The organism is Gordonia alkanivorans NBRC 16433 (genome assembly GCF_000225505.1).
GTDB classification, from domain to species: domain Bacteria; phylum Actinomycetota; class Actinomycetes; order Mycobacteriales; family Mycobacteriaceae; genus Gordonia; species Gordonia alkanivorans.
On sequence record NZ_BACI01000002.1, the window covers coordinates 56,927 to 114,597 of the forward strand.

General features: G+C 68.1%; 50 protein-coding genes, 1 tRNA gene, 1 other RNA gene and 1 pseudogene (2 of these 53 running past the window's edge). 24 read left to right on the top strand and 29 right to left on the bottom strand.

Annotated elements, in window-relative coordinates; genetic code table 11:
* On the bottom strand, window positions 1-1,076 hold the 5' portion of the coding sequence (locus GOALK_RS00295) for a TetR/AcrR family transcriptional regulator (RefSeq protein ID WP_006356775.1). The gene continues 199 nt to the left of window position 1, outside the view; only the first 1,076 of its 1,275 coding nucleotides appear in the window; it begins with the start codon at window positions 1,074-1,076; its stop codon lies off the left edge, out of view.
* 199 nt (window positions 1,077-1,275) lie between these two features.
* Between GOALK_RS00295 and GOALK_RS00300 the strand changes: the two genes are divergently transcribed.
* The 5 genes from GOALK_RS00300 (at window position 1,276) to GOALK_RS00320 (ending at window position 6,590) form a co-directional block, all read left to right on the top strand.
* On the top strand, window positions 1,276-2,076 hold the full coding sequence (locus GOALK_RS00300) for an enoyl-CoA hydratase-related protein (protein WP_006356776.1): 801 nt from the start codon (window positions 1,276-1,278) through the stop codon (window positions 2,074-2,076).
* 87 nt (window positions 2,077-2,163) lie between these two features.
* On the top strand, window positions 2,164-3,768 hold the full coding sequence (gene fadD5, locus GOALK_RS00305; RefSeq protein ID WP_006356777.1) for a fatty-acid--CoA ligase FadD5: 1,605 nt from the start codon (window positions 2,164-2,166) through the stop codon (window positions 3,766-3,768).
* 178 nt (window positions 3,769-3,946) lie between these two features.
* The gene (locus tag GOALK_RS00310) at window positions 3,947-5,077 is read left to right on the top strand and encodes an NDMA-dependent alcohol dehydrogenase (RefSeq protein WP_006356778.1); all 1,131 of its coding nucleotides are present in this window, start codon (window positions 3,947-3,949) and stop codon (window positions 5,075-5,077) included.
* A 48-nt stretch (window positions 5,078-5,125) separates the two neighbouring features.
* Entirely contained in the window at window positions 5,126-5,944 is an 819-nt protein-coding gene (locus tag GOALK_RS00315; protein ID WP_006356779.1) for a serine hydrolase domain-containing protein, read from the top strand.
* A 127-nt stretch (window positions 5,945-6,071) separates the two neighbouring features.
* The gene (locus tag GOALK_RS00320) at window positions 6,072-6,590 is read left to right on the top strand and encodes a DUF3145 domain-containing protein (RefSeq protein ID WP_006356780.1); all 519 of its coding nucleotides are present in this window, start codon (window positions 6,072-6,074) and stop codon (window positions 6,588-6,590) included.
* Window positions 6,591-6,923: 333 nt separating this feature from the next.
* On the opposite strand, the gene GOALK_RS00325 is transcribed toward GOALK_RS00320, so the two are convergent.
* From GOALK_RS00325 to aceE, 6 genes are all read right to left on the bottom strand, one after another.
* Entirely contained in the window at window positions 6,924-8,375 is a 1,452-nt protein-coding gene (locus GOALK_RS00325) for an acyl-CoA carboxylase subunit beta (RefSeq protein ID WP_006356781.1), read from the bottom strand.
* Window positions 8,376-8,445: 70 nt separating this feature from the next.
* Entirely contained in the window at window positions 8,446-9,714 is a 1,269-nt protein-coding gene (locus GOALK_RS00330) for a KasA/KasB family beta-ketoacyl-ACP synthase (protein ID WP_006356782.1), read from the bottom strand.
* Window positions 9,714-10,016 carry a meromycolate extension acyl carrier protein AcpM gene (gene acpM / locus GOALK_RS00335; protein WP_005200177.1) on the bottom strand — a complete coding sequence of 101 codons (303 nt, stop codon included), beginning with the start codon at window positions 10,014-10,016 and terminating at the stop codon, window positions 9,714-9,716. Before acpM ends, GOALK_RS00330 begins: the two co-directional genes overlap by 1 nt.
* A 124-nt stretch (window positions 10,017-10,140) precedes the next feature.
* Entirely contained in the window at window positions 10,141-11,049 is a 909-nt protein-coding gene (locus GOALK_RS00340; protein WP_006356783.1) for an ACP S-malonyltransferase, read from the bottom strand.
* Between the two features lie 195 nt (window positions 11,050-11,244).
* Complete coding sequence (locus GOALK_RS00345; RefSeq protein ID WP_006356784.1) at window positions 11,245-12,519, bottom strand: PucR family transcriptional regulator; 1,275 nt, start codon at window positions 12,517-12,519, stop codon at window positions 11,245-11,247.
* A gap of 74 nt (window positions 12,520-12,593) precedes the next feature.
* Window positions 12,594-15,488: a pyruvate dehydrogenase (acetyl-transferring), homodimeric type gene (gene aceE, locus GOALK_RS00350; protein ID WP_085948625.1), complete on the bottom strand. Its 2,895-nt coding sequence runs from the start codon at window positions 15,486-15,488 to the stop codon at window positions 12,594-12,596.
* 142 nt (window positions 15,489-15,630) lie between these two features.
* On the opposite strand from aceE, the gene GOALK_RS00355 reads away from it, so the two are divergent.
* The 3 genes from GOALK_RS00355 (at window position 15,631) to GOALK_RS00365 (ending at window position 17,332) form a co-directional block, all read left to right on the top strand.
* Window positions 15,631-16,251 carry an Rv2240c family protein gene (locus GOALK_RS00355; RefSeq protein ID WP_040003887.1) on the top strand — a complete coding sequence of 207 codons (621 nt, stop codon included), beginning with the start codon at window positions 15,631-15,633 and terminating at the stop codon, window positions 16,249-16,251.
* A 173-nt stretch (window positions 16,252-16,424) separates the two neighbouring features.
* Window positions 16,425-16,853, top strand: coding sequence for a DUF3052 domain-containing protein (locus GOALK_RS00360; RefSeq protein ID WP_005200172.1), 429 nt, complete (start codon window positions 16,425-16,427; stop codon window positions 16,851-16,853).
* The gene (locus GOALK_RS00365; RefSeq protein WP_006356787.1) at window positions 16,850-17,332 is read left to right on the top strand and encodes a peroxiredoxin; all 483 of its coding nucleotides are present in this window, start codon (window positions 16,850-16,852) and stop codon (window positions 17,330-17,332) included. Before GOALK_RS00360 ends, GOALK_RS00365 begins: the two co-directional genes overlap by 4 nt.
* A gap of 46 nt (window positions 17,333-17,378) precedes the next feature.
* On the opposite strand, the gene GOALK_RS00370 is transcribed toward GOALK_RS00365, so the two are convergent.
* The 4 genes from GOALK_RS00370 to GOALK_RS00385 form a co-directional block, all read right to left on the bottom strand.
* Window positions 17,379-17,453, bottom strand: a tRNA-Val gene (locus tag GOALK_RS00370).
* 150 nt (window positions 17,454-17,603) lie between these two features.
* On the bottom strand, window positions 17,604-18,311 hold the full coding sequence (locus tag GOALK_RS00375) for a CPBP family intramembrane glutamic endopeptidase (protein WP_040003888.1): 708 nt from the start codon (window positions 18,309-18,311) through the stop codon (window positions 17,604-17,606).
* A 39-nt stretch (window positions 18,312-18,350) separates the two neighbouring features.
* Window positions 18,351-19,427, bottom strand: a complete 1,077-nt coding sequence (locus tag GOALK_RS00380) for an NAD(P)H-binding protein (RefSeq protein WP_035752739.1) — start codon at window positions 19,425-19,427, stop codon at window positions 18,351-18,353.
* Between the two features lie 55 nt (window positions 19,428-19,482).
* The gene (locus tag GOALK_RS00385; RefSeq protein ID WP_006356790.1) at window positions 19,483-20,466 is read right to left on the bottom strand and encodes a helix-turn-helix transcriptional regulator; all 984 of its coding nucleotides are present in this window, start codon (window positions 20,464-20,466) and stop codon (window positions 19,483-19,485) included.
* 157 nt (window positions 20,467-20,623) lie between these two features.
* On the opposite strand from GOALK_RS00385, the gene GOALK_RS00390 reads away from it, so the two are divergent.
* Window positions 20,624-21,448 (top strand): maleylpyruvate isomerase family mycothiol-dependent enzyme, encoded by an 825-nt coding sequence (locus GOALK_RS00390; protein ID WP_006356791.1) that lies wholly within the window; start codon window positions 20,624-20,626, stop codon window positions 21,446-21,448.
* A gap of 68 nt (window positions 21,449-21,516) precedes the next feature.
* Here GOALK_RS00390 and GOALK_RS00395 read toward each other — a convergent pair whose 3' ends face one another.
* Window positions 21,517-23,559, bottom strand: a complete 2,043-nt coding sequence (locus GOALK_RS00395; protein ID WP_006356792.1) for a protein kinase domain-containing protein — start codon at window positions 23,557-23,559, stop codon at window positions 21,517-21,519.
* 104 nt (window positions 23,560-23,663) lie between these two features.
* Complete coding sequence (locus GOALK_RS00400; RefSeq protein ID WP_006356793.1) at window positions 23,664-24,491, bottom strand: spermidine synthase; 828 nt, start codon at window positions 24,489-24,491, stop codon at window positions 23,664-23,666.
* A 40-nt stretch (window positions 24,492-24,531) separates the two neighbouring features.
* Between GOALK_RS00400 and GOALK_RS00405 the strand changes: the two genes are divergently transcribed.
* Window positions 24,532-25,509, top strand: coding sequence for a cobalamin biosynthesis protein (locus tag GOALK_RS00405; RefSeq protein WP_006356794.1), 978 nt, complete (start codon window positions 24,532-24,534; stop codon window positions 25,507-25,509).
* On the opposite strand, the gene GOALK_RS00410 is transcribed toward GOALK_RS00405, so the two are convergent.
* Entirely contained in the window at window positions 25,487-26,539 is a 1,053-nt protein-coding gene (locus GOALK_RS00410; protein ID WP_231498957.1) for an SURF1 family cytochrome oxidase biogenesis protein, read from the bottom strand. The genes GOALK_RS00405 and GOALK_RS00410 overlap by 23 nt on opposite strands.
* A gap of 36 nt (window positions 26,540-26,575) precedes the next feature.
* Here GOALK_RS00410 and GOALK_RS00415 point away from each other — a divergent pair, with 36 nt between their 5' ends.
* Window positions 26,576-27,580, top strand: coding sequence for a zinc-binding metallopeptidase family protein (locus GOALK_RS00415; RefSeq protein WP_006356796.1), 1,005 nt, complete (start codon window positions 26,576-26,578; stop codon window positions 27,578-27,580).
* A gap of 28 nt (window positions 27,581-27,608) precedes the next feature.
* Here the strand turns inward: GOALK_RS00415 and GOALK_RS00420 are convergent, their stop codons facing one another.
* Both GOALK_RS00420 and GOALK_RS00425 read right to left on the bottom strand, forming a co-directional pair.
* Entirely contained in the window at window positions 27,609-28,088 is a 480-nt protein-coding gene (locus tag GOALK_RS00420) for a low molecular weight protein-tyrosine-phosphatase (RefSeq protein WP_040003889.1), read from the bottom strand.
* 53 nt (window positions 28,089-28,141) lie between these two features.
* The gene (locus GOALK_RS00425; protein ID WP_006356798.1) at window positions 28,142-28,828 is read right to left on the bottom strand and encodes an HAD-IA family hydrolase; all 687 of its coding nucleotides are present in this window, start codon (window positions 28,826-28,828) and stop codon (window positions 28,142-28,144) included.
* Between the two features lie 30 nt (window positions 28,829-28,858).
* Between GOALK_RS00425 and cobC the strand changes: the two genes are divergently transcribed.
* From cobC to GOALK_RS00450, 6 genes are all read left to right on the top strand, one after another.
* The gene (gene cobC, locus GOALK_RS00430; RefSeq protein ID WP_040003890.1) at window positions 28,859-29,953 is read left to right on the top strand and encodes an Rv2231c family histidinol phosphate aminotransferase CobC; all 1,095 of its coding nucleotides are present in this window, start codon (window positions 28,859-28,861) and stop codon (window positions 29,951-29,953) included.
* A complete protein-coding gene (locus GOALK_RS00435; RefSeq protein ID WP_006356800.1) occupies window positions 29,931-31,070 on the top strand; it encodes a Nif3-like dinuclear metal center hexameric protein in 1,140 nt (379 codons plus the stop codon). The genes cobC and GOALK_RS00435 overlap by 23 nt, the downstream gene beginning before the upstream one ends.
* 102 nt (window positions 31,071-31,172) lie before the next feature.
* Complete coding sequence (locus tag GOALK_RS00440; RefSeq protein ID WP_006356801.1) at window positions 31,173-31,910, top strand: zinc ribbon domain-containing protein; 738 nt, start codon at window positions 31,173-31,175, stop codon at window positions 31,908-31,910.
* 5 nt (window positions 31,911-31,915) lie between these two features.
* Window positions 31,916-32,566 (top strand): histidine phosphatase family protein, encoded by a 651-nt coding sequence (locus tag GOALK_RS00445; RefSeq protein ID WP_006356802.1) that lies wholly within the window; start codon window positions 31,916-31,918, stop codon window positions 32,564-32,566.
* Between the two features lie 63 nt (window positions 32,567-32,629).
* Window positions 32,630-33,045, top strand: an RNA gene (gene rnpB, locus GOALK_RS23010) — RNase P RNA component class A.
* A 56-nt stretch (window positions 33,046-33,101) separates the two neighbouring features.
* Window positions 33,102-34,520 (top strand): RNB domain-containing ribonuclease, encoded by a 1,419-nt coding sequence (locus tag GOALK_RS00450; protein WP_006356803.1) that lies wholly within the window; start codon window positions 33,102-33,104, stop codon window positions 34,518-34,520.
* A 182-nt stretch (window positions 34,521-34,702) separates the two neighbouring features.
* Here the strand turns inward: GOALK_RS00450 and GOALK_RS00455 are convergent, their stop codons facing one another.
* From GOALK_RS00455 to panB, 3 genes and pseudogenes are all read right to left on the bottom strand, one after another.
* The gene (locus tag GOALK_RS00455; RefSeq protein ID WP_006356804.1) at window positions 34,703-36,196 is read right to left on the bottom strand and encodes a CYTH and CHAD domain-containing protein; all 1,494 of its coding nucleotides are present in this window, start codon (window positions 36,194-36,196) and stop codon (window positions 34,703-34,705) included.
* 69 nt (window positions 36,197-36,265) lie between these two features.
* A pseudogene (gene pip, locus GOALK_RS00460) lies at window positions 36,266-37,230 on the bottom strand (prolyl aminopeptidase).
* Between the two features lie 78 nt (window positions 37,231-37,308).
* Window positions 37,309-38,157 carry a 3-methyl-2-oxobutanoate hydroxymethyltransferase gene (panB, locus tag GOALK_RS00465; RefSeq protein ID WP_006356807.1) on the bottom strand — a complete coding sequence of 283 codons (849 nt, stop codon included), beginning with the start codon at window positions 38,155-38,157 and terminating at the stop codon, window positions 37,309-37,311.
* Window positions 38,158-38,484: 327 nt separating this feature from the next.
* Between panB and glnA (GOALK_RS00470) the strand changes: the two genes are divergently transcribed.
* From glnA (GOALK_RS00470) to GOALK_RS00485, 4 genes are all read left to right on the top strand, one after another.
* The gene (glnA, locus tag GOALK_RS00470) at window positions 38,485-39,825 is read left to right on the top strand and encodes a type I glutamate--ammonia ligase (protein ID WP_040003901.1); all 1,341 of its coding nucleotides are present in this window, start codon (window positions 38,485-38,487) and stop codon (window positions 39,823-39,825) included.
* A gap of 68 nt (window positions 39,826-39,893) precedes the next feature.
* Window positions 39,894-42,905: a bifunctional [glutamine synthetase] adenylyltransferase/[glutamine synthetase]-adenylyl-L-tyrosine phosphorylase gene (locus tag GOALK_RS00475; RefSeq protein ID WP_081474290.1), complete on the top strand. Its 3,012-nt coding sequence runs from the start codon at window positions 39,894-39,896 to the stop codon at window positions 42,903-42,905.
* A gap of 27 nt (window positions 42,906-42,932) precedes the next feature.
* Window positions 42,933-43,883: an endonuclease/exonuclease/phosphatase family protein gene (locus GOALK_RS00480; protein ID WP_035752711.1), complete on the top strand. Its 951-nt coding sequence runs from the start codon at window positions 42,933-42,935 to the stop codon at window positions 43,881-43,883.
* Entirely contained in the window at window positions 43,880-44,539 is a 660-nt protein-coding gene (locus GOALK_RS00485; protein WP_081474291.1) for a biliverdin-producing heme oxygenase, read from the top strand. The genes GOALK_RS00480 and GOALK_RS00485 overlap by 4 nt, the downstream gene beginning before the upstream one ends.
* A gap of 22 nt (window positions 44,540-44,561) precedes the next feature.
* On the opposite strand, the gene GOALK_RS00490 is transcribed toward GOALK_RS00485, so the two are convergent.
* The 3 genes from GOALK_RS00490 to glnA (GOALK_RS00495) form a co-directional block, all read right to left on the bottom strand.
* Window positions 44,562-44,747, bottom strand: a complete 186-nt coding sequence (locus tag GOALK_RS00490; RefSeq protein WP_006356812.1) for a hypothetical protein — start codon at window positions 44,745-44,747, stop codon at window positions 44,562-44,564.
* Between the two features lie 79 nt (window positions 44,748-44,826).
* Window positions 44,827-44,982: a hypothetical protein gene (locus GOALK_RS23780; RefSeq protein ID WP_006356813.1), complete on the bottom strand. Its 156-nt coding sequence runs from the start codon at window positions 44,980-44,982 to the stop codon at window positions 44,827-44,829.
* Between the two features lie 62 nt (window positions 44,983-45,044).
* Window positions 45,045-46,478, bottom strand: coding sequence for a type I glutamate--ammonia ligase (gene glnA, locus GOALK_RS00495; RefSeq protein WP_006356814.1), 1,434 nt, complete (start codon window positions 46,476-46,478; stop codon window positions 45,045-45,047).
* Between the two features lie 322 nt (window positions 46,479-46,800).
* Here glnA (GOALK_RS00495) and GOALK_RS00500 point away from each other — a divergent pair, with 322 nt between their 5' ends.
* Complete coding sequence (locus GOALK_RS00500; RefSeq protein WP_006356815.1) at window positions 46,801-47,304, top strand: RDD family protein; 504 nt, start codon at window positions 46,801-46,803, stop codon at window positions 47,302-47,304.
* Between the two features lie 82 nt (window positions 47,305-47,386).
* Here GOALK_RS00500 and GOALK_RS00505 read toward each other — a convergent pair whose 3' ends face one another.
* The 6 genes from GOALK_RS00505 to GOALK_RS00530 form a co-directional block, all read right to left on the bottom strand.
* Window positions 47,387-48,130 carry a DUF4191 domain-containing protein gene (locus GOALK_RS00505; protein WP_006356816.1) on the bottom strand — a complete coding sequence of 248 codons (744 nt, stop codon included), beginning with the start codon at window positions 48,128-48,130 and terminating at the stop codon, window positions 47,387-47,389.
* 66 nt (window positions 48,131-48,196) lie between these two features.
* A complete protein-coding gene (gene lipA / locus GOALK_RS00510) occupies window positions 48,197-49,294 on the bottom strand; it encodes a lipoyl synthase (protein ID WP_006356817.1) in 1,098 nt (365 codons plus the stop codon).
* Entirely contained in the window at window positions 49,291-50,007 is a 717-nt protein-coding gene (gene lipB, locus GOALK_RS00515; protein WP_006356818.1) for a lipoyl(octanoyl) transferase LipB, read from the bottom strand. The genes lipA and lipB overlap by 4 nt, the downstream gene beginning before the upstream one ends.
* Window positions 50,004-50,900 carry a TIGR01777 family oxidoreductase gene (locus GOALK_RS00520; RefSeq protein ID WP_006356819.1) on the bottom strand — a complete coding sequence of 299 codons (897 nt, stop codon included), beginning with the start codon at window positions 50,898-50,900 and terminating at the stop codon, window positions 50,004-50,006. Before GOALK_RS00520 ends, lipB begins: the two co-directional genes overlap by 4 nt.
* Before the next feature lie 25 nt (window positions 50,901-50,925).
* Window positions 50,926-52,710 carry a 2-oxoglutarate dehydrogenase, E2 component, dihydrolipoamide succinyltransferase gene (gene sucB / locus GOALK_RS00525; RefSeq protein ID WP_006356820.1) on the bottom strand — a complete coding sequence of 595 codons (1,785 nt, stop codon included), beginning with the start codon at window positions 52,708-52,710 and terminating at the stop codon, window positions 50,926-50,928.
* A 218-nt stretch (window positions 52,711-52,928) separates the two neighbouring features.
* Window positions 52,929-54,482, bottom strand: coding sequence for a leucyl aminopeptidase (locus GOALK_RS00530; protein ID WP_006356821.1), 1,554 nt, complete (start codon window positions 54,480-54,482; stop codon window positions 52,929-52,931).
* Window positions 54,483-54,570: 88 nt separating this feature from the next.
* Between GOALK_RS00530 and gcvT the strand changes: the two genes are divergently transcribed.
* Together gcvT and GOALK_RS00540 are read left to right on the top strand one after the other, a co-directional pair.
* Complete coding sequence (gene gcvT, locus GOALK_RS00535) at window positions 54,571-55,674, top strand: glycine cleavage system aminomethyltransferase GcvT (protein ID WP_006356822.1); 1,104 nt, start codon at window positions 54,571-54,573, stop codon at window positions 55,672-55,674.
* A gap of 88 nt (window positions 55,675-55,762) precedes the next feature.
* Window positions 55,763-56,869, top strand: coding sequence for a branched-chain amino acid aminotransferase (locus GOALK_RS00540; protein ID WP_035752784.1), 1,107 nt, complete (start codon window positions 55,763-55,765; stop codon window positions 56,867-56,869).
* Window positions 56,870-56,943: 74 nt separating this feature from the next.
* On the opposite strand, the gene GOALK_RS00545 is transcribed toward GOALK_RS00540, so the two are convergent.
* Window positions 56,944-57,671, bottom strand: the 3' portion of a protein-coding gene (locus tag GOALK_RS00545) for an adenosylcobinamide-GDP ribazoletransferase (protein ID WP_040003902.1). 58 nt of this gene lie beyond the right edge of the window; 728 of the gene's 786 nt are visible here — the last part of the coding sequence; the start codon falls outside the window, past its right edge; the stop codon is at window positions 56,944-56,946.

A 57,671-nucleotide genomic window follows, 5' to 3' on the forward strand; every position in this document is an offset into this window, starting at 1 on the left:
AGGTTCGCTCGCTCGCGACTCATCCAGGTCGCCCATTCATCGACGGTGATGCGCTGCTGATGGCGCAGCGCATCCCGGGCCTCGGGGGTGGCGTGTCCGATCTCGGTCTCGTAGACGCTGATCAGATCGGTTGAGCTGCAGGTCAGTCGAACGTATCGGCGCATCATGCCGACGAGTGCCTCGTGCGGCGTCGACGCATCGGCGAGGGCCTCGGCGATGGCGGCCGTGACGCGGTCGGTCGCCCGCCAGAACGCGGCCTCGAGGATCGCGACCTTGCTCGGGAAGTGGCGGTACACGCCGGACGCCGGAAGGCCCGCGGCATGCGCAATGTCCTCGATGGTGACGTCGCGGAAGCCGCGGGCGGCGAACAGGTTGATCGCCTCGGTCAGGATGATCTCGCGCTTCGCCGCCGGTGCGAGGCCGTGAGCGGCGGGAGCCGGCGGTCCCACCGGATCGGGGAGGTCGACGTCGAGCAGGTCGAACGCGGCATCGGAGATGAGGGTGGTGACCTCGCGCGCCGGCAGCGAGGAGTGATGGGTCGTCGGGCTGGCCGCGACGCTGGTCATCGCGGCGACGGTCAGATTGGCGTCGGCATCGCGGAGGTCGGGACGCAGGCGCCGCGCCGCCGCGCGAACACGGCGGTGCTGGTGCACGACGACATCGCGGACGAGGTCCCGGTCGGCCGGTGCGAGGTACCGGGACTCCCACCGGTACAGGCCACCCGTGCGGCGGTTCTCGAAGGAGGCCGCGGTGATCGCCACGAGCAGCTCGCGCAGTTCGTCGTCGCCGCCGGGCTCCACCGCATCGAGCGCCGACCGGAGCGACCGTGCGAGGACAGCGGTGGTCTCGGCGAACAGCGCGTACTTGTTGGGGAAGTGCCGGTAGAGCGCGGGCGCGGAGATCCCGACCGCATCGGCGATGTCGTCGAGGCGAACCGCGTGGTAACCGCCGTCGCTGAACGCCTTCGCCGCAGCGTCGATGATGAGCCGCCTGCGGTCGGTCGGACGGCGTCGTCGAATGCCCGGCGCAACGGTCTGAGACGTGTCAGAGGTCGACGTCCCCGCGCGCACGGTCATGGCGACACACTCTATCCGGATACGATGTTCACACAGGATTTTCGGGGCAATCGTCCGAAAACCCCAGCAAGGGGTATTCAGCGACGCGTATAAGTTAACCAAGATTCTCGTGATCTGCGTCGCACTGTGGTAGTACTCTAGGCGATGGCACAGATCCGAGAATCTGTGTCTATCTGTCCGGTCACGAGTGGGGAGTGCAGTGAGCGACGAGACCAGCCAGGCAATCGTGACCTCGGTCGACGACCGAGGAGTCGCGCGGCTGACGATTTCCCGCCCGGAGAAGATGAACGCTCTCGACACCGAGGCGAACCACGGCATCAAGGCTGCGATGGAGGAGTGGTCGAAGCGCGACGACGTCCGCGTCATCGTTCTCGACGGGGCCGGCGGGAGCTTCAGCGCCGGAGCCGACGTGGTCTCCATCAACTCACAGTCGACAGCCAACGGTTCGTCGGGGCTCGACCCCGACCAGGCTCGCGGGATCATCTCCGCCGGTTCGGAACTCGCCCGCGCGGTCCGCTCATCCCAGGTTCCGGTCATCGCCTCCGCCGATGGACCAGCCGCTGGCATCGGTGCCTCGCTGGCCCTGGCCGCCGACCTCATCTACACGACGAAGCGGTCGTACTTCCTGCTCGCCTTCATCAACATCGGCCTGATGCCCGACGGCGGCGCGTCGATGCTCTTCACCTCTGCAGTGGGCCGGGTCCGCGCCAACGAACTCGCGCTCCTCGGTGAAAAGCTGCGCGCCCCTGAGGCTCTCGCGGCGGGACTGGTCAACGGCGTCTACGACGACCGGCCCGCGCTCGACGAAGTCGTCGACAAGGTAGCCGCGAAGCTCGCCGGCAAGAGTCGGTCCGCACTGCGGCTCACCAAGTCCGCGCTCGACGCCCACACCATGTCGGGCTTCGAGGCCGCGATCGAGCGAGAACTCGAGGGGCAGACCGAACTGCTGCAGTCGCCGGAGTTCCAAGCCGCCATCGCCGCCTTCGCCGGCAAGAAGTGAGCTCGGCACGACGCCGAAACCGCACTCCCGCAGACGCATTCACGACCCACCTTCGTCACGACGACAGACAACAAGGAGACCGATCGTATGACCGCGACCGTCGACACCGTCACCGACCTCGCCACCGAACCGTTGCGCTCACGCCGCAACCACTGGAACAACCAGATCAAGCGCCACGCCTTCATGAACCCCGAGGGCCCGGCCCTGAAGTTCCAGGGCGAGGTCACCACCTGGAAGGAACTCGACGAGCGGACCCGTGCCTTCGCCGCCGCCCTGACCCGTCGTGGCGTCGAGTTCGGCGACCGCATCCTGGTGGTCCTGCTGAACCGCAGCGAATACGTCGAAGCGGTGTTGGGCGCCAACCTCATCGGCGCCATCCCGGTGCCGGTGAACATCCGCATGAGCCCGGCCGAGATCGCGTTCCTCGTGAACGACAGCGGTGCCAAGGTGATCGTCACCGAGACGATGCTCGCCCCGCTCGCCGACGCCGTCGCCGCGTCGACCAACGCGATCGACCACATCGTCGTCGTCGGCGGATCGGACAACGACAGCCACCTCGACTTCGAGGCGCTGGTCGCCGAGGACTCCTCGGACCTGCCCGAGATCGACGTCCCCGAAGAGACCGTCGCGCTGATCATGTACACCTCGGGTACCACCGGAAAGCCCAAGGGCGCCATGCTCACCCACACCAACATGCAGGCGCAGGCGGTGACCTGTCTGCAGGCACTGCAGACGCGATCCGACGACATCGGATCGTGCGTCGCGCCGATGTTCCACATCGCGGGACTCGGCGCGATGGCGCCGCTGTTCTACATGGGTGCGCTGTCGGTCATCCATCCGCTCGGTGCCTTCGACCCGAACGACATGCTCGACACCATCGAGAAGGAGGGCACCACCTCGATTTTCCTCGTGCCCGCCCAGTGGCAAGCCGTCTGTGCCGCCCAGCAGGCCAAGCCGCGAGACCTGAAGCTGCGCGTCACCAGCTGGGGCGCCGCCCCTGCCTCGGACACCGTGCTGCGGGCGATGAACGAGACCTTCCCCGACGCGCTCAACGTCGCCGTCTTCGGTCAGACCGAGATGTCGCCGATCACCTGCGTGCTCGAGGGAAAGGATGCGATGAACAAGATCGGTTCCATCGGCAAGGTCGTGCCCGCGGTGACCGCGCGCATCATCGACCCCGAGGGCAACGACGTCAAGCAGGGCGAGGTCGGCGAGATCGTCTACCACGGGCCCAACATGATGAAGGGCTACTGGCAGAACGAGCAGGGCACCGCCGACGCGTTCGCCTGCGGCTGGTTCCACTCGGGCGACCTCGTGCGCGAGGACGAGGACGGCTTCCTCTACGTCGTCGACCGCGCCAAGGACATGATCATCTCGGGCGGCGAGAACATCTACTGCGCCGAGGTCGAGAACGTCCTGTTCGGTCACCCGAGCATCAGCGAGGCCGCCATCATCGGCCGCGCGCACGAGAAGTGGGGCGAGGTGCCGGTGGCGGTCGTCGTCCTGGCCGAAGGCGTCACCGACCTGGCCCTGGCCGACCTCGAGCCCTACCTGAACGAGAACCTGGCCCGCTTCAAGCACCCGAAGGGCCTGGTCATCGTCGACGAGCTGCCGCGCAACGCCGGTGGCAAGGTCGTCAAGCCGACCCTGCGGGCGAGCTACGGCTCCAAGGACGCCGGTCTGGCCGACTGACCGTGTCGAGGTGTCCCGGCGCCGGATTCGGTGATCGGGCGGGTGCCGGTGGCGATGGAACACGGACTAGGACACGTTTCAATTTTGTGATTGAGTGACTACAGTCACAAGCGACGGCAACGTCGCTCGACGGACTTCCCGGGGCGAGTTTGTTGCCGGGTTCGAACGGAGGAGACCAGTGAAGACAAAGGGCGCGCTGCTGCGCGAGCACAACAAGCCGTGGGCGATCGAGGATATCGAGATCGGCGATCCCAAGGCCCACGAGATCAAGATCAAGATGGAAGCGGCGGGCATGTGCCACTCCGACCATCACCTGATGACCGGCGGCATCCCGATGGCCGGGTTCCCGATCCTGGGTGGCCACGAGGGTGCGGGCGTCGTCGCCGAGGTAGGCGAGGGTGTCACCGACTTCGAGGTCGGCGACCACGTTGTGCTGTCGTTCATCCCGTCGTGCGGCAAGTGTCCGTCGTGTCAGTCGGGCATGGCCAACCTGTGCGACTTCGGCGCCATGCTGCTGCAGGGCGAAGCGGTGTCGGACAACACGTTCCGAATCCAGACGGCAGCCGGCGAGAACGTCTACCCGATGACCCTGCTGGGCACCTTCGCGCCCTACATGGTGGTCCACGAGGCGTCGGCAGTGAAGATCGACAAGGACATCCCGTTCGAGGTCGCCGCACTGTGTGGCTGCGGTATCCCCACCGGCTACGGCTCGTCGACCCGCAGCGGTGACGTCCGTCCCGGCGAGGACGTGGCGATCGTCGGTGTCGGCGGCGTCGGTACGGCAGCCCTCCAGGGCGCCGTTATCTCGGGTGCCCGCAACGTGTTCGCCATCGACCCGGTCGAGTGGAAGCGTGAGCAGGCGCTGAAGTTCGGTGCCACCGCGGCATTCGCGTCGGTCGAAGAGGCTGCGATGGCGATCGCGGAGACCACCCACGGCGGCATGTGCCAGAAGGTGATCGTCACCGTCGGCGAGGTCCACGGCAAGGACGTCGATCTGTGGATGGGCATCACCGCCAAAGGTGGCACCTGTGTGCTGACTGGCATGGGCAACATGCTCGAAAGCGACGTGACGCTGAACCTCGCGATGCTGACGCTGCTGCAGAAGAACCTGCAGGGCTCCATCTTCGGTGGCGCCAACCCGAAGCTCGACATCCCGCAGCTGCTGTCGATGTACAAGATCGGCAAGCTCAACATCGCCGACATGATCACCCGCCAGTACCGTCTGGACCAGATCAACGAGGGCTACCAGGACATGCTGGACGGCCGCAACATCCGCGGCGTCATCCGCTACACCGAAGAGGATTGGTGAGCCCTGTGCCCACCGGCCGGTACGCGGGCACGGGTAACGTGACCCGATGTGTCGGTCCTTGAATCTCTGACGGAATGGCCTGTCGACAATGTGTCGGCGGCGATCATCACCCGCGACGGGGTCGCCGAGGAATTCGGCGACCCCGTTCGCGTCTACGAACTCGCCTCGGTCACCAAACTCCTGGTCGCCGAGGCGATTCTGGTGGCCGTCGAAGAGGGAGCGGTCGAACTCGACGATCCGGCCGGTCCTCCCGGGGCGACCATCCGGCACCTCCTGGCACACGCGTCGGGACTCGCCTTCGACTCACGGGACCTCGAGGCCGGGGTGGGGGAGAAGCGCATCTATTCGAGCGCAGGCTTCGAGATCCTGGCCGAGACGGTGGAGCAGGCCGCGGGCATCGGCTTCGCGGAGTACCTGGCCGACGCCGTCTGCGCACCGCTTGGCATGAAGTCCACCGAACTGTACGGGCCCGCCGGGCACGGGGCGCGGTCCACCACCACCGATCTCGCGCATTTCGCGCAGGAACTCCTCGCGCCTCGACTGCTGGCACCGGAGACCCTCGCCGACGCGACATCGGTCCAGTTCCCAGGACTCGACGGCTTTGTTCCCGGCTACGGCAGGCACCGCCCGAACGACTGGGGCCTCGGGTTCGAGATCCGATCGGCGAAGTCCCCGCACTGGACCGGGACGGGCAACTCGCCCCGGACCTTCGGGCACTTCGGTCAGGCCGGCACCTACCTCTGGGTCGACCCCGAGTTGCAGGCGGCATGCGTCGTCCTCACCGACCGGGCCTTCGGGCCGTGGGCGAAACCGTTGTGGAGCGAGTTCAACGACCGGGTCGTCAGTGAACTTTCGTCACAGAAATGAACCTTTCTCGCACGAGAAACTAGCGCAACACGCGCATCATGGGGCACAATGAATCCCACGAGTGTGATATCCGAAGTCGCGAGGTGTGTTGGGGAAGACGTTCCTCGTCGACAACGGAGGTGAAAAGGTGCGCAATCTGAACCAGTTTGCGGACATGACAACAGGAGTGGTCTACATCCACTCGGCGCCGGTGGCGCTGTGCCCACACGTGGAGTGGGCTCTGTCGTCGACCCTGAACGCGCGCGCGAACCTTAAATGGTCGGCCCAGGACGCCGAACCGGGTATGCAGCGTGCAACAGTCGACTGGGCAGGGCCGGTCGGGACAGCGGCACGTCTGGTGACCGCTCTGCGCGAATGGTCGGCGCTGCGGTTCGAGGTCACCGAGAACCCGAGCGAGGGTGTCGACGGCGAGCGCTACAGCTACGTGCCGGGTCTGGGGCTCTGGCGCGGATCGACCAGTGCCAACGGCGATGTCATCATCGGCGAGAACCAGCTGCGCTCGATGATCGAATCGCAGCCCGACAGTGCCGGTCTCGCCGGCGAACTCGAAGCCGCTCTCGGTTCGGCCTGGGACGACGCGCTCGAGCAGTACCGCATGGGCGGTGCCGGGGCCGAGGTCACCTGGTTGCAGCAGCGGGTCGGCTGACCCTTCGAGACGCGCCCTCCGCAAGCTCCGGGCGCTCCTCAGGGAGCGAGGGAGACGCTCCGCAAGCTCCGGGCGCTCCTCAGGGAGCGAGGGAGACGCTCCGCAAGCTCCGGGCGCTCCTCAGGGAGCGAGGCGGCGTCCTCGGTTGTGAGGAACGACACGCCCGGCAGGCACGAGACGAGGTTTCGTCGGCGCAAGAAGTGGGAAACTTCCTGACGCTGCGGAGAATACAGACTTCCCAGGGAGCGCGGTGATTCGTCCCGCGAGCTCAGGGACACACGAGAAACGCCACCGGTGAGAACCGGTGGCGTTCTTCGTGTGTCCGTCCGCTGATCAGAGCGGGATGTTCTTGTGACGTCCGCGTCGAGCGGGGGCGGCCGCGAGTGCCTCGGCGATGATGCTGCGTGTGCGGGCCGGGTCGATGATCTCGTCGACGACGCCGATCGACTGTGCGCGTCCCACACCGCCGGCGATGGCCTCGTGTTCGGCGGCCAGTCGGTCGTGGAGGGCTTCACGCTCGTCGTCGGGTGCGGCGGCGAGGGCCTTCTTGTGCAGGATGCCGACGGCGGCCTTGGCTCCCATGACGGCGACTTCGGAACCGGGCCAGGCGAATACGGCCGTGGCACCGAGCGCCCGCGAGTTCATGGCGATGTAGGCGCCGCCGTAGATCTTTCGCGTCACGAGGGTGACGCGGGGGACCGAGCACTCGGCGAAGGCGTGGAGGAGTTTGGCGCCGCGTCGGACGACGCCGTTCCATTCCTGTCCGACGCCCGGCAGGTAGCCGGGGACGTCGGTGAGGACGATGAGCGGGATGCCGAAGGCATCGCAGAGGCGGACGAACCGGGAGGCCTTCTCGGCGCTCTCCGAATTCAGGCAGCCGCCCATGCGCAGCGGGTTGTTGGCGATCACGCCAACGCTGCGGCCGGACAACCGGCCGAACCCGATCACGATGTTCGGCGCCCACTTCGCCTGCAGCTCTTCGAAACTGGAGATCTCGGTCTCGCCGTCGGCGGCGAGTGCCGTGTCCAGCAGCTTCTCGACGACCGGGTGGACGTCGTAAGCGCGGCGGGCGGATTCGGGCAGCAGGGCCTTCAGGTCGGTGTCACCGGCCGCGGCCAGTTCACGGTTGAAGTGGCCCTGCTGACTGAATGTCGAGACGAGACGTCGCGCGCGCCACAGGGCGTCGGACTCGGAGTCGGCCACGATGTGGCAGACGCCGGACTTCTTGCCGTGAGTGGTGGGGCCGCCGAGCGACTCCATGTCGACGTCCTCGCCGGTGACGCTGCGGACCACATCCGGCCCGGTGACGAAGACGCGACCGGCCGGGGCCATGATCACGATGTCGGTGAGGGCGGGTCCGTAGGCCGCGCCGCCGGCCGCGAAGCCGACGACCACGGAGATCTGCGGGATGTATCCGGAGGCCCGGACCATCGCCTCGAAGACCTGACCCACGGCGTGCAACGCCTCGACACCCTCGGCGAGGCGGGCGCCACCCGAGTGCCAGATGCCGATGACCGGCGCCTGCTCGGAGATGGCGGTGTCGATGGCGTTGACGATGTGAGCACACCCGACGACACCCATGGCACCACCCATGACGGTGCCATCGGTGCAGTAGGAGACCGTGCGAACGCCGTTGACCAGGCCGACCGCGGCCTGGACCCCGGACTTGTCGCGAGGATGCAGCAACGACATGGTGCCTTCGTCGAAGAAGTTCGTCAGCCGCAACAGCGGGTCGCGGGGATCGGCGGCTTCTTCGCGGCCGGCCATGGGAGCCAAGGTCGTCATCGCAGTCTCCTCCAAGGGTGTCGGGCGTGGTTCGTCTCAGGCACTACCGAGATCGGCGGGGAGCCGACGTTCAGTAGCGACCGAAGGCGAGCGCCACGTTGTGCCCACCGAAACCGAACGAGTTGTTGATCGCGTAGTCGATCTGTCCGTAACGGGGTTCACCGTGGACGACGTCGATGTCGCATTCCGGGTCCTGGTTCTCGAGGTTGAGGGTCGGCGGGATGACGCCTTCCTCGACACTCTTGATGGTCAGGACCGACTCGAGCGCACCCACCGCACCGATCGAGTGTCCCAGAGCGGACTTCGGCGCGTAGATCGCAGCATGCTGACCGATGGCAGCGGTGATACCGGCGGCCTCGGCGGTGTCGCCGATCGGGGTCGACGTCGCATGCGCGTTGATGTGGGTGATGTCGGACTTCTGGAGACCGGCGGTCTGCAGTGCCCGCGTCATCGCGCGGGCGTTGCCCTGACCACTGGGGTCCGGGGCAACCAGGTGGAAGCCGTCGGAGGTGATGCCGGAACCGAGCAGGCGTGCGTGGATGCGCGCACCGCGGGCCCGAGCGTGCTCCTCGCGTTCGAGGATGAGCATCGCGGCACCTTCGCCGAAGACGAAGCCGTCGCGGTCCTTGTCGAACGGACGAGAGGCGGCAGCGGGGTCCTCGTTGCGGGTGCTCATGGCACGCATCATCGAGAACGCGGCGATCGGCACCGCGTCGATCTGTCCCTCGACGCCACCGGTGACGACCATGTCGGCGTCACCCATGACGATGTGGCGCCATGCGTGTGCGATCGCCTCGGCACCCGACGAGCACGCCGAGACCGGGGTGATCACGCCCGCGCGGGCGCCGATGTTCAGGCCGACGACGGCGGCCGGGCCGTTGGGCATGGCCATCGAGACGGCCAGCGGGGACACCTTGCGGTAGTTGCCGGTGCCTTCCATGGCCTTGACGGCGTCGATCATCGCGTCGCCGCCACCCTGGCCGGTGCCGATGACCACGGCGAGACGGTCGGGATCGACCTCGGGCTCGCCGGCCTGCGTCCAGAGACGCTTGCTCAGCACGTGGGCGATGCGCTCGACGTAGGCCATCCGACGAGATTCGACTCGCGTGACCTCTTCGGACGGATCCTTCAGCAGCCGACCGCCGATGCGCACCGGCAGGTTGTACTTGGTGATGAAGTCGTCGGTCAGCTCGCGGATGCCCGACTCACCCGCCAGCAGGTTTTTCCACGTCGAGTCGAGATCCTCGCCGAGCGAGGTGGTCGCCACCATGGAGGTGACGACCACGCTCGGGAAGTTCCCACCCAGCGTCGAGTAGTCGCGGAGGGAGGGGGAGCTCATCAGTTCTGGTCTGCCTCGACCTGGGCTTTGATGGCAGCCGCAGCCTCGGGGTTCTCGCTCTCGAGCTTCTGGATGTACGAGACGGCGTCGCCGACGGTGCGCAGACCGGCGAGGTCCTCATCGGGGATCTTCACGCCGTACTTGTCCTCGGTCTGCACCGCGATCTCGACCATGGACAGCGAGTCGATGTCCAGATCGTCGACGAACGACTTCTCCATCGTCACCTCGGACGGCTCGATGCCGGTGACTTCCTCGATGATCTCGGCGATGCCGGCAATGAGTTGTTCCTGGGTGGCAGCCACTGTATGGTTCCCTTTCGTGTTCGGGTTGATGATTCCGGAGCGTCTGACGGACGTGTAGTCCGCGCGCTTGGACAGATCGGCGCCGGGCGCCGATCTTCCGGGGGTCGCGGACTAACCGCGACCGCTATCCAAGTTCTGCGATCTTCGCGATGTCGCGGGGCTCCTTGAGAGCCAGCGATGGGGTGCCTTTCAGCTCACGCTTGGCGATCCCCACGAGCGTGCCCGCCGGTGGCAGTTCCACGACGGCGGTGGCCGAGTTGTCCCGCAGGTACGCCGAGCAGAGATCCCAGCGGACCGGCCTGGTGACCTGGCCTACCAGTTTTGTCAGTGCGTCGACGCCATTCGTTACAGGCTGACCGTCCGAGTTGGACAGCAGCGTGCGATTCGGGTCGGCCGGGGTGATCTTCGCCGCCGCGGCGGCGACCGCGTCCTGCGCCGGGGCCATGAAGTGGGTGTGGAACGCGCCGGCGACCGCGAGCTTGCGGATGCGGGCTTTCTCCGGCGGCGAGGCGATGAGCTCGTCGATCTTCTCGACGGCGCCGGCCGCGACGATCTGACCGACCGCGTTGCGGTTGGCCGGGACGAGCTCGAGCTCCTCGAGGCGGGCGAGTACCGCGGCCTCGTCGCCACCGAGAACGGCGGCCATGGTGGTGGGCACCAGGGCACAGGCCTTGGCCATCTCGGCGCCGCGGATCGCGGCGAGGGTGACGGCCTCGTCGGCGGAGATGACGCCGGTGATGGCAGCGGCGGCGAGCTCACCGACCGAGTGGCCGGCGACGGCCGCGTCCGCGGGCAGTTCACCGTTCTTGCGGACCTCGTCGAAGGCGAGGAGGGCGGCGACGACGACCAGCGGCTGGGTCACCGCGGTGTCGGTGATCTCCTCCGCGGTGGCGGTGGTACCGAGTCTTTCCAAGTCCAGTTGAGTGAGCTTGGACCACGTGGCGATCTGATCACGGGTGCCGGGCAGGTCGAGCCACGGCGTGAGCATGCCGGGTGTCTGGGAACCCTGGCCGGGAGCAAGCAACGAAAGCACGTGACCAGAGAACACCCTTTGCCCGCCCCATGTGGGTGTGGAGAAGCATGAACCTTGATGCCGGGTTTTGTGGGGTTCCCACAAACTTGACCTCAGTGTCACCTGCTTCGTCATCAGGCTGAGATTCGTTACCGAAACGTGCTCTTAAGGCTCCTATCAGCATAAATTGTGAATCGGACATGTTGCCAGTGTGACTCATGGTGCAGGAGGGTCCGATTTGTGCCTTAAGTGTGTCAGACGACCGACAGTCGTCGCGATCCGTAGTACATACGCATCTCGTGGGTTTGTCGGATCGCGGCGTGTGATTTCCGCAATTTTTTTCAGTCTGTACCGGACCGTATTTGGATGTATGTACAGAACGCGCGCGCAGGATTCGACCGATCCGCCAGAGTCGAGGTAGGCCTCGAGCGTCGTGGTCAGTGTGGTGCCTCCCGTGGAGAGCGGACTGACCACCGATTCGACCAGGGCGGCGACCGCCGATTCGTCACCGTTGAGAGCTCGCTCGGGGAGCAGTTCGAGACTGTGGACCGGGCGGGGTGCACTCGGCCAGCCCACCACCGCTTCGATCGCCGCCATCGCCTCGGCGGCGCTGGCATGGGCGCTCCCCAGGTTCGGCATGGTCGGTCCGATGACCACCGGGCCGTCGGCGAAGTGGGAGAGAAGAGCCGAGACGAACTTCTCCGTGGGGCGTGCGGGACCGCTGACGATGGCGACGAGCACCGAACCCTGGACCACCGACAGTGCCGACCGGTCGAAGTGTCTTGCAGTGTTGTGGATGGCCAGCGGCACCGACACGTTCTGTTCGGGTGGCGGGGTCCCGACGATGACCGTCGCCGGGGCGTCGGAGTCCCAGTTCAGGGCTGCCGCGCGGGAGAGGAGCTGGGGGCCGGTGTCGCCGCGGACCACGGCGTCGACGACCAGGGCCTCGAGCCGGGAGTCCCACGCGCCGCGCGATTCCGCGGCTGATGCGTAGATCGCGGCGGCGGCGAAGCCGATCTCGCGCCCGTATCTCAGGACCGACTCGGTGAGTGCGCGGAGCTGGGCGTCGTTGCGAGCAAGCAGCGGCAGCCACTTCTCGAAGAACTCCATGGCCACGCGGACCATCTCGACGGTCTGTAGCAGCGTGATACGTCTGGCAAGGTCCTGCGGCACCACCTGGAACGCCTGGACCGTGAACTTGACGTTGCCCTCGGGGTCCTGGATCCACTCGACGAAGTTCACGACCGCCGTCTGCACGACGAGCTGGACACTCGCGCGCTGCGCGGCGTCGAGGTCGCCGAAGTACGGCAGTTGGTCCTGCATGGAGTGGACCGCCTCGGTGGCGAGGCGTCCGCTGTACTGCTTGACCCGCCGAAGAAGCGTGTCCGGCAGCGCGTCGTGCACGGTGGCAGGGGCCGGTACATGGGCACCCCGCTCACCGAACACGTCAGCCGGCGGTGTTGTGGGCTGATTCACTCGCGCGTCGGACACGTTCTCAATCTAGTCCCCGGAAACCGCCGCGCCGGGATCGCTGGTCTGTCCGGGTGCGGCGGTCCGGTGCCGAACTAGGCCACGCCGGGATCGCTGGTCTGCTCCGGAGCGGCCGCGACGTCGTCGATCTGGTACTTGTCCGCGGCCTGCTTGGCCACCGACATGGCGATGTGACCGTCGCGGGCGAGGGCGACCAGTACCGCGACCACGATCGACTCGGCGTCGACGTTGAAGAAGCGTCGTGCCGCCGGCCGGGTGTCGGAGAAACCGAATCCGTCGGTGCCCAGCGTCAGGTACGTGCCGGGCAGGTAGGCGCGGATCTGCTCCTGGACGCCGCGCATGTAGTCGCTGACGCCGACGAACGGGCCGGCCGCGTCGGCCATCAGCTCGGTCAGGTAGGCGGGTGCGGGCTCGCTGCCCGGATCGCGCAGCGCCTGCCGGTCGGCGCGGATACCGTCTCGGGCCAGTTCGCTCCACGACGTCACCGAGTACACGTCGGCGCCGACGTTCCACTCCTCGGCGAGCAGCTCGGAGGCACGCAGCGCGTCGGGCATGGTGATCCCGGAAACCAGGATGTTGGCCGGGTACTCCTTGTTCTCCGGGGCCTTCTGGAACAGGTAGCCGCCCTTGACGATGCCCTCGTGGTCGACGTGCTCGGGCTTCGCCGGCTGGCTGATCGGCTCGTTGTAGACGGTGATGTAGTAGAAGACGTTCTCCGGGTCCTCGCCGTACATGCGCTTGAGACCGTCGTCGACGATGTGGCCGAGTTCGTAGGCGAACGCCGGGTCGTAGGCGACGACGGCCGGGTTGGTCGCGGCGAGCAGCGGCGAGTGGCCGTCGGCATGCTGCAGACCTTCACCGGTGAGCGTCGTACGGCCGGCGGTCGCGCCGATGACGAAGCCGCGCGCCATCTGGTCGGCGGCCGCCCAGAAGCTGTCGCCGGTGCGCTGGAAGCCGAACATCGAATAGAAGATGTACAGCGGGATCATCGGCTCGTCGTGCGTCGCATACGACGTGCCGACGGCGGCGAAGCTGGCCGCCGAACCGGCCTCGTTGATGCCCTCGTGCAGGATCTGGCCCTCGGAGCTCTCCTTGTAGGCGAGCATCAGCTCGGCGTCGACCGAGGTGTAGAGCTGTCCGTTGCGGTTGTAGATCTTCAGGGTCGGGAACCACGAGTCCATACCGAAGGTGCGGGCCTCGTCGGGGATGATCGGCACGATGCGCTTGCCGATCTCCTTGTCGCGCAACAGATCCTTGAAAACGCGGACCAGTGCCATGGTGGTCGCGACCTGCTGCTTGCCCGAGCCCTTCTCGGTGGTCTTGAGCGCCGACGACGTGTCGGCCTCGAGGACCTTGGCCTTGGTGCGGCGGCTCGGCAGGAAGCCGCCGAGGGTCTTGCGGCGATCCAGCATGTACTGGAGTTCCGGCGAATCCTTGCCGGGGTGGTAGTACGGCGGCAGGTACGGATCCTTTTCGAGCTGCTCGTCGCTGATCGGGATGCGCGTGCTGTCGCGGAAGGCCTTGAGGTCGTCGAGCGTCAGCTTCTTCATCTGGTGGGTCGCGTTGCGTCCCTCGAAGTGCTTGCCGAGCGTGTAGCCCTTGATCGTGTGCGCCAGGATCACCGTCGGCTGGCCCTTGTGGGTCATGGCGGCGGCGTAGGCGGCGTGGATCTTGCGGTAATCGTGGCCGCCGCGCTTGAGGTTCCAGATCTCCGCGTCGGAGAGATCCTTGACGAGCTCCTTGGTCCGGGGGTCGCGATTGAAGAAGTGCTCGCGGACGAAGGCGCCGTCGTTGGCCTTGTAGGTCTGGAAATCGCCGTCGGGCGTGGTGTTCATCAGGTTGACCAGGGCACCGTCGCGGTCGGCGTGCAGCAGCGCATCCCACTCGCGGCCCCAGATGACCTTGATGACGTTCCAGCCGGCGCCGCGGAAGAACGACTCCAGCTCCTGGATGATCTTGCCGTTGCCGCGCACCGGGCCGTCGAGCCGCTGCAGGTTGCAGTTGACGACGAAGGTGAGGTTGTCGAGACCCTCGGTGGCCGCGAAACTCGCGAACCCGCGCGACTCCGGCTCGTCCATCTCACCGTCGCCGAGGAACGCCCAGACGTGCTGGTCGGAGGTGTCCTTGATGCCGCGGTCGTGCAGGTAGTGGTTGAAGCGCGCCTGGTAGATCGCGTTCATCGGGCCGAGGCCCATGGAGACGGTCGGGAACTCCCAGAAGTCGGGCATCAGCCGCGGGTGCGGATACGACGGCAGGCCGCCGCCCTCACCGGCGTGGCTGTGTTCCTGCCGGAAGCCGTCCATGCGGGCCTCGTCGATGCGGCCCTCGAGGTAGGCGCGGGCGTAGATGCCGGGCGAGGCGTGGCCCTGGATGAAGATGTGGTCGCCGCCGCCGGAGTGGTTCTTGCCGCGGAAGAAGTGGTTGAAGCCGACCTCGTAGAGCGACGCCGACGACGCGTATGTCGAGATGTGGCCGCCCACACCGACTCCCGGGCGCTGGGCGCGATGCACCATGATCGCGGCGTTCCAGCGGATCATCTGACGGAAACGGCGTTCGACCTCCTCGTCACCGGGGAACCAGGGTTCCGCCTCGGTGGGGATGGTGTTCACGTAGTCGGTGGAGGTGAGTGCGGGGATCGACACCCGCTTCTCGCCGGCACGTTCGAGGAGCCGCAGCATCAGGTAGCGCGCCCGCCCGGGGCCGGCGGCGTCGAGCAGTGCGTCGAACGAATCGAGCCACTCGGTGGTCTCGTCGGGGTCGATGTCGGGCAGATAGGACGCGACTCCCTCGCGGATGACGCGGACTCGTTGTCCGCTTCGTCCGGCAGCACGTCCGTTGGAGCCCGGGCCGGCGTGCTCGCTCGGAATCGTGTCCTGCGTCGCCTGGTCCATCTGGTCGGTCACGGTGATGCCTACTCCCTCTGACAGGCCGGACTCGGGGTGGTGGTCCGGCTGCATGGCGTATGACACCGCAGCTCTTTGTTGTGCGGTGTCACCCCTCATCGTGCCCCATGTGAGTTGGCTTGGCACTGGGTGGATCTGTGTAGGCTGTCGCGATCGCGGGGGTGCTGTAGCGTCCTTGCAGCGTTACTGATGAGTAGGGGGGAAAGCGATGCTGGGCACAGGGGAGGCCAGGCCCGGCCGCAGCGGACATCGGGGTGTCCGGGCGAGCATGACGGTCGGCATGGCATTCGGGGGAATCATGTTGTCGGCGTGCGCGTCCACGGTCGGGGGCGAGGGTGTGGCGGCGCCCGGTGAGGTGGCCGTCTACCGGTCGGAGGTGTCGGCGTCGGCGGCCGCGCAGGTGCGGACCGAGGGCGTCGAACTCTGTCGGGAGTCGATGTCGTCGATGGTCGTGATGGTGCGCGGTTACAACACCTTCATCAAGCGGCTCAACACGACGCATTCGTATCCGGAGGTCGGGGATCTCGCCGACAAGGCGCGCGCGAGTCTGATCGCCGGTGCCGATCAGATCCGTCCGAAGATCACCGCGAGTGCGCCCGTCGACGTCGCGACACCGACGCGGACGTTCCTCGATTCGACGGCGCGTCTCGAGAACGCGATCCGCAAGGAACAGCGCACCGAACTGAACACGGTGTCGGGGCAGTGGACCCGCGACAAGGCGCGCCTGCTCGAGGTGTGCGGCGAGTACACGCCGGTGCCGGCGGCGTCGTCGGCGACGCCCCGTTCCTCGGTCACCACCACTCCGGTGCCGACGAGTCCCGGTCGCTGAGCGGTTCCGGTGGGGTGGTCGGTGAAAAAGAAACGCCCGAAATCGAGTGACGTAGTTCGGCTTGCAATGTGAGGCTCTAGGCTGTTGCCTATGCTGACAAGCGAGTTGGCGTACACAGATGCACACACCGGCGACGGAAAGAACGTCCCATCACCCTCAGGAGGTCACGCGCGGTGGTAGCCGCCACAGACGGTACGGGCAGCAACGCCCAAAAACTGGGCTTGAAGGCCGGCTTGGTCGTGCAGGAAGTCGGCTGGGACGAGGACACGGACGACGAGCTGCGAGCCGACATCGAGGACGCGATCGATGCCGAGATGGTCGATGAGGATGCCGACGACGTCGTCGACGTCGTCGTCCTCTGGTGGCGTGAAGGCGACGGAGACCTCGTCGACGCGCTGATGGACGCCATCGGACCCCTTGCCGAAGACGGATACGTGTGGGTGTTCTCGCCTAAGACCGGCAAGCCGGGATACGTGGATCCGAGCGAGATCGCCGAGGCGGCCCCCACCGCGGGCCTGACCCAGACGTCGGCGATCAGCCTGGGGGATTGGTCGGCAGCCCGACTCGTTCAGCCGAAGGCCCGCTCGGGCAAGAAAGCATGAGTGATGCTCTGCCCACCGCGCCGCTGAGCGTCGGTGACCAGGCACCTGATTTCGAACTCCGGGATCAGAACAATCAGCTCGTGTCCCTGCAGGCGTTGCGCGCCGAGCGCAACGTGCTCGTGGTCTTCTTCCCGCTCGCGTTCACCGGCACCTGCCAGGGCGAGCTCGGTTACATCCGCGACCAGCAGCCACGCTTCGAGAACGACGACGTGACCACCGTGACGATCTCGGTGGGTCCCTCCCCGACGCACAAGGTCTGGTCGGCGGCACAGGGGTTCCTGTTCCCGCTGCTGTCGGATTTCTGGCCGCACGGCGAGGTTGCCAAGGCGTATGGGGTGTTCAACTCCGATCGCGGGTACGCGAACCGCGGCACCTTCCTCGTCAACCGCGAGGGTGTCATCGTCTACGCCGACATGGTCGGGCCGGGCGAGGTGCGGGAGAACAACGTGTGGGACAAAGCCCTGGGCGCTGTTGGCTGATCCATAGCTCCAAGCCGCGCTGGGCGCGGGTTGGAGCTATGAATCGTGGTGCGCGCAAAGGGATTCGAACCCCTGACCGCTGGTGTGTAAGACCAGAGCTCTACCGCTGAGCTATACGCGCGCGGAGTGCCGAGAGTGTCACTCGCGAGAATGAATCTAGCCGGTCGGGACCGATCGCCCAAACCGCGGGGCCGCGACCGGCGAACCTCACTTCGACCTGCAGACTTCGATCGACGTCTGCAGGTCGAGATGAGGTTCGCCGGTCGGCGGCTCAGGCGAAGATCGGCGGAAGGGCAAGTACCATGATCGCGCCCCAGATGACGTGGGTGATCGCGGGCGCGAGGACCCCGGCGGTGCTGCGCCGCAGGATCGCGCAGACGGTACCCAGGACGGCGCCGGCGAAGCCGAGCATCACGTTGCCGCTGGCCATGGTGACGAGCACGTAGATGACCGTCGACACCAGGACCGGGTTGTGGGGGCGCGCCGCCGAGTAGACCGACCCGCGGAAGAACAGCTCTTCCGCGAGGCCGTTGACCACGGTGATCAACGTGACGATGGCGAGGCTGCCGTAGTCGGCGAAGGCGAGCACCTGGTTCGCAAGATCGCTGACCCCGGGGATCATCCGGGCGATCAGACCGCCGACGACGAAGGCCGCGCCGACCGCGAGGCCGACGGCTGTGCCGAGGCCGATGGCCCCGAGACGGTCCGGGGGCCGGGAGGAGATCGGGCTGTAGGCGCCGAGCCGCAGCGGGCCGGAGACGAATGCGCCGAGGATCCACACGACGGCCAAGCCGACCGTCAGCGGATAGAACGCGGTGTCGCCCGGCTCCACGCGCAACGAGATGCCGAGCATGACCGCCCCGATGACGAGGAAGACACCGACCAGCCAGCGGCGTCGGACGTAGTGGAAACCCGGATCGGGATCACGATCCAGAGCTATCGAGTTGTAGAGGTCGCGAGCCAGTGCAGTCACCAGCAGTCGTCACCACCTTGGTCGGTCGTCAACGGACACACGTCGTCAGGTACGGGCCGGCAGAAGAGCTCCGGCGATCCTCGCCGACACCCTCAGCGTGCCACCGATCGTCCCACCCACGCGGCGTTTGACGCGCAGCCAATCGCCGCCGGCCCACGCGGGGTCGGTGTCGGCGAGGTGGTGCAGGTCGTGCAGATCGCAGACGGAACGTGGATACGGGGACTCGACGGACGCGCGCACGGCGTCGCGCATCGGCGTCAGACCGCCCTCGGGTGGCGGCACCAGCTCGCGGATGCTGTGCTCCGACGCCGTCATCGAATGGTTCAGCGACGTCACGAGTTCCTCGGTGAGCGACGCCGGGACCGGCACGAACATGCCGCCGAGGCGGCCGGCGAGACGGGTGCTCACCCCGAAGACCGGAAGACGCAACCGCGGGAAGCGGACCGCGGAGATGTACTCGTGGAGAATCGAGATGTAGCGCGCGTGGTCGGGCCCGGAGACGTCGTATTCGCCTGGCGGAAGCGATGATTCGCATGCGGCAACGAGGTAGTGGATGGCGTCGCGGATGGAGATCGGGTCCATCTCGTTGGTGATCCAGCCGGGTTCGGGGATGACCGGCAGACGGTCGGCCATGTAGCGGATGATCTCGAACGACGTCGAGCCGGCACCGATGATCACCGCCGCGCGGAGCCAGACGAGTTCCGGACCGTCCTCGACGACGAGCCCCTCGGCGACGTCGGCGCGGCTCTGCAGATGCGACGAGAGCTTGTCGTCGCCGGGCACGAAGCCGCCGAGGTAGATGATCCGGCCGACGCCGGCATCGCGCGCGGCCTCGGCGACGTTGCGTGCCGCATCGCGATCGCCGTTGGCGAAGTCCGCCTGCCCGATCGCGTGGACCAGGTAGTAGATCGCGTCGACCTGCCCGGCGGCGGACATGGCCTTCTTGACCGAGATCGGGTCGTCGGCGTCCATGGCCACCTTGATGACGTCCGACGACCAGCCGAACCGGTCCAGTTTGCGGGTGTCTCTGGACGTGACCACGACCTCGTGACCCTGCCGCAGCAATGCGCATACGAGCCGGGAACCCACGTACCCGGTCGCCCCCGTGATGAGTAGCCTCATGCCTTCGACCGTAGAGAAGAATCCGCGATCCGGTCGGAACAGCAGGTCAACACGGTCAGGGCCGGGCGGACATCGCGCGTCGATAACGTTCGGCGACCTGGTCGTGATACTCCGCGACGGCACCCAGTTCGACGCGCAGCTCGTCGGGTTCGAGGACGGTGAAGTCGGCGTCGAAGGCGTACATCCACCGTGCGATCGCCGTCAGTGAGGTGCTGTAGACGGTCACCTCGCAGCTGTTCTCGTCGCCGGATTCCAGGGCACCCCAGTAGTGGTGGATCATCGGCGCGACCTCGTCGAGCGGAAGGTGGACGCGGATCCGCGCGGTCGCCTGTTGCTGCACGGCACCGAGACCACGGGCGACGAAGGCCGCGGCGCCGCCCTCGGGGGGTTCGCGCGGGGTGAATCGGGGGCCGGTGGGGATCTTCGGGTCCATGCGGTCGACGCGGAACGAACGCCAGTCGTCGCGCGCGAGGTCGAAGCCCACGAGATACCAACGGTTTCCGCTGCGCACCAACCGGAACGGCTCGACCTCGCGTCGACTCTCCTCACCGTCGTTGCGCCGGTAGTCGAAGCGCAGGCGTTCGTGGCGGTGGCAGGCCGTGGCGATGTCGGTGAGGCGCTCGGCGGGGACCACGCTCGACGGCGCTTCCCGCGGGATGGCCTCGATCCGCAGTGCATCGAGGCGGTGCTGGAGCCGTGACGGCATGACCTGGCGCAGTTTCGCGAGCGCCCCGGCCGAGGCCTCGGCCATGTCGGCGACCGCGCCCGTCGTCACCGCGTCGAGTCCCAGCGCGACGGCGAGAACCTCTTGATCGTCGAGGAGCAGGGGCGGCATCTCCGCGCCGGCCCCGAGCCGATACCCGCCGCGCGCACCGACATTCGCGTCGACGGGGTAACCGAGCTCGCGGAGCTTGTCGATGTCGCGTCGCACCGTGCGGGTCGTGATGTCGAGGCGTTCCGCGAGCTCCTTGCCCGACCATTCCCGCCGCGTCTGCAGCAGCGACAGCAGGGCGAGCAACCGGGCCGAGGTTTCCAACATGAAGACATCCTGCCGCACGATGCGGACAGATTCGGTCCTCGTTTGGCAGAACGGGGGCGGCTTGTCGCGGTGCGTCAATGCGGCTGCCCCGCTCACCGACCCCGATAAGGTTGGTGCGGTCCGGGTCCCGCCGGGCGCACGACCGCAAGGAGCATCCATGCCGACGACCATTCTGCCGCTCGCCGAGGTCACCGAAGGCCTGATCGCCCAGTGGGCCGCGATCGCCGACGTCGCCGCCGCACTCACCGACGAGCAGTGGTCGGCGGCATCGGTGCTGCCCGGATGGACCAACGCCGACATCGTCGCGCACATCATCGGCACCGAGAGCATGCTCGACGGCCGCGACGTGGAAGCCACCCGCACGGTGAGTGCACTCGACCACGTGCGCAACCCGATCGGCGAGCTCAACGAGAAGTGGGTCGACCACTACCGGCCGAAGCCGCGCGCCGAGGTGCTCGCCGCGCTCGACGAGATCATCACGGTTCGCACCGCGGCACTGCGGGCGATGACACAGGAGCAGTTCGACGCCCCGTCGATGACGCCGGCCGGCGCCGACACCTACGGACGCTTCATGCGCATCCGCATCTTCGACTGCTGGACGCACGAGATCGACCTGCGTGACGGCACCGACGGTTCCGCCGTCACCGACCCCGTCCCCGCGTCGTTGGCGCTGGACGAGATCGGCGCGTCACTGCCGTTCGTCGTCGGCAAGCGCGCCGACGCGCCCAAGGGCAGCAAGGTGCTCTTCGACATCACCGGGCTGACCGCGCGAACGGTTCGGATCGACGTCGGTGACCGCGCGTCTCTGGTGGAGGAGTTCGACGGCGGCGACGCGTCGGCCGATGTCCGTCTGCGCATCGACGCCGCGAACCTCGCCCGCTGCGCCGGTGGGCGTCGGGACGCCAGCCCGGACGCGGTGGAGATCGATGGCGACGCCGCGCTGGGGAACGCGATCCTGAACCGGATGAACTACGTGATCTGACCCTCAGCAAGGGGAGAGTGCGGGCTGAGTGTCGGGAAACGGTACTCAGGACGCACTCTGCGATTCGGCTACTCGCCGACCGTCGCCTTCTGGATCAGCAGGTTCTGGTTCGGCGGTCCTGACTGGGCGCCGGGTTTGGTCGGTGTGAAGCCGCCCGCGACGATCTTGTCCAGGACCGCCAGCCCGGACGCGTCCATGGTGCCGACGATCGAGTAGGTGAGCGGGAGGTCGGTGTCGTCGGCGAGCATGAAGAACGTCGTCGATCCGGTGGCGCCCTCGTCGTCGGGGAGATCGAGGATGCCGACGGTGCCGCGCGGGTAGGTGACCTGCGGGATGCCGTTGGTGTCGGTGCCGGCCGACGGTAGGCCCTCGGGGAGTTCGTCGGGGCTGGTCCAACCGGGGTTGGTGCCCTCCTTGCCGCCCGAAGACCCGCAGATCAGGTACTTCGCCGATGCGCGATGGCACTTGCTGCCGTCGTAGAACCCGGACCTGATCAGCGCGACCATCGCGCCGACGTTGCACGGTGCCTCGGCCCGGTTGAGGGTCATGGTGATGGTGCCCTGCGCGGCGATCGGGATCTGTGCGTCCACGGTGCCGGTGTTCGGCTGGGTCGACGCCGGTGCAGGTTGGGTGATGCCGCCGACGACCGTGCGCGTCGGGTAGTCGCACGCGACGGTGCCCGCGGGCATCGCCTGCGACGAGGTGCCCGGTTCCGGCGGATCGTCGCCACCGCCCGACAGCGCGACGACGATGCCCGTGACCGCGAGGGCGATCACCACCACGCCGACCCCGATGGCAATGGCGATGTTGCGGCCGGTCTTCGACTTGCGGGGAGGTGGGGTCGGGGTGCCGCCCCACTGGTTGGGTCCGGACAGCGACTGGGGTCCCGAGAACGACTGGGGTCCCGAGAACGACTGGGGGCCCGAGAACGACTGGGGACCGGAGTGCGACTGCGGCCCCGAGAACGACTGTGGCCCCGAAGGGGAAGGCCCCGAATGGAATTGGGGACCTGAGAATCCTTGCGGCCCGAAAGGTCCAGGGGGAGGACCATATCCACCGGCCGAACCGGGAGAGTGCTGCGGCCCGTGGACGTTGGGGCCCGAATTCAGACCGCGAACCATCGTCGGGTCGGATGCCATGGAGCCGCCCGGCGTCGGGTGGGCAGCCGGCGGTTGTGACTGCGGCGGACGCGGGGTGTGGGGCCGCGGGGTCGGGCCCGCTGGTGGAATGGGCTGGGGCACGACCGTCGGCGGGGCCTGCTCGGCCGGAGGCGTCTGCGATCGGGTTGCCGACGCCGACGGACTGCCCGACAGCGCGTCGGAGGCCGCCTGGATGAGTTCGCGCGCGCTCCGAAAACGCTGCGCGGGGTCTTTGGCGAGACCGCGTGCGATCACCGGGTCGAGGAGGCCGCCTGTCTGAGGGGGTGGCTTGGTGATGTGCGCGGTCATCAGTCCCTGGTCGGTTTTCGCCGGGAACGGGGTCTGGCCGGTGACGCACTCGTAGAGCACGCAGGCGAGGGCGTAGTTGTCCGAACCCGGGCCCGCGGGCTCGTCGCCGAACCGCTCCGGCGCCATGTAGGCCAGCGTGCCGAGTGCGGTCCCCACCTGTGTCAGGCGACTGTCGGTGGCGCCCTGCGCGATACCGAAGTCCACGAGGTAGGCGAAGTCGTCGGCGTCGACGAGGATGTTGTCGGGTTTGATGTCGCGGTGGACGAGGCCGTCGCGGTGCGCGGCGTCGAGCGCTGCCGCGACCTGGCCCAGGATGCGAACCGCCCGGTCCGGCGCGAGGGGACCGGAGTCGAGCACCTTGCGCAGATCCTGACCGTCGACGAGGCGCATGTCGATGAACAGGACGCCGTCCTTCTCGCCCCAGTCGTGGATCGGGATGACGTGCGGATCGGACAGTTTCGCCGCGGTCTTCGACTCGCGCTCGAACCGTTCGCGGAAATCGTTGTCGTGCACCAGATGTGGCGGGAGAACCTTCAGGGCGACGCGTCGTTCCTTGCCGGTGTCGTAGGCCTCGTAGACCTCACCCATACCGCCGCGGCCGAGGAGTCTGTCGATGCGGTACGGGCCCAGCGTGGTGCCCGCTCTCGACGATGGATCGGTCACGTCATCCTCGGTTCTGCGATCGTCAGATCTCGGCCGGCGGTCGAAACCACCCTAACGACTGCCGGGCGTGTTCGTACATCGACCGGACGCGGGACCGGCGACGATCACGGCCGGTCCGCCGCGATGTCGGAGTCGGCCAGGCCCGGGCCGCGCGCGAAGTCGCGGGCCTTGGCGCCGGAGAGGACCTGCGCAGGTAGCGGATCGCTGAGGAGAGTGCGCACCAGCGTCGCCGACGCGTCGAGCGGGGCGTCGCTGCCGACGATCACGATGTTTCCGGTGCGCCGACCTTTGAACATCGCGGCGTCGGCGATGAGCAGCAGATGGTCGAAGACCGACGCGACGGTGGCGGCCTCGGCGCGCGCGCCCGCCAGATCCCGGCTGTCGCCGCAGTTCGCGAGGTACAGCCCGCCCGGCACGAGCACGTCGTGGACGGCGGAGGTGAACTCACGGGTCGTCAGATGCGCGGGCGTACGGTCGCCGGCGAAGGCGTCGCGCACGATCACCTCGCGCGTGCCCGGCTGCAGTGAGGTGACGACCTCCCGCGCGTCGCCGACCCGGATCCGCAGCTTGGGGGCGCGGGGGAGATCGAACCACTCACGCACCAGGCGGGCCAGCTCGCCGTCGACCTCGACCGCCACCTGCCGGGTATCGGGGTACTGATGGTCGAGGTAACGGGCGAGCGCGCAGGCCGCTCCGCCGAGATGGAGGACGCGCAACCGGTCCGAGGCGGGATGGCGTTCGGCGATGACGGCCGCCATCTGGCGCAGGTACTCGAAGTCGAGCACGGTCGGGTCGTCGGGATCGATGTGCGAACTGTGCGCACCGTTGACGGTCAGCAGCCAACCGCCGGCGATGGTGTCGCGCGCGAGTTCGGCGACACCGGTGTCGATGACGTGCCGACCCGGGGTCGGTTCCGCGGATGACCTGGCCACGGGTCGAGTCTGGCACGAGCGCAGTCGATACCATCGCGCGGTGCCCCTGACCCGTGAGCAGCGAAACCGATCCGCACGACGAGCCCTGTCGACCGCAGCCGGACTCGTCGTCGGCTTCCTCCTCGACGAGGCCCTGGGGGACCCGTCGACGGGGCACCCGGTCGCGGGTTTCGGACGGCTCACATCTGTGCTCGAACACCGCATGTACCGCGATTCGCGGGCTGCCGGTGCCGGTCTGGTCGCGGTGGCCGCGGGCGGCGTCGTGGGCGCGGCAGTCGCGGCATCGGCCGGGCGTCGTGCGCCGGCATCGGTGGCGCTGACGGCTGCGTCGACCTGGATCGCGCTGGGCGGGACCTCGTTGTGCCGGGTGGGCGATGCGGTCGCCGACGCCCTCGAGTCCGACGACATCGACGCGGCGCGGGCCCTGATCCCGAGTCTGTGCGGCCGTGATCCGATGTCACTCGACGAGGCCGGGATCTGTCGGGCGGCGCTCGAATCGATCGCCGAGAACACCTCCGACGCGACCGTCGGTCCGTTGTTCTGGGGTGCGGTCGCGGGCGTTCCCGGAATCCTCGGGTACCGCGCGGTCAACACCCTCGACGCGATGGTCGGGTACCGCAACGAGCGCTATCGCGACTTCGGCTGGGCGGCCGCGCGACTCGACGACGCGGCCAACATCCTCCCGGCACGACTCGCGGGCGTATTGATCGTCCTGGTCTCCGGGGCACCCAGGCGTGCCGCCGAAGCGTGGCGTCGTGACAGCCACGCGCATCCCAGTCCGAACGCCGGGGTCGTCGAAGCTGCGTTCGCGGGAGCCCTGGGGGTGCAGCTCGGGGGTCGGACGGTGTACCCGCACGGCGTCGAACAACGGCCGACGCTGGGTTCCGGGCCGGCACCGAAGCCGGCCGATCTACGCGCCGCGGTCACAGTGTCGCGGCGGGTCCAACGGGCGACGGTGGCCGCGTGCGTGGCGGGTTGTCTGCTCCGGGTCGCGGTCAGCCGCCGTAGCGCCGGCTGAGCTTGTCCCGCACGTCGCCGTCCTGACTGCGGGGGTCGGGCGTCGCATCGCGGACGTCACCGACCGTGTCCTCGGCAACGGGACCGTGACCGATGCGTCCGACGTTGTGGACCACCGTGGTGCCGCTCGCGGCGCGCAGTTCCTCACGCATCTGTCGACGGCGTTCGGCGCGGGAGGCAGCCGTACTCGGCTGTGCATCGGGTGCGGTGCCCGCGGGACGAGAAGCGGTCTCCGCGTCGGCGACGTCACCGGTCCCGCCGGTGGTTTCCGCCGCGGGAGCTGCCTTCGCGGCGGCGGCGCGGCGGCGTGACCGGATCTCGGCGATCAGGAAGTACAGCACGCCGAGCGGCGCCATGATCCCGAACGCGAGCCACTGCAACCCGTACGAGAGGTAGGGGCCGGTGTCGAGCTGGGGCAGCGGGATCTCGCCCAGGGAGCCCGGCTGGTCCGGGGACAGCTGCAGGTAGAAGTCGTCCATCGGTGTGCCGGTCGCGGTCCCGACGAGACCCGGATTGATCGACGGGACCGTCAGCACACCGTTGTCGGCGCGGGAGCCACGGTCGGCGCTGACGCTCTCCGCCGCGCGGATTCTTCCTTCGATGGTCTGTTCACCGGCAGGCGGCGCCGGGATGTCGGGCACACCGCCCTCCACCGGGCGGACGAAACCGCGGTTGATCAGGAGCACGCGATCCGAACCGGTCACCGCGAACGGCGTCAGGACCACCACGGCCGGCCGTTCCTGGATGTTGCGCAGCCGCACCAGGGCCTGCTGGTCCTGCAGGTAGCGTCCGGTCACCTCGACCCCGCGCCACTCGGCCGACGGGTCGAGGGTCGACGAGGGCGCCACCTCGGCCAGCGGCACGGTCTCGAGAGAGGTCGCGGTACGGATCAGATCGTTGCGGCGTTCGGTGTCGGAGTTCTTCCCCAGCTGCCACGGCGCAAGCATGGTGAAGCAGGCCACGGCGAACGCCACGACGACGACGCCGAGGGCAATCCACCCGGGACGCAGGATCGTTCGCAGCACATGCACGATGCCCAGGTTACTCAGCACCTGTAGCGTGATCTAATGCGTGACTTCATCTGTCTGAACTGCGGCCAGCGGCTTTCCTTCGAGAACAGCCTGTGCCTGAACTGCCAGAGCCCCCTCGGGTTCTGGCTCGAGTCCCGCTCCATTCAAGTCCTCGACGACAAGGGACGCGCCGAGGTCGACGGTGTGCTCCTCGAACGATGCGTGAACACCAAGGTCGCGCAATGCAACTGGCTGGTGAAGTGGACCGGCAACCCGGAGCTCTGCCAATCGTGCGAGCTGACACGCACGCGTCCCGGCGACGACGATCCCGAGGCGCTGGTGGTGTTCGGCCAGGCCGAGACCGCGAAGCGGCGTCTCGTCCTCGAACTCACCGAGCTCGGGCTGCCGATCGAGAATCGTGACGAGAATCCCACTACGGGTCTTGCCTTCGACCTGCTGTCCAGCGCGCAACGGAACGTCATCACCGGACACGCCAGCGGCGTCATCACCCTCGACCTCGCCGAGGGCGACGATGTCCATCGCGAGCAGATGCGCGTCGAACTCGACGAGCCGTATCGGACGGTCCTCGGACACTTCCGGCACGAGATCGGTCACTACTACCAGCTGGTCCTGATCACCGACAACCGTCGTCCGCAGTTCGAGGAGCTGTTCGGCAACCCAGACGACGACTATCAGGCCGCACTCGACCGGCACTACAAGGAGGGTGCGCCCGAGGGGTGGCGGAAGAACTACGTCTCCTCCTACGCCACGATGCACCCCGCCGAGGACTTCGCCGAGACCTTCGCGCACTACCTGCACATCCGGGACACCCTCGACACCGCCGCCGCGTTCGCGATGGCGCCGTCGGGTACGACGCTGGACAGCGTGCCGCCCGGCGACGTGGGATTCGACCGCATCATCGACGAGTGGCTCCCGCTGACGTGGGCGCTCAACCAGATCAACCGGTCGATGGGCCACCCGGACCTCTACCCGTTCGTGCTGCCGGCGCCGGTGCTCGAGAAGATCCGCTTCGTGCACAACCTGGTGGCACCGGTCGGCTGAGGCCAGTCCGGTGGGCTGGGCGTGGTCGTCAGGCCACGCCCAGCTGAATGCGCACCCAGTCGATCAGGCCGGGGACGGCGCTCTCGATCTGTTCGCGGGTGGCGACGAAGTCGTCGTTGCCGCCGTAGTAGGGGTCGAGTAGGGCGAGGTCGTCGGCGGGTGCCGACGGATCGAACGACCGCAGCAGTCGGGTCCGGTCGCCGAGCCGCTTGCGCTCGAGTTCCCGCACGTGGCCGTCGTCCATCGCCAGGAAGAGATCCGCGTCGAAGTGTTCGGGACCGAGCAGCGCCGCCACGTGGGCGTCGGAGTAACCGTGGGCCAGCAATTCGGTGCGGGCACGGTTGTCGGCCGGTTCGCCGACGTGGAAGCCCGCGATCCCGCAACTGGTGACGCGCACCTTGCCGCCCAGTCCCGCGTCGTCCAGGGCGGTCCGGAAGATGTTCTGCGCCATCGGCGACCGGCAGATGTTGCCCGTGCACACGAAACAGATGTGTAGTTCTTCTGCCACTGGTGTCCACCTCAGCTCGACGTGCCGACGCGCTCGGTGGTCCAGGGCGTCGGTCACATACCCAGGACGCCGCGCAATTCGGCTGTGGACTCAACCGCCCAGGCCGCGTCCTGTTCCTCCCCGTGCAGAGAATAACCCCATCTGACCAGGACCGCAGAGATCCCGAAGGCCGCGGCGCCGTGCACATCGTGGCTGCGATCGCCGATCATCACGACCGGCGCGGTGACGTGCCCGGTGTCGGCGTCGACGGGAAGTCCCAGTTCGGCGACCGCATGTGCGACGACGTCGGCCTTGTGGCGACGCGTGCCGTCGTCGCTGGCACCGGCGATGTACTCGAAGTGGTCGGCGAGACCGAAGTGTTCGAGGATCCTGCGCGCGGTGGTCTGGTTCTTCGACGTCGCGACCGCCATCGTGCGCCCCGACGCGGAGAGATCGGCCAGGACGTCGGGCATCCCGTCGTAGACCGCGTTCTCCCGCCAGCCGATCTCGGTGTAGCGCTCGCGGTAGGCGCGCATGGCCTCGTCGGCGACCTCGGGCGCGAGGCCCAGTTGGTTGAGGGTGTCGATCATCGGCGGCCCGACGATGCCCGCGACGACCTGCGGATCGGGCTCGGGCGCGTCGACGGCGGCGAGGGCGTGCCGGAAGCTGTTGGCGATACCCGCGAAGCTGTCGGTGATCGTGCCGTCGAGGTCGAAGAGCAGCACGGTGTCGGGATGGCGGGGATCTGGCGGCGTCAACACGCGTCCATCGTGCACGTAAGGTCAACAGACATGACAGCTGGGTATGGCGTCGCATCTTCATCCGACCTGTCCGATCCGGATCGGCACGGCGATCGGGATGCGGCACCCGGGCTCGTGGACTTCGCCGTCAATGTCCGTGGCACGCCACCGCCTTTCGTCCTCGACGCCATCACGCGCGGTCTCGGTGACCTGGCCCGGTATCCGGGCCTCGATGACGAGCGGCGCGCGGTCGACGCCATCGCGGCCACCCACGGTCGCTCACCCGACGATGTGCTGCTGCTGTCCGGCGCGGCCGACGGCTTCGAGATGCTGCCGCGACTCGACGTGCGTCATGCCGCGCTCATCCAGCCGTCGTTCACCGAACCGGAGATCGCACTGCGTGCCGCGGGGGTGCCCATCACGCAGGTGACACTCGACGAGCCGTGGCGGTTGTCCGGGGCGGAGGTGCCCGACACCGCCGACCTGGTGATCCTGGGCAACCCCACCAACCCGACGTCGGTGCTGCACCCTCGGGAGTCGATCGCGGCGTTGCGGCGTCCGGGACGCATCATCGTCGTCGACGAGGCCTTCGCTGATCTCACACTCGGCGCGGACGGGGAACTCGAACCACAGTCGCTGGCATCGGCCGACTGGCCGGACCTCATCGTGATCCGCAGCGTGACAAAGACTTTCGGCCTGGCAGGGCTGCGCGCCGGATACCTGCTCGCCGCGCCGGAGATCCTCGCGCGGCTGCGGGCCGGGCGGCGGCCCTGGGCGCTGTCCACACCCGCGCTGACCGCGCTGACGGCGTGCCTCGGCGAGGCGGGCTTCCTTTACTGCGCGGAGCAGGCCCGCCGGGTCGCGGCCGAGCGCGCCGAGATGGTCGACGAACTGACCCGGATCGGGCTCGTCGTCGTGGCGGAACCGGCCGCACCATTCGTGCTCGTCGAGGTGCCGAGGGCCACGGAGGTCAAACGGCGTCTCGTCGACCACGGGTTCGCGGTGCGCAGTTGCGCCAACTTCGTCGGACTCGGCGACGACCATCTGCGGCTCGCGGTACGTCCGGTCGAGCAGGTCCGCGCGCTGACCGCGGCGATCGAGCAGGTACGAGAGGAGATGAGGGATGGGAACCGTGTCGACGTCTGAGGGGATCACCGTCGGAGACGTGGTCGACGCCGTCGAACGTGCGTATCCGCCGGCACTCGCCGAGTCCTGGGACGCCGTGGGGCTGGTGTGCGGCGACCGTGCCGAACCGGTGCGTCGGGTCCTGGCGTGCGTCGACGTGACCGACGCCGTCGTCGACGCGGCCGTCGCAGAGAAGGCGGACCTGGTGATCGCCCATCACCCGCTGCTGATGCGCGGGGTCACGTCGGTGGCCGCCGACACCCCCAAGGGCCGCATCGTGCACCGCCTGATCCGCAACGGCATCGCGCTGCTGTCGGCCCACACCAACGCCGACAGTGCACGACCGGGTGTCTCCGACGCACTCGCCGACCTGCTCGGCCTCGTCGACACCGTGCCCATCGAACCGAAATCCGCGGCGCCGCTCGACAAATGGGTGGTGATGGTGCCCGAGGGCAACGTCGAACAGGTCAGTGAGGCGATGTTCGCCGCCGGCGCCGGTGCGATCGGCGACTACCGCGACTGCTCGTGGACGGTCGTGGGCACCGGCCAGTTCGAGGCACAGGAGGACGCGACGCCGACGATCGGCGAGATCGGCACCCGCACCCACGTCGACGAGGCGCGGGTGGAGATGGTCGCCGACCGGTCCATCCGTGGGTCGGTGCTCCGGGCGCTGCGCAACGCCCACCCGTACGAGGAACCGGCGTTCGACGTCTTCGAGCTCGCCGACCTCGGCAGCGGCCTGGGTCTGGGTCGGGTCGGTTCGCTGCCCGAGCCGATGACGCTGCGTGACTTCACCGCGGTCGTCGCACGCGCACTGGGTGCGCCGTCGGGAATCCGGGCGGCCGGCGATCCGGATGCACCGGTGCGCACGGTCGCGGTCTGCGGTGGGGCGGGGGATTCGCTGCTCGGGCGCGTGCGCGGGCTCGGCGTCGACGTCTATGTGACCGGCGACCTCCGACACCATCCTGCCGACGAGAGTCTGCGCGACGGTGGGCCGGCCCTCGTCGACGCCGGACACTGGGCCACCGAATTCCCCTGGTGCGCGCAGGTTGCGGAGCTGGTCCGCAAGGACTGCGACGTGCCCGTGGTGGTGTACGACACGCCGACCGACCCGTTCGGATTGCACAGCTTCGGGTGACGCCCGGAGGGCCGCCTGACCAAAGGCCATCCGCCCGCCGGGACGCCGGGGCCAGCCGCGTACGGTAGGGGGACTTCAGAACTTCAGAGAGAGGAGGCCGCAATGAAAGTCGACGCCGGAGTGCAGCGACTGTTGCTCGATCTCGCGGACTCCGATGCCGAGATCAACCGACTCGAGCATCGCCGCAAGAACTTGCCCGAGAACGCCGAGATCGCCGAGCAGGAGAAGGCGATCGACGCTGCCCGTGACGATCTGGTGCGCGCGGAGATCTCCGCCGAGGACCTGGGCCGCGAATACCGCCGCATCGAGTCCGAGGTGACCGGGATGGCCAACCGCGAGGCCAAGGACTCCAAGCAGCTCGCCGCCGGTGGGCTCGCGCCCAAGGCGCTGTCGGAGCTCCAGCACGAACTCGCGGGACTCGGACGCCGTCGTGCGGTCTTCGAGGACGAACTGCTGACGCTCATGGAGCAGCAGGAGGCCGTCGAGGCCGAGCGCGACCGCGCCGCCGCGACGATCTCGCATCTCGAGGAGAAGGTCGCCGACGCTCGGGTTCGCCGCGATGAGTCGCTCGCGACCATCGAAGAGGACATGACGCGCGCCCGCGAGAAGCGGGACACGCTCGCCGGGGAGATCGACGCCGACCTGCTGGCCGTCTACGACAAGCAGCGCGCCAACGGCCGTATCGGCGCGGGACTCCTGCGAGCACGACGCTGCGGTGCCTGCCGGATGGAGCTCGACCGGGGCACGATCGCGTCGATCAGCGCGGCGCTGTCCGACGAGGTCATCCGCTGCGAGGAATGCGGCGCGATCCTCGTGCGGACCGCCGAATCGGGGATCTGACAACTGTGGGCGAGAAGTCGCCGTCCTGGCAGGGGCAGCGGAGTTCGCCGACCCGGTTCATCCTGCTGCGCCACGGCCAGACGGCGTTGTCGGTGGATCGTCGGTACTCCGGACGCGGTAACCCCGAGCTGACCGCGGAAGGTCTGCGCCAGGCCCGCGCGGCAGCCCAGCGGGTCGTCCGCGAGAAGCACATCTCCGCGATCGTGACCTCGCCGCTGAGCCGCGCCCGCGCCACCGCCGACGAGGTCGCCGCGGTGACCGGCGTCGACGTCGTCGAACATCCCGGACTCATCGAGAACGACTTCGGCGAGTGGGAGGGCCTGACGTTCGTCGAAGCGTCGGAACGGCATCCGGAGATCCACCGGGAATGGCTGTCGGACATCACCGTGCCCGCACCCGGTGGCGAGAGCTTCGCGCAGGTCGCCGAGCGGGTCGCGGAGACGAAAGACGATCTGCTGCAGCAGTATCCGGGGCAGACGGTCGTGCTCGTCTCGCACGTCACCCCGATCAAGCTGATGCTGCGTGAAGCGCTGGGCGTCGGGCCGGAGCTGTTGTTCCGCCTCCACCTCGACCTGGCATCGGTCTCGATCGCCGAGTTCTTTCCCGACGGTGGTTCCGTCGTGCGGCTGGTCAACGACGCCGCGCACTGGCACTGACGGCCCTTGACGCCGTGGGATGATCGGCGGTCGCACGGCCTGCCGTACCCTGGGTTCCGCGAACGAGTCGGCCGGGCGGCCGCGGTGAGCGGAACGGGCGGAAGACCGTCACGCCGCGCACCGAGGAAAGTCCGGACTCCACAGAGCAGGGTGGTTGCTAACGGCAACCCGGGGTGACCCGCGGGACAGTGCCACAGAGAACAGACCGCCGGCCGCAAGGTCGGTAAGGGTGAAACGGTGCGGTAAGAGCGCACCAGCGGCGCGGGTGACCGCGTCGGCTCGGTAAACCCCACCCGGAGCAAGGCCGAAGCACGCACCTCACGGTGCGTGTGCGCGGGCGTTACGAGGGCTGCTCGCCCCAGCCCGCGGGTGGGCCGCTCGAGGTACCCGGCGACGGTGTGCCCAGATGGATGGTCGCCGCCCGCGACGGTCGAGAGACCTCGCGGGCACAGGATCCGGCTTACGCGCCGACTCGTTCGCCTCCGGGTATCGCGCTCCCGGATAGGTCGCGTTCACGCGCGCTAGGGTTCGAGACGTGACGCGCTTCCTCTTCGCCCCTGACATCGACTTCGCCGGTATCCGCGATCAGCTCGGGGTGGACGAGTCCTACGGCGACGACGCGCTCGCCGAGGCGCGCGACTCCGTCGACCGCTTCGCGGATGCGCGCGAGGACCACACCGGCGTCCCGTTCGTCACCATCGACCCGCCGACGTCGCGCGATCTCGACCAGGCCGTCCATCTCGCCGCCGACGGTGACGGGTTCATCGTCGACTACGCCATCGCCGACGTCGCGGCCCTGGTGATCCCCGAAGGCGCACTCGATCAGGAGAGCCGACGCCGCGGGTCCACCGTGTACTTCCCGGACGGCTCGGTACCGCTGCATCCGCGCGAACTGTCGGAGGGCAGCGGATCACTTCTGCCCGAACAAGTTCGGCCCTGCGTGCTCTGGACGATCCGGGTCTCGGGGGACGGGACGGTCGCCGATGTCCAGGTGCGGCGCTCGCGGATTCGGTCCGTCGCCCGCTTCGACTACGCGGGGGTCAGCGCCGACGCCGCGGCCGGCCGACTGCATCCGTCGATCGCGGCGTTGCCGGCGTTCGGTGAGCTGCGGCAGAGCGTCGCGATGGATCGCGGGGCCGTCGAACTCGATCTGCCGGACCAGCAGGTGTCCCGCACCGAGGCGGGCTGGCGGCTGGACCTCGAACCCCATACCCCGGCCGACATGTGGAACTCCCAGCTCTCGCTGCTCGCCGGGATGTGCGCGGGCACGATCATGGCCGAGGCGGGCATCGGACTGCTGCGGACGCTGCCGCCCGCCGATCCCGAAGCGGTCGAGGATCTGTGCGCCGCCGCGAAAGCGCTCGGCGTCGAATGGCCGGACGGCTTGGCGGTGGGTCGATTCCTGGCGGGCCTGCCCGGCGACCGGCCGAGCACGCTCGCCATCCAGTCGGCCGCGAGCGGTCTGATGCGGGGCGCCAACTATCTCGCGCTCGACGGTTCCGACGAGGCGCGTGCCATCCCGGATGACAAGAAGCAGCACGCCGCCATCGCCGGTCTCTACGCCCACGTCACCGCGCCGCTGCGCCGCCTCGGCGACCGGTTCGCGACCGAGGTGTGCCTCGCGGTCACCGCGGGCCGGGAGGTACCCGACTGGGTGATGCGCGCCCTGCCGACCCTGCCCAAGATCCTGCGCTCCGCCGACACCCTCGGCGCGACCGCCGACCGGGCCGGCATCGATCTCGCCGAGGCCGTCATCCTCGCCGACCGCGTCGGCGAACGCTTTGACGCAGTGGTGATGTCGGCGGCCACCGAACGCAAACCCGCCCAGGTGTTCATCGCCGACCCGCCGGTCGTCGCGGGGTGCGAGGGCGACCTGCGTCCGGGGACCCGGCTCGAGGTCGAACTGGCGGCCGCGGACGAGGTGACGCGGACGGTCGGGTTCCGGCCGGTGTAGGCGCACTTCCCGCGGGAGCGTTTACCGCGCGCGTGACCGTTTCCCTCCCGCGGGTGCTAGCCAATAAGCGGGAAGTAACCAGTCCCGCGGGAGAAAAATGCTTGCGCGGGAGGTGATCTCACCAGGCCATCGTGGCTCGTCGCTTGCGCTCCTCGCACCTCAGGCAGCGGGGGCGGGGCGGGTCAGAGGTCCTTGGCGGCCTTGCGGTACTCGGCGACGGCGCGGTAGGCATCGGCTTCGAGGCGGGCGTCGAGCCGACCGACGATGAACATGTCGGCGGCACCGAGCTTCCCGTCGGCGACGATGGTCGCGAGGTGGTCGCGGTTGATGCGGATGTCGTTGAAGTCGCCGAGGGCGGACTGGATCTTCTTGGCGACCGCGCCGACCTCGCGGTACTTCTTCTTGTTGAGCGGCTCCGTCGCATCGATGCTGTAGCGCAACCGCTTTGCGCGTTTGCGGATCTTGTGCAGTTGCTCCTGCCACTCGGCCGAGCCCTCGGTGAGGTCGGCGAGATCGGCCTGTGCCTTGCGGATGTGCTTGCGGCTCTTGGCGACCGCCTTGTCGACGACGACGGTCGCGGGGAGTTCGGCGTCGGGTCCGGGCGGGGGAGAGGCGATGAGGGCGTCGACGGAGTCGAGGAGGGCGAAGTAGCGCTTCGACGACATCGCGGCGTGCGCGGCGCGGATCGCCCGATCATGGGTCTGGGTCTCGGCGCCGGCGAGCGCGGCGAGCAGTTCCGCGGAGGCGTTCTCGCCGCGGAGCAGGGACTTGTCGAGTTCGAGCTGCACCTCGGAATCCCGTGCGTCACCGAGAATCCGGGCGAGGAGCTTGAGTTCGGCGCCGACGTGGGCGGTGCGCTCGGCGTCGAGCACCGTGGGGTAGCCGGACAGCACGCTGCGGAGTCGGCGGCAGGACACCCGCATCTGATGCACCGCGTCGTCGGCGTCCTCCCGCACGAGCGGGTCGTAGGCGATCAGGCTGTTGCGGTGCAGGGCGATGTCGGTGATGACGAGCTCGAGCGCGGTGGGGCGCTTCGACAGTCGGGGTTTGTGGACGGTCGGCGTCGAACCGATGGCACGAGCCAACTTCGAAGCACTCGACGCCGGTCGGGCGCCCCCGGCGCGCAGGACCTTGTCGGCGGCCTTGAGCAGCTTGGTGGTGCCGCCGGAGAGGAGTTCGAACTCCCACTCCGCCCACTGCTGGGAATGCCCGCCCGGCAGCAACGACTGCGCGGTCACCAGGTCCTCGGCGAGTTCGGCGAGCGGCTCGTCGTCGACGCCGAGCAGGCGCGTCACCGTGCGCGTGGTGGAGATGACGGCGACGGGGGTGAGCCTGCGGCAGCGGGTCAGTGCGAGGACCGGCGTCACCAGGGCCTCGGGGACGTCACCGTCGGCGGGCGCCTCGTCGAAGCCGATCTGGAGTTCGCGACGCGCGCCGGGGATGTCGGTGGGGCGCTTGAGATGCCAGCCCTGATCGGTGCCGCCGGTGCGGCGTCGCATGGTGATCCTGTTGCCGGCGAGATCGAGGTTCTCGGTGTCGAAATAGGTGGCGTCGAGCGAGAACGTCTCGGGTTCGGTCGCGGACACGACTCCGGGGAGCGCCCGCAGGTCCGGGGCCATGTGGCCGGGGTCCACGTCGAACTTGAGTTCCACCTCGACCTGCTCGGATGCGGCCACCTGATCCTCCTGACGCCGACGACACGGTGCAGCTGACTCGAGTCTAGTGACCCCGGGTCCGGCGACGCCTCATTCGGCGAAGCGGTCGGTCGCCTCCAGCAGGTGGTGCCGGATGCCGGTCTCGAAGGAGGCGTGCCCGGCGTCGTCGACGATGCGCAGATCGGCGGCCGGCCAGGCCCGATGGAGGTCCCAGGCGCTGCGCATCGGGCAGACGACATCGTAGCGTCCCTGGACGATGACGCCGGGGATGTGCGCGATGGCGTCGATGTTGTCGAGCAGCTGGCCGTCGTCGAGGAAGCCGTGGTTGACGAAGTAGTGGTTCTCGATCGACGCGAAGGCGAGATCGAAGCGGTGCGCTTCGTCAGGATTCTGTCCCGACTCCTCCTCGGGACGGGGAGCAGGTAGCTGGTGGCTTGTTCCCAGCCGGTCCACGCGCGGGCCGCGGCACGGGCGACGTCGCGGTCGTCGGAGGTCAGCAGCCGGTGGTAGGCGGCGACCAGGTCGCCGTCGCGCTCGTTCGCCGGGATCGGCTCGAGGTAGGTCTCCCACACGTCGGGGAAGATGTGCGACGCGCCGCCGTTGTAGTACCAGTCGATCTCGCAGCGACGCAGCAGGAAGATCCCGCGCAGCACCAGTTCGGTGACCCGGTCGGGATGCGCCTGCGCATAGGCGAGACCCAGCGTCGAACCCCAGGAGCCGCCGAAGACCTGCCAGCGGTCGATGCCGAGATGGGTCCGGAGCTTCTCCATGTCGGCGATGAGATGCGGCGTGGTGTTGACACTCAGGTCCGCGCCGTCGGCGATGTGCGGCCGGGACTGTCCGCAACCGCGCTGATCGAACAGCACGATCCGGTACTTCGCGGGATCGAAAAAGCGTCGCTGGGCCGGTGACGTGCCACCGCCGGGGCCGCCGTGGACGAAGACCACGGGCTTGCCGTCGGGATTTCCCGACGTCTCCCAGTAGATCTGCTGGCCGTCACCCACATCGAGGTGACCGGAATCGTAGGGCTCGATCTCCGGGTAGAAGTCACGCATGGTCACCGAGCCTAGGCGCAACCGGGATTCCGTAGAAGTTGTGGGGATATGGCGTCCACAACTTCTACGGATCGTCGGTCAGTAGCTGTGCTCGGGGCCGGGGAAGACGCCGCGACGGACCTCGTCGGCGTACTGCTCGGCGGCCGAACGCAATTCGGAGCCCACGTCGGCGAACCGCTTGACGAACTTCGCCGTCTTGCCGTGGGTGAGGCCGGCCATGTCCTGCCAGACGAGCACCTGGGCGTCGGTCTCGTTGCCGGCACCGATGCCGACGGTCGGGATCGTCAGCTTGCGGGTGATCTGACCGGCCAGCTCGGCGGGGACCATCTCCATGACGACGGAGAAGGCGCCGGCCTCCTGGACTGCGATGGCGTCGGCGATGAGCTGGTCGGCGCCGTCTCCACGACCCTGGACGCGGAAGCCGCCGAGGCCGTTGACGCTCTGCGGGGTGAACCCGATGTGCGCCATGACGGGGATACCGGCGGCGGTGAGAGCCGCGATCTGCGGGGCGACGCGCTCGCCACCCTCGAGCTTGACCGCGTGCGCGCCGGTCTCCTTGAAGATCCGGATGGCGTTCTCGAGGGCGTGCTGCGGCCCGATCTCGTAGCTGCCGAAGGGCATGTCGGCGACGACGAGGGCGTGCGGGGCGCCGCGCACGACGGCGCGGATCAGCGGGATCATCTCGTCGACGCTCACCGGGATGGTGGTGTCGTAGCCGAGGACGACGTTGGCCGCCGAGTCACCGACGAGCAGCACCGGGATTCCGGCGGCGTCGAAGATGCATGCGGTCGAGTAGTCGTAGGCGGTGAGCATCGACCACCTCTCGCCCTCGGACTTCATCTGGGCGAGGTGATGGACGCGGGTCACACGGCGCTTGGGAGCGTCGGTGGTGGAGGTGGATGCACCATAGACCGAGGATTCGGACATCGTTGTCTCTTTTCTGCCTCGAGTCCCGGCTGGCCCGGAGGGGCGCGGCGGGTACCCGGGTTGAACACGGACAAGCGCCATTGTGTCACCGCAGATATGTGATGTAACCGTCGCAGGATATGCAATTGATCACATCGAACGGGAGGTGGAGTCGGCCCGATGTGCGGAGGTTGTCGCGGTTCGGAAGCATCCTGGCTGTTCGGAGGCATCCCATCCCGGCTGGCTTGCGTCTCATATGATGGGATGGCCTCGGCAAACGCGCAGGACAGCGAGTTGGTGTTATGCGTGTAACACGGATTTAACAGCCGACTTCTAATGTCGGCGACCATGGATCGCCAAAAGGAATTCGTGCTGCGGACCCTCGAAGAGCGCGACATCCGTTTCGTCCGACTGTGGTTCACCGACGTACTCGGTTATCTGAAGTCCGTGGCGATCGCGCCGGCCGAACTCGAGGGTGCCTTCTCCGAGGGCATCGGCTTCGACGGCTCGGCCATCGAGGGCTTCTCCCGTGTGTCGGAGGCCGACACGGTCGCCAAGCCCGATCCGTCGACCTTCCAGATCCTGCCGTGGACCACCTCGGCCGGCCGCCACCACTCGGCCCGCATGTTCTGCGACATCGCGATGCCCGACGGCACCCCGAGCTGGGCCGACTCGCGCCACGTACTGCGTCGCCAGCTGAACAAGGCAGCCGACCTCGGCTTCAGCTGCTACGTGCACCCCGAGATCGAGTTCTTCCTCCTCAAGGACGCACCGCTCGACGGTTCGGTGCCGACCCCGGCCGACTCCGGCGGCTACTTCGACCAGGCCGTCCACGACGCCGCACCCAACTTCCGCCGCCACGCCATCGAGGCCCTCGAGTCGATGGGCATCTCGGTCGAGTTCTCCCACCACGAGGGCGCCCCGGGCCAGCAGGAGATCGACCTCCGCTACGCCGACGCGCTGTCGATGGCCGACAACGTGATGACCTTCCGCTACCTCATCAAGGAGGTGGCCATCAACGAGGGCGTGTGGGCCACCTTCATGCCGAAGCCGTTCAGCGAGCATCCCGGTTCGGCGATGCACACGCACATGAGCCTGTTCGAGGGCGACATCAACGCGTTCCACAATCCCGACGACCCGATGCAGTTGTCGGCCACCGGTAAGAAGTTCATCGCCGGCATCCTGCACCACGCGTCGGAGATCAGTGCCGTCACCAACCAGTGGGTCAACAGCTACAAGCGCCTCATCCACGGTGGCGAGGCCCCGACCGCCGCGACCTGGGGCGGTGCCAACCGGTCCGCGCTCATCCGCCTGCCGCTGTACACCCCCAACAAGGCGTCGTCGCGACGCATCGAGGTGCGCAGCCCGGACTCGGCCTGCAACCCGTACCTGACCTTCGCGGTCCTGCTGGCCGCCGGCCTGAAGGGCATCGAGGAGGGTTACGAACTCCCCGACGAGGCAGAGGACGACGTCTGGGCCCTCACGCCCGCCGAGCGTCGGGCCATGGGATATCAGGAATTGCCCGGCAGCCTGGCCGAAGCACTCACCAAGATGGAGAACTCGGAGCTGGTCGCCGAAGCTCTCGGCGAGCACGTGTTCGACTACTTCCTGCGCAACAAGTGGGCCGAGTGGACGGGGTATCGCAGCATGGTGACCCCGTACGAGCTGAAGAACTACCTGCCGCTGTAGGGGGCCGATGGCGGCCCGTTTCGGGACCGCGATGACGTGTTCGGTGGTGTGACCGCTATTTTTGTGGTGTGACAACACGATCGGGACGCAGCGCGGTACCGAGCGCGGGACGGTTGGGACTTCTCGACACCTCCGCGCCGCAGAGTCTCGCCGAACTCGGCTGGAACACGCCCGAGTCCGTCGACGTGCTGTGGGCGTTGTCGCGGGCACCCGACGCCGACCTCGCGCTCCGCACGCTCGTCCGGCTGCGCGGGGCCGTCGAGGGCGAGTGGTCCGAGGTCGACGCGGCGCTGCGCACGAACAAATCGTTCCGGGGTCGGCTCTTCGGTGTCATCGGCTCCTCCGACGCCCTGGCCGATCATCTCGTCGCCGAGCCGTCGACCTGGCGTCTGCTGCTCGCCGACGAACTGCCCGACCGCGACGAGGTCGACCGCCGGATGCTCGACTCCGTCGGCGCCGAGGCCGTGCCGGGTGAGGTCGAGAAGGGCAACCGCGTCTACCGCGCGAAGCTCACCGGACCGAAATCCGTCGTGGCGCTCCGTCTGGCGTACCGCAACCTGATCCTGCAGCTGGCCGCGCACGACGTCGCCTCGACCGTCGAGGACGAACCGGTGATGTGGCTACCGGAGGTCGGCGCCTATCTGTCCGACCTCGCCGACGCGGCGCTGACCGCGGCACTCGCCGTCGCCTTCACCGAGGTGTGCGGCGGCGATCCGATCCCGGTGCGGATCGCCGTCATCGCGATGGGCAAATGCGGTGCGCGCGAGCTGAACTACGTGAGCGACGTGGACGTCATCTTCGTCAGCGACCCGGCCGACGGCGCCTCCTCCCGGATTGCCGGAGAGATGATGCGGATCGGTTCGCTGGCCTTTTTCGAGGTCGACGCCGCATTGCGCCCGGAGGGCAAGTCGGGCACGCTGACCCGCACGCTGGAATCCCATGTCGCGTACTACGAGCGGTGGGCCAAGACCTGGGAGTTCCAGGCGCTGCTGAAGTCTCGCGCGATGACCGGCGACATGGAACTGGCGAACGAGTACATCGCGGCGGTCAAGCCGATGGTGTGGAAGGCCGCCGAGCGTCCCGACTTCGTGCCCGAGGTACAGAAGATGCGACGCCGCGTCGAATCGCTGGTCCCGGAGGGGGAGCGCGAGCGCAATCTCAAACTCGGACAGGGAAGTTTGCGCGACGTCGAGTTCGCGGTGCAGCTGCTGCAGATGGTCCACGGCCGCGTCGACGAGGAACTCCGGGTGATGCCGACGGTCGACGCGCTCGCGGCACTGACCGCGGGCGGTTACGTCGGGCGCGACGACGGCGCCAATCTCAGTGCCTCGTACCAGTTCCTGCGACTGCTCGAACATAGGTTGCAGCTGCAGAAGTTGAAGCGGACCCACCTGCTCCCGAAGCCCGACGACACCGAGGGGCTGCGCTGGCTGGCACGGGCGGCCCACATCCGTCGCGAGGGTGAGCTCGACGCGACCGGCGTGCTGCGCGAACAGATCAAGCACCAGACCCTCCGCGTCCGACGGTTGCACCAGAAGTTGTTCTACCGTCCGCTGCTGGAGGCGGTCACCCGTTTCCGGCCCGACGAGTTGACCCTGAGCGACGAGTCTGCCGAGAGGCGTCTGGCCGCATTGGGTTACGCCATGCCCGACCGCGCGCTCAGTCACATCCGGGCGCTGTCGAACGCACCCGGGCGTCGCGGCCAGATCCAGCTGCTCATCCTGCCGCAGCTGCTCGAACACATCGGTGACACACCGGATCCCGACGCCGGTCTGCTCAACTACCGGCGGCTGTGCGAGGCGCTCGAGGACAAGGACTGGTTCCTGCGTCTGCTCCGCGACGACGGGGTGGTCGCCGAACGGCTGATGAAGGTGCTCGGCACCTCCGAGTTCATCGCGAACATGCTGATGCGCTCGCCCGAGGTGATCCACCAGTATTCCGACGGTCCCGACGGGCCGAAACTGTGCGCCATCCGGCCCGAGGACGTGGCCAAGGGGCTCATCGCCTCGACCGTGCGCCAAGAGGACATGAAACGTGCGGTCGCCGTGGCGCGTTCGCACCGTCGTGCCGAACTCGTCCGGGTCGCGTCGGCCGACGTGCTCGGTCTGATGGACGTGCCGACGGTGTGCAAGGCGCTGTCGAGCGTGTGGTCCGCGGTCCTCAATGCTGCACTCACCGTGGCGATCGACATCTCCGAACGCGATCGCGGGAAGCCCGCACCCGCACGTATCGCCGTGATCGGCATGGGCCGGCTCGGTGGCGGCGAACTCGGGTACGGCTCGGACGCCGACGTGCTGTTCGTGTGCCAGCCCAACCGCGACGCCGACGAATCCGAGGCCGTCCGGTGGTCGCAGACCATTGCCGAAACCGTCCGTTCGGCCCTCGGCAGCCCGAGCGCCGACCCGCCGCTCGAGGTCGACACCGGACTGCGTCCCGAGGGGCGCAACGGCCCGGTCGTGCGAACCCTGGCCGCCTACTCCGCGTACTACGCCCAGTGGGCGCAGCCGTGGGAGGTGCAGGCGCTGCTGCGCGCGCACCAGGTCGCCGGCGACGAGGCGCTGGGCATCGACTTCCTGCACATGATCGATCACGTGCGGTATCCGGCCGGGGGTGTCAGCAACGAGGCCGTCAAGGAGATCCGGCGCATCAAGGCCCGCGTCGACGCCGAACGACTGCCGCGTGGAGCCGATCCGGCGACCCACACGAAGCTGGGCCGTGGCGGTCTCGCCGACATCGAGTGGACCGTGCAGTTGCTGCAGCTGCGCTACGCCCACCGCTACCGCAGTCTCCACAACACCTCGACCCTCGAGTCGCTCGATGCGATCGGTGCCGCGGAGTTGTTGTCGGAGAACGATGTGGCGCTGCTCAAGAATGCGTGGATCACCGCGACCAAGGCGCGCAACGCCCTCGTGCTGGTGCGGGGCAAGCCCGTCGATCAGTTGCCGGGTCCGGGCAAACAGCTGCGTCAGATCGCGTTTGCGGCCGGCTGGCCCCAGGACCAGGCGTCGGAGTTCCTGGAGAATTACCTGCGGGTGACGCGCCGGGCGAAGGCCGTGGTGCTCAAGGTCTTCGGCGCGTAGTCGCGCTTCTGTTGTACGGGGGGACAGGTGAAGAGATTCCTGTGGGTGCCGGCGTACATCGTCGGCTGGGCGATGCTGGCCGGGGTGGTGCTGGCGGTGTGGCTGCACTTCTATCCCTCGCGCGGGAACGTTGCGCTGTATCTGACGAGCGGGGTGGCCTTCGCGCTCGTCCCGGCGCTCGTCGCCATCGCGATCTTCGCGGCGTTGCGCCGCTGGTTCATGCTGGCGATCGCGATCGTCGTATCCGGCGTGCTGGCCTACACCCAGATCCCGCTGGTCGTCCCGGCGAGCGCCCCGCAGGGCGAGGAGTTCACCGTCGTGTCCGCCAATCTGCTCTTCGGCGGCGGTGACATCGGTGCGCTGGAAAAGATCGTGGCCGAGGCCGATCCCGACATGCTTTCGCTGCAGGAGGTGACTCCCGAAGCGCTGCAACGGATTCGCGGCGGCAAGATCGCGCGTCTCCTGCCCAACGAGTTCGCCATCCCGTACTCGTACGCGGCGGGCACCGCGTTGTTCACCAGGGCGACCCTGTCGGATCGGTTCAACATCCCCGACACCATCCTCCACAACCTGCAGGTGCGCACCGACCTGCCCGGCGCACCCGGTACGCACGTGCTGGCCATTCACCCGGCCGCACCGCTGTGGGGGGAGAAGGACGGCTGGTTCCACGACATGGGCATCCTGGCCGACCACTTCGCGAAACTGCCCGCGGGGCGGGTGGTCGCCATCGGCGACTTCAACTCCACCTGGAACCACGCGACCTACCGCAAGCTGCTGACCAACGGGCTCGTCGACGGGACGGACGTGGCAGGCGCGGGCTTCCTGCCGACGTATCCGACGGACACGAGGCTCGGCAACCGTCCGCTCGTCGCCATCGATCGGGTCATCCTGCGCGGATTCGTGGCCACGTCGATGGACAGTCACTACCTGCCAGGTTCCGATCACCGGGCGCTGGTGGTATCACTGATTGCATCATGAGCGCCAGCATCTCCGGTCCCGACACCGCGGGCCCCAGCATTTCCCAACGGCTCCGCGAGGCGACCGCCGTCGCGCACCAGCAGGCCGAGACGGCTCCCTTCATCGACGACCTGATGTCGGGCCGCCTCGACAGCGGCGAGTACCAAAAACTGGCTGTGCAGCTGTACTTCGTCTACGAGGCCCTCGAAGCCGTCGGCGACGACCTGGCCGACGATCCGATCGCCGGAGCCGTGATCGACGACAAGCTGCGTCGGCTCCCGAGGCTCGGTGCCGATCTGGCGTCGTTCGGCGTCGACCCGAGTTCGTTCACCCCGCTGCCGGCCGTCGCCCGGTACGTCGAGGCCATCGAGGCCACGCGAGATGACCCGGCTCGCTATGTGGCACACCACTACACGCGATACCTGGGCGACCTGAGCGGGGGACAGGTCGTGGCCCATCGAATGCGCGAGCACTACGGTGTCGACGCTTCGGCGCTGAGTTTCTACACCTTCGACGAGATCGAGAAACTCAAGCGCTACAAGGATTCCTATCGCGCTCGGCTCGACGCCCTGCCGCTCGACGCCGCTGCCGTGGAACGGCTCGTCGACGAAGCGGTTGCCGCGTTCGGCCACAATCAGGCCGTCTTCGGCGACCTCGACTCGGCCAGCGCCGCCTGACAGCGGAAGTACCTGTTGGGGTTCAGTTCACCTGGAGCTTGACGGTGCGGTCCAGCACGACCTCGTGGAGGTCGTCGTTGCCCTTGACCAATTCGATGCGCAACTGATTGTTGTCGAGTCGGCTGGTGGTGCGAACCACGCGCGGGGTGCCCTCGAGGCTGATGCGGTCACCGGGGACAAGGTCTTCGACATACACATCTCTGGTCATGCGACCAAACTAAGGCCCTACCCTGTGGTACGGCAGAGCAAGAAGTCACATTTGTGCGACACATCACAAAACCCCTTGTTCAGACCCGCGCAATGAGACGTTCGATTCCGTCGAGTGTCACCGTGAGTTCGAGATCCGGTTCCGCGGAGAAGAAGTCGTCGGAGTTCTGCATCGCGGCGTCGTTCTGCATCGCGGCGTCGGCGAACGCCGCGGCGAGCAAATACGCAGACGCCATCGCAGACGACGAACGCCCCGTCCGCGAGAACGCGGACGGGGCGTCGTAACAGAGTGCTTGGATCAGCAGTCGTAGTACAGCGAGAACTCGTACGGGTGCGGACGGATCTGCACCGGCTCGATCTCGTTCTCACGCTTCAGCGCGATCCAGGTCTCGATGAGGTCCTCGGTGAACACGCCACCGGCGGTGAGGTACTCGTGATCCTCTTCGAGGCGGTCGATGACAGCGGCGAGCGAGGTCGGCGCCTGCGGGATCGACTTGGCCTCCTCCGGCGGGAGCTCGTAGAGGTCCTTGTCGACCGGCTCGTGCGGCTCGATCTTGTTCTTGATGCCGTCCAGGCCGGCCATCATCATCGCGGCGAACGCCAGGTACGGGTTGCCCGAGCTGTCCGGGCAACGGAACTCGAGGCGCTTGGCCTTCGGGTTGTTGCCGGTGATCGGGATACGCACACAGGCCGAACGGTTGCGCTGGCTGTAGACCAGGTTGATCGGTGCCTCGTAGCCCGGGACCAGACGCTTGTAGGAGTTGACCGTCGGGTTGGTGAACGCCAGCAGCGACGGGGCGTGGTGCAGGATGCCGCCGATGTAGTAGCGAGCCAGATCCGACAGGCCTGCGTAGCCGGCCTCGTCGTGGAACAGCGGCTTGCCGTCCTTCCACAGCGACTGGTGGGCGTGCATGCCCGAGCCGTTGTCACCGAAGAGCGGCTTCGGCATGAAGGTGACCGACTTGTTGTTCTGCCATGCGGTGTTCTTGATGATGTACTTGAACAGCTGCACGTCATCGGCCGCGTGGAGCAGCGTGTTGAACTTGTAGTTGATCTCCGCCTGGCCCGCGGTGCCGACCTCGTGGTGGCCGCGCTCGAGCTCGAAGCCCGAGTTCTGCAGATTGGTCGACATCTCGTCGCGCAGGTCGACGTAGTGGTCGTACGGAGCAACCGGGAAGTAGCCACCCTTGGGGCGGACCTTGTAACCCAGGTTGGGGCTGCCGTCGGGATCGGTCGGCGAGGCGGTGTTCCACCAGCCCGACTCCGACTCGATCTCGTAGAAGGTGCCGTTCATCTCCGAGCCGAAGGACACCGAGTCGAAGATGTAGAACTCGGCCTCTGCACCGAAGAAGCAGGTGTCGGCGATGCCGGTCGAGGCCAGGTAGTCCTCGGCCTTGCGCGCGACGTTACGCGGGTCGCGGCTGTAGGCCTCACGGGTGAACGGGTCGTGGACGAAGAAGCTGATGTTCATCGTCTTCGCCTTGCGGAAAGGATCGATCCGCGCGGTGGCCGGGTCGGGCAGCAGCATCATGTCCGACTCGTTGATCGACTGGAAGCCGCGCACCGACGAACCGTCGAATGCCAGACCGTCCTCGAACACGCTCTCGTCGAACGCCGAAGCGGGGATCGAGAAGTGCTGCATGACACCGGGCAGGTCGCAGAATCGGATGTCGACGTACTCGACACCTTCCTTCTTGATGCCCTCGAGTAGTTCTTCTTTACTGCTGTACACCGTGCGGTGACTCCTTCGTGATCGGGTGGTCAGTGGTACTGACACGCCACACACATCCGCCGCCGAGAAACAGCAGCGGATCTCAGCGGCAACCGTATGGAGGCGAAGTTGCCCAGGCGTCAAGTCCGTGTTTCCCCCGTGTTACACACCGGTGTTCTTGGCAACACACGGCTCATACCTCGGTGAACGCACTCGGCGGATCCCACCCTAGCCCGCTGCGGGCACCGGGGCGGGCGGTAGGGGTAACGGCCCCGACTACGATGGACCCAACGAACGCCGTGGTCGTCGACGGCGAGCCACGGTCGCGAGAGGAGTCATCACGATGGGACGAGTAACCGGTTCCTGGCTGTCGGGACCGCAGATCGGTCCCGGCGACGGCGTCGACAACGATTTCCGCGGTCAGGACCTCGGTCTGCCCGCGTCCGGACCCGGCTCGCTGGCCACCGGGTGGCCGCGCGTGGCAGGCCTGCTCGTCGACTGGCTGATCGCCGGTGGGCTCGCGATCCTGTTCGTCGGATTCGAGTCGTCGGTCCTGGGCACCACCCAGCTCGGCATCTGGTTCGTGATGGGAATCTTCGCGGTCTCGCTGTTCGGCTTCACCCCCGGCCAGTTCGTCGTCGGGATGCGCGTGGCCCGTGTCGACTTCGGGCCCGAGCGCAACGCCGCCGAAGCCGCCGGCAAGGAGAGCCCCGCGTCCGTCGGCATCGTGCGGGCCTTCTTCCGCCAGCTGCTGATGGTGTTCCTGGTGCCGGCCCTGATCAACGACTACAACGGCCGCGCCCTGCACGACCGCGCGACGGGCACTGCGATCGTCCGGACGCGCTGAGCGTTCGGCAAACCCACCACGAATCCGTAAAGCCACCGCCCGTGCGGGCGGTGGCTTTACGGAACAAGGGTGGGTTTGCGAATCAGCCGCGACGACGCGCGGTGCGCTGCATGCTCTTCATCTTCGCGTTGCCGGGCAGCGGGCCCTTGGGCATACCGGGACCGGGAGCCTTGCTGCTGAGCGCGGCGAGACGGCCCTCGAGGGTTTCCATGCGCTTGCGGTCGATGTTGCTGGGCAGCTTGTTGATGTGACGCTCGAGCTTGGACAGCGGGACCTGGCCGTCGTCGTTGCCGACCATGATCTCGTAGATCGGGGTGTCGCCGACGACGCGGGCGGCCTTCTTCTTCTCCTGGTTCAGCAGGGACTTCACGCGGGTCGGGGAGCCCTCACCGACGAGGATCACGCCCGGCTTGCCGATGACCCGGTGCACGGCGTCGAGGTGCGAGGTGCCCGAGACGGCCTGCGCGACGCGCCACTGGCCGCGCATGTTGCCCAGCGCCCATCCGGCGGCACCGGGCTGGCCCTCGGCCTTGGTGTAGACGTTCTTCTGCACACGACGGCCGAACAGGATGAACGCACCGAGCACACCCAGCACGAGGCCGAGCGGGATCAGCAGCCATGGCGAGCCCAGCAGGAAGCCGAGCGCGGTGAACACGGCGATGGACAGCACGATCACACCCACCATGTAGGGGATGAGTCGCTTGTCTTCCTTGCGCTGCATCTGGAACGCCTGCCACAACTGCTGGCGCCGTTCCTTCGATGCAGCCTTGCGGGCCTGCTTCTTAGCGGCCTTTGCTTCCTTGCTCACGGACTGCGCCTTTGCCATACGGCCAGTTTACGTCCGGTCGTCAGGTGACCTGCCGCATGGTCGGCAGGTGGGGTGCGGATGCGGTCAGCGCGCGAGGCGAGCCATCAGGCTGGACGCCTCCTGGCTGGCGGAACCCTCGGCAGCGAGGTGTGCCAGGGCGGGCGAGATCTCGCGGCCGTGATGGGCCATGGCCTGCGCGTACAGGCGGCCGGCGCGATAGGACGACCGCACCAGCGGTCCGGCCATGACTCCGGCGAAGCCGATCTCCTGGGCGAACTCGGAGTGGTCGACGAACTCCTCCGGCTTGACCCACCGCTCGACGGGATGGTGCCGCGGCGAGGGACGCAGGTATTGGGTGATCGTCAAGATGTCGCAACCGGCCTCGTGCAGGTCGATGATGGCCGACTGCACCTCTTCGGGGGTCTCGCCCATGCCGAGGATCAGGTTCGACTTCGTCACCAGGCCGAAATCGCGAGCGGCGGTGATGACCTCGAGGGAGCGCTCGTACCGGAACGCCGGACGGATGCGCTTGAAGATGCGGGGCACCGTCTCGAGGTTGTGGGCGAGCACCTCCGGCCGGGCATCGAAGACCTCGGCCAGCAGGTCGGGCTTGGCGTGGAAATCCGGGATCAGGTTCTCGACGCCGGTACCGGGGTTGAGGCGGTGGATGGCGCGGACGGTCTCGGCGTAGAGCCACGCACCCTCGTCGGGCAGGTCGTCGCGGGCGACTCCGGTGATCGTCGAGTAGCGCAGACCCATGGCCTGGACGCTCTCGGCGACGCGCCGCGGCTCGTCACGGTCGAGTGCGGCGGGCTTGCCGGTGTCGATCTGGCAGAAGTCGCAGCGTCGGGTGCACTGCTCGCCGCCGATGAGGAAGGTGGCCTCGCGGTCTTCCCAGCATTCGTAGATGTTGGGGCAGCCCGCCTCCTCGCAGACGGTGTGTAGGCCCTCGCGCTTGACGAGTCCCTTGAGTTCGGTGAACTCCGGGCCCATCGTCGCGCGGGTCTTGATCCAGCTGGGCTTGCGCTCGATCGGGGTCTGCGCGTTACGCACCTCCAGGCGCAGCAGTTTGCGGCCCTCGGGAGCGGGCGAAGCGGGAGCGGTGGTCTTCGGTGCGGTAGCCGAGGCCGGGGGTGTGGCGTCGGGGGCACCGGGTCCGGGGGTGAGGGGGGACGCGGTCACCGAACCGATCCTACGCTCGCCGTCGTGGGCCTCTCGGAGGCCGTCGGAGCGGCCTCCCGCGGGGTGTCCAGGGCGTCGAGCACGGCGGCCGCGACGGTGTCGAGCAGGGAGGCCACCGAGATCGGTTGTGCCAGTTCACGGGACAGCGAGGTGACGCCGGCGTCGGCGATCCCGCACGGCACGATGGCCTCGAAGGCCGACATGTCGGGGTCGATGTTGAGGGCGAACCCGTGCAGCGCGACGCCGCGCGCGACGCGGATGCCGATCTGGCCGAGCTTTCGTTCACCCGCGTCGTCGTCGATCCACACGCCCGAGCGTCCCTCGACGCGACCGGTGGTGACGCCGAGGTCCGCGCACACGGAGATGAGAGCACTTTCGAGGCGTCGCACGTACTCGACGACGTCGAGCGGTTCGGCGAGCTTCACGATCGGGTAGCCGACGAGCTGTCCCGGTCCGTGCCAGGTGATGCGGCCGCCGCGGTCGACGTCGATGACGGGTGCGCCGTTGGTGGGGCGATCGGCGTCCTCGGTGCGTTTGCCCGCGGTGTAGGTCGACGGGTGTTCGAGCAGGAGTAGGACGTCGTGGTCGAGCGTGCCGTCGGCGCGCTCGGTCGCGAGCCGGTGCTGCATGTCGTAGGCGTCGCGGTAGTCGACGGTGCCCAGGCGCCGGACCTCGACAGGTGCCGAGTCGGCGCGGACGGAACGATGGGTCATGATGCCGGCTTCGTCGCGTAGGTCAGGGCCTCGCGGATTTCGGGGTGGTTGAACGTGAATCCGTGGTCGGTGAGCACGCGGGGTTCAACGCGTTGACTGAACAGAATCATTTCCTCGGCCATCTCGCCGCCGACGCGGCGTGCCACGAACTCGGGCACCTGCATCACGGCGGGGCGGTGCACGGCCTTGCCGAGTGCCTTGCAGAACTCGCCGAAGGGCAGCGATCCGGGAGCACTCAGGTTGACCGGGCCGGCGATGTCGGGGGAGTCGAGGAGGAACTCGATCGCCCGCACCTCGTCGATGAGGCTGATCCAGGAGAAGTACTGCTTGCCGTTGCCGATCGGACCGCCGAGCCCGAGCTTGAACAGCGGGCGGAGCTTGCCGAGCAGACCGCCCTGCGAGCTGAGGACCGGCGCGGTCCGGAGCAGGACGACGCGGGTGTCGGGGCCGGCGTTGGTGGTCGCGGCCTTCTCCCAGTCGACGACCAGCTCGGCGAGGAAACCCTTACCGGGACCGTCGGTTTCGACCGCGGCCCGGGTTCCGGTGTCGCCGTAGAAGCCGGTGGCGCTGGCGCTGATGAAGGTCGGGATGCCGAGATCGCGCACGGCCTCGGCGAGCACCTCGGTCGGAGTGATGCGGGAGTCGCGCAGCTCCTGCTTGAATCGGCCGGTCCACCGGCCGTTACCGACGCCGACCCCGCCGAGCGAGACCACCGCATCGACGCCCTCGAGGCTCTCCGGCGGCATCCCGATGGTCTCGGGATCCCAGCTGAACTCGTCGTCGGCGAGCGCCTCGCGGCGGACCAGACGGATGACCGTGTGGCCCGCCGCGCGCAGCGAGTTGACCAGGGCGTTCCCGATGAGGCCCTGTGATCCTGCGACGGCTATACGCATCGAACGCCTCGACGTCGTCGGGTGCCTAGAGGCCCAGGTCCGCGGCGAACGAGGCCTCTTCGAGGCGCTTCTTCACGGTGGTGAGGAAGCGGCCCGCGTCGGCGCCGTCGATGAGGCGGTGATCGTAGGTCAGCGGCAGGTACGACATCGACCGCACCGCGATCGACTCCGAACCGTCCTCGTCGGTGATGACGACCGGACGCTTGACGATCGCACCGGTACCCAGCATCGCCGCCTGCGGCGGGACCAGGATCGGGGTGTCGAACAGGGCGCCCTGGCTACCGATGTTGGTGATGGTGAAGGTGCCGCCGGCGAGCTCGTCGGGCTTGAGGCCGTTGGAGCGTGCACGCGCGGCGATGTCGGCGATGGCGCGGGCGAGGCCGGCCACCGACAGGTCGTCGGCGTTGTGGATGACCGGCGACAGCAGACCCTGTGGGGTGTCGACGGCGATGCCGAGGTGCACCTTGTCGTAGTAGGTGATCTCCTTGGCGTCCTCGTCGATCGACGCGTTGACGTTCGGGTGCGCCTTCAGAGCCTCGACGACCGCCTTGGCGATGAACGGCAGGAAGGTCAGGTTGACACCCTCGGACGCCTTGAAGTTTTCCTTGGCCGCCTTGCGCAGGCTGACGATCTTGCTCATGTCGACCTCGAACACCTGCGTGAGCTGAGCGGACTGCTGCAGCGACTCGCGGGTCTTCTTGGCGGTGATCTGGCGGATCCGGTTGATCTTCTGGGTGGTCCCGCGCAACTCGGCGAGCTCCGGACGGATCTCCGGCGATGCCGACGACGACGAAGAAGATGCGGCGGCGGCCGGCTCTGCCTTCTGCTCCGGGGCGGCGGCCGGCTTCTCGGCGGCCTCGGCCGCGGCCAGCACGTCCTGCTTGCGGATGCGGCCACCGACGCCGGTGCCCTTGATCGAGTTCAGGTCGATGTTGTTCTCCGCGGCCAGCTTGCGCACCAGCGGGGTCACGTACGGCGTCGACTCGACGGTCGGCGGGTTCGACTTCGCCGGGGCCTCGGCCTTCGGCTCTTCCTTGGGCTCGGGCTCGGGCTCCGGTTCCGGCTCGGGCTCTTCCTTCGGTTCTTCCTTGGCCTCCGGCTCGGGCTCGGGCTCCGGCTCGGGCTCGGGCTCCGGCTCGGGCTCCGACTCCTTCTCGGCCGGCGCGGCCGAGGCGTCACCGATGACGGCCAGCTTGCCGCCGACCTCGACGACGTCGTCCTCCTGGGCGAGGATCTCGAGCAGGGTGCCGGCAACCGGCGAGGGGATCTCGGTGTCGACCTTGTCGGTGGAGACCTCGAGCAGCGGTTCGTCCGCGGCGACCTCGTCACCGACGGCCTTGAGCCAGTTGGTCACCGTGCCCTCGGTGACGGACTCGCCGAGCTCCGGCATGAGGACGTCGGTGCCCTCGGCCGAACCGGAACCGGTATCGGCGGTGGGCTTCTCGGCGGGTGCCTCTTCTTCGGTGGACGGCTCCTCGGCCGCCTCCTCGGGCTCGGGCTCCGGAGCGGCCTCGGTGGGCTCGTCGCCCCCGGCCGAATCGTCCGAGCCGGAATCGTCGGAACCGGAATCGTCGGCGTCGCCGATCAGTGCGAGTTCGCCACCGACCTCGACGACGTCGTCCTCCTGGGCGATGATCTTCGTCAGCACGCCCGACGTCGGGGCCGGGATCTCCGTGTCGACCTTGTCGGTCGACACCTCGAGCAAGGGCTCGTCGGCCTCAACGGTGTCGCCCTCCTCCTTCAGCCACCGGGTGACTGTCCCCTCGGTGACACTTTCACCAAGGGCGGGCATCTGGACGGAGAAGGCCATCGTTGTGAACTCCTGAACTCGACGTGGTGGTCTGTAGGGGGTGGCCCGTCGGTGTGTGCTCCGTGGGCACGGGGGTGGGAAGCGGTCAGGGGACCGCCGAGATGGGTGGCGGGTCAGCCACTCATCCCCGCGGATCACCCTACCCGTACGCCGCTCCGCCGACCGGATTCGGCTCGTACTCGCGGGTAACGATTCTCAACCGGCGACGGCATGACATCTCAGCCGTTGGTTGCGATGTCCTCGAGGACTGCCGCGATGGTGCGGACGGGTACGCCCGTGCCGCCCTTGGTGGTGTAGCCCCACGGTCCGCCGGTGTTGAACGCCGGTCCGGCGATGTCGATGTGGGCCCACTGCACGTCCTCCGGGACGAACTCCTTGAGGAAGATGCCCGCGGCGAGCATGCCGCCCCAGCGGTGCGGGGTGACGTTGGCGAGATCTGCGACCCGGGACTTGAGGTCCGCGCGCAGCTCGGCGGGCAGCGGCATCGCCCATGCGTTCTCGCCGACGTCGGCCGACCGGGCGGCGACGCGGTCGCGGAACTCGTCGGTGCCCATGACACCCGGGGTGCGGGTGCCGAGCGCGACCATCTGCGCGCCGGTCAGGGTCGCGGTGTCGATGAGGTAGTCGGGGTCGTCCTCGGCCGCGCGCACGATCGCGTCGGCGAGGATCAGCCGGCCCTCGGCGTCGGTGTTGAGGACCTCGACCGTCCGTCCGCCGTACTGGGTCAGCACGTCGCCGGGACGCTGGGCCGTCGACGACGGCATGTTCTCGGCCATCGGCACGGTCGCGGTGACCGAGACGTCGAGGTCGAGCCGGGCGGCCAGGATGGTCGCGGCGATGACCGCGGCTGCACCGCCCATGTCCGAGGTCATCTGGTCCATGTTCGCGGCCGGCTTGATGGAGATGCCGCCGGTGTCGAAGGTGATGCCCTTGCCGACGAGGGCGACCTTCTTGGTCGCCTTCTTGCCCGTGTGGGTCAGGCGCACCAGGCGGGGGAGACGTGAGGAGCCCTTGCCGACGCCGATGATGCCGCCGTAACCCTGGGCCTCGAGTTCCTTGTCGTCGAGGATCTCGACCTTCAGGCCGGCCTTCGAGCCGAGCGTGCGGGCGCGGGCCGCGAACTCCTCGGGGAACAGGTGGCTCGGCGGGGTGTTGACGAAGTCGCGGGCGATGGCGACGGAGTCCGCGACCGCGATCGCGCGGTCGAGGTCAGCCTTGGCCTCCTTGGACTTCGACTCCACCAGCAGTGTGATGTGTTGCGGCGGTGTCTTCTTCGGCTTCGACGACTCGGAGCGGAACTCGTCGAACCGGTACGCGCCGAGGAACAGGCCCTCGGCGGCGGCGGCGAGGTCGACCGACGAGAGGGTGGTCGCCACCGACTCGAGGCCGTCGAGTTCGCGGGCGACGATGCCGGCAGCCTGACGAACCTGGTCGGCGTCGTCGAGGTTGTCGGCGTCGCCGAGACCGACCGCGACGACGAGGTCGACGGGCAGCGACTCGGGTGCCGCGAGGCGGGTGACCTCGCCGTGCTTACCAGTGGCGCCGAGGGCCGTCAGTGCGGCGGTGATCGTCGCGGCCTGGGCGTCGTCGAGCACGCCGTCGCCGATGGCGAGCGTCGGTTCGGCGGTGGATTCACCCTTGCCGTCGGCCTTCTCGTCGCCGTCCGGCGCACTGATCAGGCCGATGACCAGGGCGGTGTCGCCCTTGCCGATCGAGGTGGACAGGTCGAATTCGGGGCCGCGTACGCGGTCGACGGTGTCGTTCTTGCTCATCCGCTCAACTCTGCCACAGCGCGCCGGATGTCGACGGTGACCGCGGGACCGGCCCGCCCGGCGGGTGCGGCCCGATACCGTATGGGCCATGAGTGAACTCCTCGCCGGGCCCATCGCCGACCGTCACGCAGCACTCGGTGCGAGTTTCGCCGAGTTCGGCGGCTGGAACATGCCGGTTGCTTATGCGGGCACCGTCGCCGAGCACACCGCGGTCCGTGAGTCGGTGGCGATCTTCGACGTCAGCCACCTCGGCAAGGCGCTGGTGTCGGGTCCCGGCGCCGCCGCGTTCGTGAACTCGACCCTCACCAACGATCTCGGCAAGATCGGTCCCGGGAAGGCGCAGTACACGCTGTGCTGCAACGAATCCGGTGGTGTCGTCGACGACCTCATCACCTATCTGGTGAGCGATGACGAGGTGTTCCTGGTCCCCAACGCGGCGAACACCGCGGCCGTCGTCGCGCAGATGACGGCCGTGGCGCCGGAGGGGATCTCGATCACCGACCAGCACCGCGACTTCGCGGTCCTCGCCGTGCAGGGGCCGCGCTCGCCGGAGGTCCTCACCGGACTCGGCCTGCCCGCCGACATGGAGTACATGGCATTCGCCGATGCCGAGCTGTCCACCGCCGACGGCGACAAGCCGGTCCGCGTGTGCCGCACCGGATACACCGGCGAACGCGGTTACGAGATCCTGCCCCGCTGGGACGACGCCGGCGCCGTCTTCGACGTGCTGCTCGAGGCGATCACCGCGGCGGGTGGGCAGGCCGCCGGCCTGGGTGCCCGCGACACCCTGCGCACCGAGATGGGTTACGCCCTGCACGGTCACGAACTCAACTCGGAGATCACCCCGGTGGAGGCGCGGTCGAGCTGGGCGGTCGGCTGGGACAAGCCGTCGTTCTTCGGCCGCGACGCCCTGCTCGCCGAGAAGGAGGCGGGCCCGGCGCGTCGTCTCTACGGACTGAAGGCGACCGGCCGTGGTGTGCCGCGCGCCGACTGCGCGGTCAAGCTCGGGGACACCCGGATCGGGGTGTGCACCTCCGGGACGTTCTCGCCGACCCTCAAGCAGGGAATCGCGCTCGCGCTGCTGGATACCGCCTCGGGCGTCAAGAAGGGCGATCAGGTGGTCGTCGACGTGCGCGGACGGGATCTCGCCTGCGAGGTCGTCATCCCGCCGTTCGTGCCCTCGCACGTGTGACCGCGGTGTGCCGCAGGTCCATGGGCCCGCCTCGCACGCATCGGACGGGCGCGGAAATGCTTTTGCGGCCAGCGGTACCATGGGCCGCATGACCTTGGAGTTCAACCGTACCGAGCATCCCCATCCGGTGTCGGAGAACCGTCGGGCGGAGATTCTCACCGCCCCGGGATTCGGCCGCTACTTCACCGACAACATGGTGATGGTGGACTACGACGCGGACAAGGGTTGGCACAACGCGCAGGTACGGCCGTACGGACCGATCGCCCTCGATCCCTCGGCGATGGTGCTGCACTACGGTCAAGAGGTCTTCGAAGGTCTCAAGGCCTACCGTCAGCCCAACGGGTCGATCGCCGCCTTCCGCCCGGAGGCCAACGCGGAGCGGATGCAGCGCAGCGCCGAGCGTCTCGCCATGCCGGCGCTCCCGGTCGAGGACTTCATCGAGTCGCTCAAGGCGCTGCTCGACGCCGACAACGCGTGGGTTCCGCCGTCAGGCGGTGAGGAGGCGCTGTACCTGCGGCCCTTCATGTTCGCCTCGCAGGCGGGCCTCGGCGTCAATGCGCCGTCGTCGCAGTACATCTACTCCGTCATCGCCTCGCCGGCCGGCGCCTACTTCTCGGGCGGCATCAAGCCCGTCAGCGTGTGGCTGTCCACCGAGTACGTGCGCGCCGCGCCCGGTGGCACCGGCTTCGCCAAGTGCGGCGGCAACTACGCCGCGGCCTTCCTGGCGCAGCGTCAGGCCACCGAGCAGGGTTGCGACCAGGTCGTGTGGCTCGACGCCATCGAACGCCGCTACATCGAGGAGATGGGCGGCATGAACCTGTTCTTCGTGTTCGGCTCCGGCGCCGACGCCCGCCTCGTGACCCCGGAACTCTCGGGTTCGCTTCTCCCCGGCATCACCCGCTCGTCGCTGCTGACGCTGGCCACCGACGCCGGTTTCGCGGTCGAGGAGCGCAAGATCACCACCGAGGAGCTCCGCAAGGGTGTCGCCTCGGGAGACATCACCGAGGTCTTCGCCTGTGGCACCGCCGCGGTGATCACCCCGGTCGGTCACGTCAAGGGTGTGGGCGAGGACTACACGATCAACAACGGTCAGACCGGTGAGGTCACCCAGGCCCTCCGCGACACCCTCACGGGCATCCAGCGCGGCACCTTCGCCGATACCCACGGGTGGATGACGGAGCTGTACCGGGCCTGAGTCCGACCGCAGCACAGACGTTTCTGGCGCCACGATCCGCTGATCGTGGCGCCAGAACCATTCTGGGCGGCGATTCAGATGAGCAGGCCGACGAGGGCGAGGGCGACACCGAGTTCGATGGTCGCCCCCAGCACGTCGCCGTTGAGACCGCCCATGCGTCGCGCGCAGTGCCGCGTGAAGACCCACGCGAACACCACGACCGCGAGAACGACGACGAGCGCCTGTACCACCGCGGCGGCGTCGAATCCATTGTCGCGCAATCCGATCGGGACCGTGGCTACGGCGGCGAGAAGACCCCACACCGAGATCGACAACCGCTGCGTGCCGGCGACGAGGGCGCCGAAGCCGTTCGGATGAGCCGGGGAGATCGATCGCCGGGTACCGACCACAGCTCCCAGCCGTCCCAGGGCAATGGCGAAAGCGAGCTCGTACCAACGGGATTCGCTGACGAGGCCGGTCGACCCGGCGGCCTGTACGCCCAGTGTGAGCACCAGGGTCGCGACGCCGAACGGACCGACCGTGCCGCTGCGCATGACCTCGGCGATCCGCTCCGGCGGTCCGTAACAACCGAGTCCGTCGGCGGTGTCGGCCAGGCCGTCGAGATGCATTCCCCGCGTGAGCGCCGCGGTCAGGACGACGACGAGAGCGCCGATGAGTGCGGTGGGGAGGTCGGTGAACGACACCCCGAACGCGAGGGCCGCCGCTGCGGCACCCACCACGATGCCGACGACGGGGAGTGCGGACATCACCGCACCGCCCACCGCGCGATCCGGTGTCTCCTCCGCATCGGCCCCCGTACCGA

What these genes read in the sequence shown, in the direction of transcription:
- fadD5 (WP_006356777.1), top strand. Translation starts at nt 2,164, where the DNA reads ATGACCGCGACCGTCGACACCGTCACCGACCTCGCCACCGAACCGTTG.
- GOALK_RS00325 (WP_006356781.1), bottom strand. Translation starts at nt 8,375, where the DNA reads ATGACGACCTTGGCTCCCATGGCCGGCCGCGAAGAAGCCGCCGATCCC.
- GOALK_RS00330 (WP_006356782.1), bottom strand. Translation starts at nt 9,714, where the DNA reads ATGAGCTCCCCCTCCCTCCGCGACTACTCGACGCTGGGTGGGAACTTC.
- GOALK_RS00355 (WP_040003887.1), top strand. Translation starts at nt 15,631, where the DNA reads ATGCTGGGCACAGGGGAGGCCAGGCCCGGCCGCAGCGGACATCGGGGT.
- GOALK_RS00365 (WP_006356787.1), top strand. Translation starts at nt 16,850, where the DNA reads ATGAGTGATGCTCTGCCCACCGCGCCGCTGAGCGTCGGTGACCAGGCA.
- GOALK_RS00380 (WP_035752739.1), bottom strand. Translation starts at nt 19,427, where the DNA reads ATGAGGCTACTCATCACGGGGGCGACCGGGTACGTGGGTTCCCGGCTC.
- GOALK_RS00385 (WP_006356790.1), bottom strand. Translation starts at nt 20,466, where the DNA reads ATGTTGGAAACCTCGGCCCGGTTGCTCGCCCTGCTGTCGCTGCTGCAG.
- GOALK_RS00390 (WP_006356791.1), top strand. Translation starts at nt 20,624, where the DNA reads ATGCCGACGACCATTCTGCCGCTCGCCGAGGTCACCGAAGGCCTGATC.
- GOALK_RS00415 (WP_006356796.1), top strand. Translation starts at nt 26,576, where the DNA reads ATGCGTGACTTCATCTGTCTGAACTGCGGCCAGCGGCTTTCCTTCGAG.
- cobC (WP_040003890.1), top strand. Translation starts at nt 28,859, where the DNA reads ATGACAGCTGGGTATGGCGTCGCATCTTCATCCGACCTGTCCGATCCG.
- GOALK_RS00435 (WP_006356800.1), top strand. Translation starts at nt 29,931, where the DNA reads ATGGGAACCGTGTCGACGTCTGAGGGGATCACCGTCGGAGACGTGGTC.
- GOALK_RS00440 (WP_006356801.1), top strand. Translation starts at nt 31,173, where the DNA reads ATGAAAGTCGACGCCGGAGTGCAGCGACTGTTGCTCGATCTCGCGGAC.
- panB (WP_006356807.1), bottom strand. Translation starts at nt 38,157, where the DNA reads ATGTCCGAATCCTCGGTCTATGGTGCATCCACCTCCACCACCGACGCT.
- glnA (WP_040003901.1), top strand. Translation starts at nt 38,485, where the DNA reads ATGGATCGCCAAAAGGAATTCGTGCTGCGGACCCTCGAAGAGCGCGAC.
- GOALK_RS00485 (WP_081474291.1), top strand. Translation starts at nt 43,880, where the DNA reads ATGAGCGCCAGCATCTCCGGTCCCGACACCGCGGGCCCCAGCATTTCC.
- GOALK_RS00490 (WP_006356812.1), bottom strand. Translation starts at nt 44,747, where the DNA reads ATGACCAGAGATGTGTATGTCGAAGACCTTGTCCCCGGTGACCGCATC.
- GOALK_RS23780 (WP_006356813.1), bottom strand. Translation starts at nt 44,982, where the DNA reads ATGGCGTCTGCGTATTTGCTCGCCGCGGCGTTCGCCGACGCCGCGATG.
- GOALK_RS00500 (WP_006356815.1), top strand. Translation starts at nt 46,801, where the DNA reads ATGGGACGAGTAACCGGTTCCTGGCTGTCGGGACCGCAGATCGGTCCC.
- GOALK_RS00505 (WP_006356816.1), bottom strand. Translation starts at nt 48,130, where the DNA reads ATGGCAAAGGCGCAGTCCGTGAGCAAGGAAGCAAAGGCCGCTAAGAAG.
- lipB (WP_006356818.1), bottom strand. Translation starts at nt 50,007, where the DNA reads ATGACCCATCGTTCCGTCCGCGCCGACTCGGCACCTGTCGAGGTCCGG.
- GOALK_RS00520 (WP_006356819.1), bottom strand. Translation starts at nt 50,900, where the DNA reads ATGCGTATAGCCGTCGCAGGATCACAGGGCCTCATCGGGAACGCCCTG.
- sucB (WP_006356820.1), bottom strand. Translation starts at nt 52,710, where the DNA reads ATGGCCTTCTCCGTCCAGATGCCCGCCCTTGGTGAAAGTGTCACCGAG.
- GOALK_RS00530 (WP_006356821.1), bottom strand. Translation starts at nt 54,482, where the DNA reads ATGAGCAAGAACGACACCGTCGACCGCGTACGCGGCCCCGAATTCGAC.
- gcvT (WP_006356822.1), top strand. Translation starts at nt 54,571, where the DNA reads ATGAGTGAACTCCTCGCCGGGCCCATCGCCGACCGTCACGCAGCACTC.
- GOALK_RS00540 (WP_035752784.1), top strand. Translation starts at nt 55,763, where the DNA reads ATGACCTTGGAGTTCAACCGTACCGAGCATCCCCATCCGGTGTCGGAG.